At 45.4% G+C, this 57,671-nt stretch carries 42 protein-coding genes (2 of these 42 cut by a window edge); 14 read left to right on the plus strand and 28 right to left on the minus strand.

Features of this window, described 5'->3' with window-relative positions; all coding sequences use genetic code 11:
- Window positions 1-587 carry the 5' portion of an A/G-specific adenine glycosylase gene (gene mutY / locus QZX97_RS16350; protein WP_295650866.1) on the minus strand. The gene continues 466 nt to the left of window position 1, outside the view, so the window shows 587 of its 1,053 coding nt (coding positions 1-587); the start codon lies at window positions 585-587; its stop codon lies off the left edge, out of view.
- Between the two features lie 150 nt (window positions 588-737).
- Here mutY and QZX97_RS16355 point away from each other — a divergent pair, with 150 nt between their 5' ends.
- The 4 genes from QZX97_RS16355 (at window position 738) to QZX97_RS16365 (ending at window position 3,672) form a co-directional block, all read left to right on the plus strand.
- A complete protein-coding gene (locus QZX97_RS16355; protein ID WP_295650864.1) occupies window positions 738-1,037 on the plus strand; it encodes an HU family DNA-binding protein in 300 nt (99 codons plus the stop codon).
- Window positions 1,038-1,044: 7 nt separating this feature from the next.
- Window positions 1,045-1,899, plus strand: coding sequence for a tetratricopeptide repeat protein (locus QZX97_RS16360; protein ID WP_295650861.1), 855 nt, complete (start codon window positions 1,045-1,047; stop codon window positions 1,897-1,899).
- A 20-nt stretch (window positions 1,900-1,919) separates the two neighbouring features.
- Window positions 1,920-2,009, plus strand: coding sequence for a hypothetical protein (locus QZX97_RS19150; RefSeq protein ID WP_008506795.1), 90 nt, complete (start codon window positions 1,920-1,922; stop codon window positions 2,007-2,009).
- A gap of 112 nt (window positions 2,010-2,121) precedes the next feature.
- Complete coding sequence (locus QZX97_RS16365; RefSeq protein ID WP_295650859.1) at window positions 2,122-3,672, plus strand: Rne/Rng family ribonuclease; 1,551 nt, start codon at window positions 2,122-2,124, stop codon at window positions 3,670-3,672.
- Window positions 3,673-3,743: 71 nt separating this feature from the next.
- Here the strand turns inward: QZX97_RS16365 and QZX97_RS16370 are convergent, their stop codons facing one another.
- Window positions 3,744-4,343, minus strand: coding sequence for a hypothetical protein (locus tag QZX97_RS16370; RefSeq protein WP_295650856.1), 600 nt, complete (start codon window positions 4,341-4,343; stop codon window positions 3,744-3,746).
- A gap of 135 nt (window positions 4,344-4,478) precedes the next feature.
- Here QZX97_RS16370 and radA point away from each other — a divergent pair, with 135 nt between their 5' ends.
- Window positions 4,479-5,891: a DNA repair protein RadA gene (radA, locus tag QZX97_RS16375; RefSeq protein ID WP_295650853.1), complete on the plus strand. Its 1,413-nt coding sequence runs from the start codon at window positions 4,479-4,481 to the stop codon at window positions 5,889-5,891.
- 12 nt (window positions 5,892-5,903) lie between these two features.
- On the opposite strand, the gene QZX97_RS16380 is transcribed toward radA, so the two are convergent.
- From QZX97_RS16380 to QZX97_RS16390, 3 genes are all read right to left on the minus strand, one after another.
- Complete coding sequence (locus QZX97_RS16380) at window positions 5,904-7,277, minus strand: NHL repeat-containing protein (protein WP_295650851.1); 1,374 nt, start codon at window positions 7,275-7,277, stop codon at window positions 5,904-5,906.
- Window positions 7,278-7,389: 112 nt separating this feature from the next.
- Window positions 7,390-10,209, minus strand: a complete 2,820-nt coding sequence (carB, locus tag QZX97_RS16385) for a carbamoyl-phosphate synthase large subunit (RefSeq protein WP_295650848.1) — start codon at window positions 10,207-10,209, stop codon at window positions 7,390-7,392.
- Between the two features lie 245 nt (window positions 10,210-10,454).
- Window positions 10,455-12,659 (minus strand): S9 family peptidase, encoded by a 2,205-nt coding sequence (locus tag QZX97_RS16390; protein ID WP_295650846.1) that lies wholly within the window; start codon window positions 12,657-12,659, stop codon window positions 10,455-10,457.
- A 74-nt stretch (window positions 12,660-12,733) separates the two neighbouring features.
- Between QZX97_RS16390 and QZX97_RS16395 the strand changes: the two genes are divergently transcribed.
- Entirely contained in the window at window positions 12,734-14,275 is a 1,542-nt protein-coding gene (locus QZX97_RS16395; protein WP_295650843.1) for a serine hydrolase, read from the plus strand.
- Between the two features lie 99 nt (window positions 14,276-14,374).
- Here QZX97_RS16395 and eno read toward each other — a convergent pair whose 3' ends face one another.
- The 15 genes from eno to QZX97_RS16470 all read right to left on the minus strand — a co-directional run bounded on the left by eno (window position 14,375) and on the right by QZX97_RS16470 (window position 38,504).
- On the minus strand, window positions 14,375-15,670 hold the full coding sequence (eno, locus tag QZX97_RS16400; protein WP_295650841.1) for a phosphopyruvate hydratase: 1,296 nt from the start codon (window positions 15,668-15,670) through the stop codon (window positions 14,375-14,377).
- 281 nt (window positions 15,671-15,951) lie between these two features.
- The gene (locus QZX97_RS16405) at window positions 15,952-17,088 is read right to left on the minus strand and encodes an ABC transporter permease (protein ID WP_295650840.1); all 1,137 of its coding nucleotides are present in this window, start codon (window positions 17,086-17,088) and stop codon (window positions 15,952-15,954) included.
- A gap of 51 nt (window positions 17,089-17,139) precedes the next feature.
- The gene (locus QZX97_RS16410) at window positions 17,140-17,904 is read right to left on the minus strand and encodes an ABC transporter ATP-binding protein (protein WP_295650839.1); all 765 of its coding nucleotides are present in this window, start codon (window positions 17,902-17,904) and stop codon (window positions 17,140-17,142) included.
- Between the two features lie 168 nt (window positions 17,905-18,072).
- Entirely contained in the window at window positions 18,073-25,062 is a 6,990-nt protein-coding gene (gene sprA / locus QZX97_RS16415) for a cell surface protein SprA (protein ID WP_295650837.1), read from the minus strand.
- 80 nt (window positions 25,063-25,142) lie between these two features.
- A complete protein-coding gene (gene ruvA, locus QZX97_RS16420) occupies window positions 25,143-25,727 on the minus strand; it encodes a Holliday junction branch migration protein RuvA (RefSeq protein WP_295650835.1) in 585 nt (194 codons plus the stop codon).
- A 93-nt stretch (window positions 25,728-25,820) separates the two neighbouring features.
- Window positions 25,821-28,103: an NADP-dependent malic enzyme gene (locus QZX97_RS16425; protein WP_295651014.1), complete on the minus strand. Its 2,283-nt coding sequence runs from the start codon at window positions 28,101-28,103 to the stop codon at window positions 25,821-25,823.
- 102 nt (window positions 28,104-28,205) lie between these two features.
- Window positions 28,206-29,606, minus strand: a complete 1,401-nt coding sequence (locus QZX97_RS16430) for a lytic transglycosylase domain-containing protein (protein WP_295650833.1) — start codon at window positions 29,604-29,606, stop codon at window positions 28,206-28,208.
- A 58-nt stretch (window positions 29,607-29,664) separates the two neighbouring features.
- Window positions 29,665-31,098: an Asp-tRNA(Asn)/Glu-tRNA(Gln) amidotransferase subunit GatA gene (gatA, locus tag QZX97_RS16435; RefSeq protein WP_295650830.1), complete on the minus strand. Its 1,434-nt coding sequence runs from the start codon at window positions 31,096-31,098 to the stop codon at window positions 29,665-29,667.
- Between the two features lie 118 nt (window positions 31,099-31,216).
- On the minus strand, window positions 31,217-32,491 hold the full coding sequence (locus QZX97_RS16440; RefSeq protein WP_295650827.1) for a peptidoglycan DD-metalloendopeptidase family protein: 1,275 nt from the start codon (window positions 32,489-32,491) through the stop codon (window positions 31,217-31,219).
- A 12-nt stretch (window positions 32,492-32,503) separates the two neighbouring features.
- The gene (locus QZX97_RS16445) at window positions 32,504-33,319 is read right to left on the minus strand and encodes a DUF4292 domain-containing protein (protein ID WP_295650824.1); all 816 of its coding nucleotides are present in this window, start codon (window positions 33,317-33,319) and stop codon (window positions 32,504-32,506) included.
- Entirely contained in the window at window positions 33,297-35,039 is a 1,743-nt protein-coding gene (locus QZX97_RS16450) for a tetratricopeptide repeat protein (protein WP_295650821.1), read from the minus strand. The genes QZX97_RS16445 and QZX97_RS16450 overlap by 23 nt, the downstream gene beginning before the upstream one ends.
- A gap of 9 nt (window positions 35,040-35,048) precedes the next feature.
- A complete protein-coding gene (gene dut, locus QZX97_RS16455; RefSeq protein ID WP_295650820.1) occupies window positions 35,049-35,480 on the minus strand; it encodes a dUTP diphosphatase in 432 nt (143 codons plus the stop codon).
- On the minus strand, window positions 35,477-37,000 hold the full coding sequence (locus QZX97_RS16460; protein WP_295650818.1) for a polysaccharide biosynthesis C-terminal domain-containing protein: 1,524 nt from the start codon (window positions 36,998-37,000) through the stop codon (window positions 35,477-35,479). The genes dut and QZX97_RS16460 overlap by 4 nt, the downstream gene beginning before the upstream one ends.
- A 5-nt stretch (window positions 37,001-37,005) precedes the next feature.
- Entirely contained in the window at window positions 37,006-37,290 is a 285-nt protein-coding gene (locus QZX97_RS16465) for an acylphosphatase (RefSeq protein WP_295650817.1), read from the minus strand.
- A 53-nt stretch (window positions 37,291-37,343) separates the two neighbouring features.
- Window positions 37,344-38,504 carry an amidohydrolase family protein gene (locus QZX97_RS16470; RefSeq protein WP_295650815.1) on the minus strand — a complete coding sequence of 387 codons (1,161 nt, stop codon included), beginning with the start codon at window positions 38,502-38,504 and terminating at the stop codon, window positions 37,344-37,346.
- A gap of 135 nt (window positions 38,505-38,639) precedes the next feature.
- On the opposite strand from QZX97_RS16470, the gene rlmN reads away from it, so the two are divergent.
- From rlmN to QZX97_RS16495, 5 genes are all read left to right on the plus strand, one after another.
- On the plus strand, window positions 38,640-39,695 hold the full coding sequence (gene rlmN, locus QZX97_RS16475; protein ID WP_295650813.1) for a 23S rRNA (adenine(2503)-C(2))-methyltransferase RlmN: 1,056 nt from the start codon (window positions 38,640-38,642) through the stop codon (window positions 39,693-39,695).
- Between the two features lie 91 nt (window positions 39,696-39,786).
- Window positions 39,787-40,575, plus strand: a complete 789-nt coding sequence (locus QZX97_RS16480; protein ID WP_295650810.1) for a YHYH protein — start codon at window positions 39,787-39,789, stop codon at window positions 40,573-40,575.
- Window positions 40,576-40,585: 10 nt separating this feature from the next.
- The gene (locus QZX97_RS16485; RefSeq protein ID WP_295664808.1) at window positions 40,586-41,122 is read left to right on the plus strand and encodes a toxin-antitoxin system YwqK family antitoxin; all 537 of its coding nucleotides are present in this window, start codon (window positions 40,586-40,588) and stop codon (window positions 41,120-41,122) included.
- A 7-nt stretch (window positions 41,123-41,129) separates the two neighbouring features.
- Window positions 41,130-41,774, plus strand: coding sequence for an SCO family protein (locus QZX97_RS16490; protein WP_295650806.1), 645 nt, complete (start codon window positions 41,130-41,132; stop codon window positions 41,772-41,774).
- A 36-nt stretch (window positions 41,775-41,810) separates the two neighbouring features.
- Complete coding sequence (locus tag QZX97_RS16495) at window positions 41,811-42,509, plus strand: phosphoribosyltransferase family protein (protein ID WP_295650803.1); 699 nt, start codon at window positions 41,811-41,813, stop codon at window positions 42,507-42,509.
- A 19-nt stretch (window positions 42,510-42,528) separates the two neighbouring features.
- Here the strand turns inward: QZX97_RS16495 and QZX97_RS16500 are convergent, their stop codons facing one another.
- The 3 genes from QZX97_RS16500 to QZX97_RS16510 are packed head-to-tail and all read right to left on the minus strand — an operon-like array spanning window position 42,529 to window position 46,997.
- A complete protein-coding gene (locus tag QZX97_RS16500) occupies window positions 42,529-44,922 on the minus strand; it encodes a PAS domain S-box protein (RefSeq protein ID WP_295664810.1) in 2,394 nt (797 codons plus the stop codon).
- 12 nt (window positions 44,923-44,934) lie between these two features.
- Window positions 44,935-46,206 (minus strand): serine hydroxymethyltransferase, encoded by a 1,272-nt coding sequence (gene glyA, locus QZX97_RS16505; RefSeq protein ID WP_295650799.1) that lies wholly within the window; start codon window positions 46,204-46,206, stop codon window positions 44,935-44,937.
- A gap of 47 nt (window positions 46,207-46,253) precedes the next feature.
- On the minus strand, window positions 46,254-46,997 hold the full coding sequence (locus tag QZX97_RS16510; protein WP_295650796.1) for a segregation/condensation protein A: 744 nt from the start codon (window positions 46,995-46,997) through the stop codon (window positions 46,254-46,256).
- A gap of 130 nt (window positions 46,998-47,127) precedes the next feature.
- On the opposite strand from QZX97_RS16510, the gene dxs reads away from it, so the two are divergent.
- Window positions 47,128-49,056 (plus strand): 1-deoxy-D-xylulose-5-phosphate synthase, encoded by a 1,929-nt coding sequence (gene dxs / locus QZX97_RS16515; RefSeq protein WP_295650793.1) that lies wholly within the window; start codon window positions 47,128-47,130, stop codon window positions 49,054-49,056.
- A gap of 373 nt (window positions 49,057-49,429) precedes the next feature.
- Here the strand turns inward: dxs and QZX97_RS16520 are convergent, their stop codons facing one another.
- The 5 genes from QZX97_RS16520 to QZX97_RS16540 form a co-directional block, all read right to left on the minus strand.
- A complete protein-coding gene (locus QZX97_RS16520) occupies window positions 49,430-50,935 on the minus strand; it encodes an NAD(P)H-hydrate dehydratase (RefSeq protein ID WP_295650791.1) in 1,506 nt (501 codons plus the stop codon).
- A 50-nt stretch (window positions 50,936-50,985) separates the two neighbouring features.
- Window positions 50,986-53,850, minus strand: coding sequence for an excinuclease ABC subunit UvrA (uvrA, locus tag QZX97_RS16525; RefSeq protein ID WP_295664812.1), 2,865 nt, complete (start codon window positions 53,848-53,850; stop codon window positions 50,986-50,988).
- Between the two features lie 163 nt (window positions 53,851-54,013).
- Window positions 54,014-54,172 carry a hypothetical protein gene (locus tag QZX97_RS16530; protein ID WP_295650785.1) on the minus strand — a complete coding sequence of 53 codons (159 nt, stop codon included), beginning with the start codon at window positions 54,170-54,172 and terminating at the stop codon, window positions 54,014-54,016.
- A complete protein-coding gene (locus QZX97_RS16535) occupies window positions 54,159-54,623 on the minus strand; it encodes a PIN domain protein (protein ID WP_295650781.1) in 465 nt (154 codons plus the stop codon). Before QZX97_RS16535 ends, QZX97_RS16530 begins: the two co-directional genes overlap by 14 nt.
- A 148-nt stretch (window positions 54,624-54,771) precedes the next feature.
- Entirely contained in the window at window positions 54,772-55,545 is a 774-nt protein-coding gene (locus QZX97_RS16540) for a lytic transglycosylase domain-containing protein (RefSeq protein WP_295650779.1), read from the minus strand.
- Between the two features lie 332 nt (window positions 55,546-55,877).
- Between QZX97_RS16540 and QZX97_RS16545 the strand changes: the two genes are divergently transcribed.
- Window positions 55,878-57,392, plus strand: coding sequence for a pseudouridine synthase (locus tag QZX97_RS16545; RefSeq protein WP_295650776.1), 1,515 nt, complete (start codon window positions 55,878-55,880; stop codon window positions 57,390-57,392).
- A gap of 143 nt (window positions 57,393-57,535) precedes the next feature.
- Window positions 57,536-57,671 carry the beginning of a lactonase family protein gene (locus QZX97_RS16550; RefSeq protein ID WP_295650773.1) on the plus strand. It continues 998 nt past the right edge of the window, so the window shows 136 of its 1,134 coding nt (coding positions 1-136); the start codon lies at window positions 57,536-57,538; its stop codon lies off the right edge, out of view.

The raw sequence follows: 57,671 nt of genomic DNA on the forward strand, positions 1-57,671 counted from the left end.
TTGCAGGCCGGGTTCTTGGGTTTGCATTGCAGGGCGCCAAACTCCATGATGGCCTGGTTATGCATGCCGGGGTATTGGCGGTCCAGTAGGTCGTTGGCTATTTGTTGGAACTGCTTTTTGCCTTTGTTGCTGTTGATGGGCTCATCGATGCCAAAATAGCGGGCCAGTACCCGGTTTACGTTACCATCCACCACGGCCTGAGCTTCGTTTGCGGCGAATGACGAGATGGCTGCGGCCGTATATTCACCAATGCCTTTGAGGGAGATGAGGTCGCTGTATTTATGGGGGAAGACGCCCTTATACTGTTGCTGTACCAGCCGGGCAGTTTTAAGCATGTTACGGCCGCGCGAGTAATAACCGAGGCCTTGCCAAAGGCTTAGTACTTCATCTTCGCTGGCGGCGGCAAAGTGGGAAACGGTTGGGTATTTTTCGGCAAAGCGGTAAAAATAGGGCATACCCTGATCAACACGAGTTTGTTGTAAAATGATCTCGGAGAGCCAGATAACGTAGGGATCGGTAGTGTTTCGCCAGGGGAGGTCGCGTTTATTACCGTTATACCATTGTATGATTGTTTGCGAAAAATCCATCGGCCACAAAAGTAATCCTTTTGCTTTATAAAGCATTTTTTGACAAAATGGGAAAAATGTCATTTTTATTTTTCAATTTCATTTAAAACCAATACTTTTGCAACCCCAAAACAGTTAAGTAATTAAAAAAATTAATAAAGAAAAACAGGTATGACCAAGGCAGAAATAATAGCTGAAATCTCATCTAAAACAGGTATTGAGAAAATTGATGTGCAGGAGACTGTAGAGGCTTTTTTTAAAGTTGTAAAAACCTCGATGGTAGGCGGCGAAAACGTATATGTGAGAGGTTTCGGTAGTTTTGTAGTAAAAAAGAGGGCTAAAAAAACTGCCCGTAATATTTCAAAAAACACTGCTATTATCATCCCAGAACATTTTGTACCAAGCTTTAAACCCGCCAAAACTTTTGTTGAAAAAGTAAGGACCGGCAACAAAACAAAAGCTGTTAAATAATAAAACAATGAAAACGAAACAAATAGTTGTTATTAGCATCGTTGTTGCAATAATGGCTTATTTGTCGTTTTTACATCCGGTAGGCTTAGTGAAGCCGAAGGAAACCAGGAGCAGTGGAGGGTCGAAAGTAGTTGAAGCAAAAGCTGCCAATGCGAATGTAACAGTGGATTATGTATCGGCACCGGCGAAACAGTTGATAGGTGCCAACCTTGCCGCCCAGATAAGCGATCTGGAAAGCAAGTTAAAGGACGCAAGCAGCGATGCCGACAAGTTGAAGCTGCAAAAGCAACTGGCCAAAAGCTGGGACGATGTGAACCAACCTGGCCCCGGCGCTTTTTATTATCAAGCCATTGCCCGTAGCGAAAACACTTATCAGAACTGGGTAGATGCAGGCGACAGGTTCAATGATGCTTACAAAACCAGCCAGGATACGGTAGCGCAACCGGTTTTTGTACTGAACGCTGTAGAAGCGTTTCAAAATGCGCAAAAGCTGAACCCCGACGGCGTTGATGCCAAAACGGGTTTAGGTATAGCTTATGTAAATGGTGGTGCCGCAAGTCCGATGCAGGGTATAGCTTTATTGCTGGACGTGGTTAAGAAAGACCCGAACAACCGCAAAGCCAACCTTAATTTAGGTTTGTTTGCCATGAAATCAGGACAGTACCAAAAAGCGGTTGACCGTTTTACCAACATGATTAAACAGAAGGCCGAAGTAGAGCCTTATTTTTACTTAGCTGAGAGTTACAAACAGCTGGGCATGAAAAATGAAGCGATTAACGCCTACGAACAATGCAAAATAATGATGCCCGACCCGGCGTTTGGGCAACGAATTGATCAGTATATCAAAGAATTAAAAAATTAAATATTTAAAAACTTATTATTATGCCAAGCGGTAAAAAAAGAAAGAGACATAAAATGGCCACCCACAAACGCAAAAAACGTTTGAGAAAAAACAGGCACAAAAAGAAATAATCAGCTTTCTCTGTTTGTTAATTGCCCTTAGCGGGCAATTGATGTTATTGTTTAAACCTTCGAATTTTTTAATTCACGACCCTATATGTGGTTTGAAGAAATGGAGTAGCCGTTGGTAAAGGAGCTGATAATTGATGCCACCCCCAGCGGGGCTACTATTGCTTTATTACAGGATAAACAACTTGTAGAGCTTAACAAAGAGCAGATCAACAACAATTATGCTGTTGGTGATATTTACTTGGGCAAGATCAAAAAGATCATGCCCGGGTTAAATGCTGCATTTGTTGATGTCGGCTACGAGAAGGACGCCTTTTTGCATTATTTGGACCTTGGTCCGCAGGTGCAAAGTTTGATGAAGTTGACCAAATTGGTGCGCGGCGGAACCTATCAGGGCAAATTGCTGGATAGGTTTAAGTTGGAGGCCGAGATCAACAAATCGGGTAAAATATCGGAGGTTTTAACCAAAAACCAACTGATACCGGTACAAATCGCTAAAGAGCCTATATCCACCAAAGGCCCGCGCCTGAGTTCTGATCTGTCGATAGCCGGCAGGTACGTTATTCTCGTCCCTTTTTCTGAAGCTATCTCTATCTCCAAAAAGATAAAGAGCAATACCGAGCGCAACCGCCTTCGCAAGATCATCGAAAGCATCAAACCTCAAAACTTTGGTGTGATCATCCGTACGGTGTCCGAAGGGAAAGGTGTTGAGGAAATGCAGAAGGATCTGCTGGACCTGATTTCCAAATGGGAATCGTTCATCACCCGTTTGCCATCAACCGAACCTGCCAAAAAGGTATTGGGCGAAATGGATCGTACATCGACCATTCTGCGCGATATTTTGAACCCCGATTTCCAGAACATTTATGTGAACGATGTGGGCATTTACGAGGAGATACGCTCGTACATCCAACAGATTTCGCCCGAACTGGAAGGCATCGTAAAGCTGCACAAACATAAGGACCCGATATTTGAGCACTTTGGTGTGGACAAACAAATAAAGGGAGCTTTTGGAAAAACGGTTAACCTTGCCGGTGGCGCTTACCTGGTTATTGAGCATACCGAAGCGCTGCACGTTATCGATGTGAACAGCGGTAACCGCACGGCTAATAAAGAGAACCAGGAAACCAACGCTTTCCAGGTAAACAAAGAGGCCGCTAAGGAAATTGCCAGACAGTTACGCCTGCGCGATATGGGCGGTATTGTGGTGATCGACTTTATCGATATGCACAAGCCTACCAACCGTAAGGATCTGTTTGATTACCTGCGCAATGAGATGGCTTTGGATCGCGCCAAGCATACCATTTTGCCGCCAAGCAAGTTTGGTTTGGTGCAGATTACCCGGCAGCGTGTGCGCCCCGAAATGAACATTGTTACCACCGAGGTTTGTCCGGCCTGTGGCGGTACTGGCACCATACGTCCAACAGTATTGCTCATTGATGATATTGAAGATAACTTCAACTATATCCTGAAAGAGCAAAACGAGAAAAACATTACGCTTTGTGTACACCCGTACATTGAGGCCTACATAAAAAAGGGTGTATTTAACCGCCAGATGAAATGGTACTTCAAATACAACCAATGGATAAAAGTAAGCAGCAACCCGGCTTACCAGATCACGGAGTTCCATTTCCTTTCGGGAAAAGGCGAAGAGATAAAGTTATAATTTGCGAATGTGCAGATGAGTAAATGTGCAAATGGTGAGGAGCTGTTTGCACATTTTTTTGTTGCTTGATTTTAATTCTTTCCGTTTGGAGGTCCACCTAATGACATCTCAGTAGGTGGTTCTTCGACTTTAATTAAATAATTACACTCCTTATGGTATTTCAATATAGTTGCTTCAAGCTTCGTCCCTTTGATCGAGTAACCTTTTTCTTTGACGTTATACCCAAATCTTAACCAAAAAAGCAAGTCGAATTTTTTATAGTCATCTTCATCTAAATATGGCGTTTCTATAATAACATTCTCGACTGTGTTATCCTGATGAGTGCAACTTATGAAAAATGGCTTTCCAGCATAATGCCCTTCTAATTTCCTATCCGTTTTCATAAATGATCTGATTGTTTTTTGCCCACTGAAAATATAATTTAGCCGTGCAGCCATTGAGTCGGGAAATTGATAGGTTGTGTCACTAATTCCGTCATACAACTTTGTTACAACGTGTACTTTATGGTCGCTGATCTCACGGTAACCCGTCACAATAATACTTTGGGTTTTACCTTCCCCTTTTACATCATATTCAACCAAAATAAGCTTTTTAAATTTAAGGTTAGATTGGGCGAACAAGCTAATGTTAACAAAAGCAATTAAAAAGATAGTTACTTTGAAGTGACGCATAATGTGTTTTAATTAATTCTTGTAAATGTAAGATATATGTTAAAAAAATCTACACACGTATTTTACTAATAAAATTAGTAAATCACAAAACTAATTTGCACATTTGCATATCTACAAATATGCACATTCAATAAAGTGGCTAAAACAAGAACATCCTATTTCTGCCAGAGTTGCGGGCACGAGTCGGCGAAGTGGCTGGGCAAATGCCCCTCGTGCCAGTCGTGGAATACCTTTGTGGAGGAGATCATGGAGAAATCGAACGGCGCCGTTCCGGATTGGAAAGTGAGTTCGTCTACTTCGATGCAGCGCTCCAACAAACCTGTTTTGGTAGCCGATGTGGTATTTGAGGAAGATAACCGCCTGCTTACTCCCGACAAGGAATTTAACCGTGTTTTGGGTGGCGGCATTGTGCCGGGATCATTGGTGCTGATAGGCGGCGAGCCGGGCATCGGTAAATCGACCCTGATGCTGCAGTTAGCCATGAACATGCCGGCAATGAAGGTGCTCTATATATCGGGCGAGGAAAGCGAGCGGCAGATAAAAATGCGGGCCGAGCGCCTGGCACCCAATGCGGGAAAGGCGGGGGGCGGGTGTTTTATCCTGACGGAAACCTCGACTCAAAACATCTTTAAACAAATAGAGCAGTTGCAGCCCGATTTGGTGATTGTGGACTCTATCCAAACCCTATACTCAGCACATATCGAGTCGACCCCGGGGAGTGTATCGCAGGTGCGCGAATGTACGGCGGAACTGCTGCGCTTTGCCAAAGAGACGGCAACGCCGGTATTTTTGATTGGCCATATCACCAAAGACGGTATGATAGCCGGCCCGAAGATATTGGAGCACATGGTAGATACCGTTTTGCAATTTGAGGGCGACAGGCACCATATTTACCGCATTTTAAGAGCGATAAAGAACCGTTTTGGCTCGGCATCAGAGTTGGGTATTTACGAGATGCTGGGCGAGGGCTTACGGGAAGTATCGAACCCGTCGGAAATACTGCTATCCCAGCGGGATGAACCCTTAAGCGGTATCACCATTTCGGCCACGTTAGAAGGTGTAAGGCCGATGCTGATCGAGACGCAGGCATTGGTGAGCACATCGGCATACGGAACGCCCCAGCGCTCTGCTACGGGCTTTGATACGCGCAGGATGAACATGCTGCTGGCCGTGTTGGAAAAGCGCTGCGGTTTCAGGTTGGGTACTCAGGATGTATTCCTCAACATTACCGGTGGCATCCGGATTGAAGACCCAGCCATCGATCTGGGTTTGGCCGCGGCTATTATATCATCGCATCAGGATATACCCGTGCCGTTTAAAACCTGTTTTGCCGCAGAGTTGGGGCTTTCGGGCGAGATACGAGCAGTGAACAAGATAGAGCAACGCATTGCCGAAGCCCAGAAATTAGGCTTCGAGCAGATTTTTATCTCGAAATACAATATGCCCTCGGGCGGGAAAGACAAAAAGCTGTTCGACCTGTCGCGCTACAGCATCGAAGTTAAGCCTGTCGGCCGTATTGAGGAGGCCTTTAACCTTTTGTTTGGATAGTTAAGCCGTTGATTACGGTTGGACAGCTATCGTTAGCTTGCGAATAACGTTGTTGTAATAGTCGGTTACAAAGATGTTGCCGTTCTTGTCGGCGGCTACGGCAAGCGGGTTGTTAAACTTAACATTGGTATTGGTGCCGTTGGTAAAACCGGTACTGCCCGATACGCCGGCCAATGAATACAACACGTTGTTGTTACTCATTTCTAAAATGCGCCCATTGGTGTCGGTGATGTAGATGTTGGCATTTTTATCAACGCAGATACCGGTAGGCGCGCCAAGGGTAGTCTTTAAAAAGTTGGTGCCCAAAAGCGTAGTTACCACACCACCTGATGTTATTTTGCGGACGGCATTATTACCCTGATCGGCCACATAAACGTTACCTGTAGCATCAACAACGATGCCGGTAGGTGAATTGAAAGTGGCGGCTGTGCCTGTGCCATCTATTTGGCTCACTGTTGTGCTAAGGCCAGCTAAAGTGCTTACCACGCCCGCAGGAGTAATCATACGTATTACATTGTTGCCTTTGTCGGCTACATACACGTTGCCCGAGGCGTCAACTGCCAGGCCAATCGGCTTATTGAAAACTGCTGAAGTACCGGTACCGTCGGCATAACCCGATATACCACGCCCCGCAAGCGTACTCACTACTCCTGCCGAAGTGACTTTGCGGATGATGTTATCACCAATGTCGCTTACGTAAAGGTTACCCGATGCATCGATGGCTAAACCTTGAGGATTATAAAATTCGGCGGTTGCACCGGGGCCGTCAACATATCCCAAGATGCCGTTACCTGCGAACGTGCTGGTTACGCCTAAAGGGGTAATTTTACGGATGACGTTATTGTATGAATCGGCAACATATACGTTCCCGCTGGCATCTGTACAAATGCCTTGAAGGTTATAAAATTGTGCGGTAGTTGCTGCGCCATCAACATAACCTGCGGTTCCGTTGCCTGCAAAGGTGCTTACAGTGGCTGTTATGCCAAACGTAGCCGTAGTAGTTTTAAAGCTGATCACACTGCCGTAGGCGGTACCAGCGCTGTTTGTTGCGTATGACCTTGCATAATAGGTGGTATTAGGGCTGAGGCCGGTAATGGTACTGGCAAAGTTTAAACTATCAACACCGTTGCTGGTGTGCGGATCGGAAATGGATGGCGACTGGTTGGTTGTGCTATAGCAAACGCCATCGGCAGTTAATACACCGTTGCCGTAGTTTGTTACTATGGTTTGTAACTGCGCGGATGTTGTAGTTACCGCACTTACAACAGGAAGGGTAATAATAGTAGCGATAGTTGTATTGCTTGGATTTTTATTGCAGCTCGTAACGGTTATGAAAACGAGCAATATGCAGGCCGAAAGTATTGATATAGTTGTGATTTTGTTCATCGTGTGAAACTCCTTTAAGAAGGTGAAATTTAAATGAAATTAATTTAAATATCGCTTTTTTAACGCTTTTTAACAATATTTTTAGCCAAACCGATTGCGTAAACTTACGCTGTTACTTACTTAGGTACATTGACTTTTCCTTGTACAAATGCCTGAAATACGGGTCTTCCAAATTTGGGATAAAACGTATAGCCTCGCCGGTCGATTTCATCTCCGGGCCTAACTCTTTGTTTACCTCAGGGAATTTATCAAACGAGAAGACAGGTTCTTTTATAGCATACCCTTCCAGTTTACGCACAATGGTAAAATCCTTGATCATTTTTTCGCCCAGCATTACTTTTGTAGCGATATTGATATACGGAACGTCGTAGGCTTTGGCTATAAAAGGTACTGTACGACTTGCGCGCGGGTTGGCTTCGATCACATATACCTTTTCGTTTTTTATGGCAAACTGGATGTTTAACAGGCCACGTACATTGAGCGCTTTGGCAATCTTCGCCGTATGGTCTTCCATTTGTTTGATTACATTGGCTGACAGATTAAACGGCGGCAGTACAGCGTACGAATCGCCGGAGTGGATGCCCGCTGGCTCAATATGCTCCATTAACCCGATGATATGTACATCTTCGCCGTCGCTTATCGAGTCCGACTCCGCTTCTTCTGCACGGTCCAGAAAGTGGTCAATTAGTACGCGGTTACCAGGCAATGCCCTTAACAGATTTACCACGGCTTTCTCCAGGTCTTCATCGTTGATCACGATGCTCATGCCCTGGCCGCCTAATACATAACTCGGGCGAACCAATACAGGATAGCCAACCTTATGGGCAACCTCAATCGCTTCTTCAGCGCTTTCGGCTACGCCGTATTTAGGATATGGGATATCTAAATCCTTCAACAAGTCCGAAAAACGACCCCTATCTTCAGCAATATCCATGTTATCGTATGACGTGCCGATAATTTTGATACCATGTTCAAACAGTTTCTCAGCCATTTTCAAAGCGGTTTGTCCACCTAACTGAACTATGACGCCTTCAGGTTTTTCCAATTCGATAATCTCACGTACGTGCTCCCAAAATACCGGCTCAAAATACAGCTTATCGGCCATGTTAAAGTCGGTCGATACCGTTTCGGGATTACAGTTGATCATGATCGACTCGTAACCACACTCCTTCGCGGCAAGCAAACCATGCACGCAGCTATAATCGAACTCAATACCCTGGCCAATACGGTTAGGGCCTGAACCTAAAACGATGATCTTCTTTTTATCTGATGGAATGGATTCGTTCTCGCCCTCGTAGGTTGAATAGTAATACGGGGTTTTAGCCTGGAACTCTGCAGCGCAGGTATCTACCATTTTGTACACCCGTTTTATACCCAAAGCCTTACGGCGTTGGTAAACATCTTCTTCGGTTGTACTGTTGCCTAAAACGTGCGCAATCTGCACATCGCTAAATCCTTTTTCTTTGAGGTTGAATAAAAATTCTGATGGTATATTGTTTAACGAATAACGGCGCAGTTCAGCTTCCAGCACAATAAGTTCCTGTATTTGGTTGAGGAACCAACGGTCAATTTTGGTTGCTTTGCGGATAGATTCCATCGGCACACCCAAACTCATGGCATCATATATATGGAACAGCCTGTCCCAGCTTGGTTTTTCCAGGCTGTGCATAATTTCGTCAAGGTTACGGTTTTGGCGGCCATCGGCACCTAAACCGGCTCTGCCTATTTCCAGACTCTGGCAAGCCTTTTGCAAGGCCTCGATAAAGCTGCGGCCAATGCCCATTACTTCGCCTACCGATTTCATTTGCAGGCCCAGTTCACGGTTGGCGCCCTTAAACTTGTCGAAATTCCAGCGTGGTATCTTTACGATCACGTAATCCAAAGTCGGCTCAAAGTAGGCCGATGTTGTTTTGGTAATTTGGTTCTCTATTTCATCCAAGTTATATCCGATGGCCAATTTAGCAGCGATTTTAGCAATAGGATAACCTGTTGCTTTCGAAGCTAATGCCGATGAGCGTGATACCCTTGGGTTGATTTCGATAGCGATGATTTCTTCGGTGGCCGGGTTTACCGAGAACTGCACATTACAGCCGCCGGCGAAGTTACCTATGGCACGCATCATTTTGATAGCTTGGTTCCGCATTTCCTGATAGCAGCGGTCGCTCAAGGTCATAGCCGGGGCCACTGTGATCGAGTCGCCGGTATGGATACCCATCGGGTCGAAGTTCTCGATAGAGCAAATGATGATGACGTTATCGTTGCTGTCGCGCAGTAATTCCAGCTCATATTCTTTCCAACCTAATACTGCCTGCTCAACCAATACCTCATGCGTTGGTGATGCTTGCAGACCACGGCTCAAAGCCGCATCAAAATCTTCCTTCTTATGTACAAAACCGGCGCCTTTACCACCCAAAGTATAGCTTGGGCGTATTACCAGCGGGAAACCGATTAGCTGAGCGGCCTCTTTACCTTCTAAAAATGAGTTGGCTATTTTTGAGGTTGCAACGCCAACACCAATATCCACCATCAATTGGCGGAAGGCTTCGCGGTTCTCGGTTTTTTCAATGGCCTCTAAATCAACACCAACAATTTTTACACCATATTTCTCCCATATACCGCGTTCGGCAACACTAATACAAAGGTTTAATGCGGTTTGGCCACCCATTGTAGGTAGCACCGCATCAATCTTTTGTTCTTGTAGTATCTTCTCAATGCTTTCGGGTTCAAGCGGCAACAAGTATACATGGTCGGCAATTACCTTATCGGTCATGATGGTTGCCGGGTTACTGTTGATGATGGACACCGAAATGCCTTCGTCTTTTAAACTGAGGGCAGCTTGCGAGCCGGCATAATCAAATTCGCAGGCCTGACCAATAATAATTGGGCCTGAACCGATAATGAGGATTGATTTTATGGAGTTATCTTTGGGCATAGTGCTTTTTTGTAAGTCAAAAGTTCTAAGTCAAAAGTCAAAAGTATAGGACTTTTCGCTATGCGCTGAAGCGGCAAAATCCCGATTTCAGCATCGGGATGCAAAGATAGGTTTTTGCAGCGTAAGCCGTAATGTTTTTTTAAATATCTTGAGCTAAAAACCATTAACCTACCTTAACGACAGAAATGGGCTGTGAGAAACCCATTCCTGTCGGTTTTAGCGGCATAAGAAGCAAAAACTAAAGCCTATCTGCCTCCCGGCGGGCAATGGTCCTTTAAATACTGTGTATACAAGGTGGCCATATGCGCCCTTGTCCCCGGGCCTTCGCTTATGCCATGCGTACGGTTAGGGTAACTCATCAATTGAAATTGCTTGTTATATTTAACCAGTTCATTTATCAGTTCCTCGGCGTTCTTATAATGCACATTATCATCACCTGTGCCTTGTATGTACAACAGGTTGCCCTTCAGGTTTTTTGCGTAGGTTATTGGTGAACCGGCAACAAAGAAAGCGCGCCCTGCATCATCCGTAGGTACGCCCATATAGCGCTCCTGATAAACGTTATCGTACGTTAACTGGTCGGCCACGGCAGCTACGGCTATACCGGTTTTGTATATTTCAGGATACTGGAACATCAAATTCAATGTCGATGAGCCGCCGCCGCTCCAGCCCCAAACGGCCACGCGGGTACTGTCGATATACGGCCATTTCAATATCTCCTTAGCTGCCATCGCCTGGTCGCGAATGTTTACAATGCCAATCTTTTTATAGATGGCTTTTCGCCACTCGCGTCCCCTCGGAGCCGGCGCGCCGCGATTATCAACCGATATATAAACATACCCATCATCAGCCATGCTGCCGCGATATAAGCCGTTGCGCTCAACACCATAAGTATCGGTAGCGGTTTGCTCGGCAGGCTCGCCGTAAACCATAAATACCACGGGGTATTTCTTGGTAGGGTCAAAGTTGGTCGGCTTCTTCACCCAGCCGTCAATATCAATACCATCAACCGTCTTTACCCTGAAAAACTCAGGTGAGCCTGCAGGCTTATTATTAGGATCAACAACAATAGCCTGCCCGGCAATGTGTTTGTTGTCGGGTAAACTCACCACCTCCTGTGCCGGCGGGGTATAAATATTCGAGAACGAATGCAAAGCCAGTTTGCCGTTCGGCGATATCTCATAGTTATGCGTTCCGGGTTGATTCACGGGCGTTACGCGCTCCAGGGGGCCACCTGTAATCTTCACCCTGTACAAATAAAGTTGGGTAGGATTTTCGGGCGAGGCTGTGATATAAATATAGCCGCCGGCCTCATCTACCAGGTTTATTTCAACCACATCGTAATTGCCGGGGGTCAACAGCGTTTCTTTGCCATCCATACCCACACGGTATAAATGCCTCCAGCCGTCTTTTTCGCTGCCCCATAAAAAGGCTTTGCCCTTATCCATCCAATCCCATCCTGTCGGGTCGGACGCGAAAGGATTACCGCCGTTCCACTCCGATTTTACATCTATCCAGGCATTATCCTTCTCATCCATGATCGGTTTAACCGCGCCTGTTTTGTAATTGGCTATGTAAACAATGCTTTCGGTTTGGGCACGGTTCAGTTGCTGCAGTATCACTTCGTCGGCATTGGCCCATTCCATCCTCGGGATATAGTGTTGTACCGCATCGCCGGGAATATTCAGCCAGGTGGTTTTACCGCCATCGGCACTCACCACACCTACCTTGCAGGCGCTCGGGTCTTCGCCGGCAACCGGGTATTCCACCGGTATAGCCTGCGGGTATTCCGTATCGGTAGTATTCAGCATCAGGTAATCCTTTATCTTGCTGGCATCTATCTGCCAATAAGCTATCGATTTCCCGTCCGGCGACCAGCGGAAACCGTCCCTGCAGTTCAACTCTTCTTCGTAGACCCAATCAAAAGTGCCGTTTATCAACTTGCGGGTGCCGTCGGTTGTCAGTTGTTTAACCGCACCAGTGCCCAGTGTCTCCACAAAAATATTGTGTTCGCTGCCATAGGCCACTTTACTGCCATCCGGCGAAAACTTAGCGAACATCAGCGACGATGCCGGCCTGTCTTTGCCTATTTGCGTTAGTGTTTTCGCTGCAAGATCGTACACCCAGTAATCGCCGCGGGTATCAAAGCGCCATACCCTTTTGGTATTGGTATTGATGAGCACCTTTTGCCCATCGTTTGATAACGAGAACCGCCTTACGCCGATGGAGGCTTTACCGGCAGGCGTCAGCATATCCTTACTTACAATTACCTTGTTCGATCCATCCCGCGCATCTATCTCCGATATCTGTCCGCCTTGCGTACTGTAGTAGTGATACCCGTCGGCTGTCCAGTGGTGGCCAAAGGATTGCGCAAGCACCGGGCTTTGTTTGATAACCATCAGCAAAACAATTACCGTGGCCATCTGTAATTTGTAAAAGTTCATCTTCATGCTATTTTCAATTTTTAATTTCGGAATAATCGATTTAACGCTAAATTTACAATGAGCGTTTAGGACTGCAATTTATGAGAAAATCTGTAACATTATTCCCTGTCTTTATCATTCTGATTACCGCCTCCGTTTTTGGGCAAACCATCAACAGGAGCAATTTTATTAAAGACAGCCTTGATGTTTACATTAACCGCGCCCTCACCAATTGGCGCATCCCCGGCGCGGCTGTTTGTATTGTTAAGGACAACAAAGTCATCCTGATGAAAGGCTATGGTGTTAAAGAACTCGGCCTCAACAACAAGGTCGACGAAAATACACTCTTCATGATCGGCAGTAATACGAAAGCCTTTACCGCCACAGCCTTGGCTATGATAGAAGACCGCCACCAACTGTCGCTGGATGATAAGGTTACCAAATACGTACCTAACTTTAAGCTCGACAACAAACTGGCCGGCGAACAAGCCATCGTGCGCGACCTGCTTTGCCACCGCCTCGGCTTTCAAACCTTCCAGGGTGATTTTACCTACTGGACCAGCGACCTTACCCGCGAAGAGGTGATAGAAAAGATGGCCCATGTAAAAGCAGTTTACCCCTTCCGCACCAAATGGGGCTATACCAATGCCGCGTTTGTAGTGGCAGGTCAGGTCATCACCGCCGCTACCGACCGCTCATGGGAAGCTTTTATTAAAGACAATATCATCGCCCCGCTGGGCATGGGTTATACCAAGGTGCTCAGTAAAGATATGCCTACAGTATACAACAAAGCCGCAGCGCATACCATGGCCGATGGCCGCCTCATCCCCATCACCTATCCCATGATAGACAACCTGGCCCCGGCCGGCAGCATCAGCTCATCGGTAAACGACATGAGCAAATGGGTGCTTTGCCTGTTGAACGACGGCAAGGTGGGCGACAGGCAGGTAATACCCCTTTCGGCGATAAGGGCCGTGCGCCAGCCGCAGGATATTGTTGGCCAGGAACGTCATTTGGATGGCACCACCAGCGATGTATTGTACGGCCTTGGCTTCGAACTCGAAAATTATGCCGGGCATCGTATCGTAATGCATACCGGCGGGGTTAACGGCTTTGTATCATCCGTAACCATGATACCCGACGAACACCTGGGCATCATCGTACTTACCAATACCGACCAGAACGAATTGTACGATGCCCTGAAATGGGAGATCATCGATGCCTATAATAACAAACCCTACCAGGACTACAGCGAGAAATACCTCGCTGCTTTTAAAGCCTATACCCAAACCGAGGCGGACAAGGATAAAAAGCTGCGAGATACTGTTGCCCTAAAGCCTCAGCCATCCCTGCCCATCACCGCTTATACAGGCAAATACTTTAACGACCTGTATGGTTACATGACCGTTAGCCTTGGCGGCGAAACAGGCACCGACCTGCAAATGCACTTTGAGCACCATCCAAAAATGTTTGCATTGTTACAGCCTTTGGGCCTCAATCGTTTCTACGTTAGCTTCTCCGACCCTGAGTTTGGTAAAGCCATCTTCCCGTTTACTGTCCAAAATGGACAGGTAACCGGCGTAAGGGTCAAAGTAGCCGACTTTATAGAGTATACGCCTTACGATTTTAAAAAGGTGCAGTAGAAAACACTTTCAAGTACTAAAAAAGCCCAGCGAAACTCGCAGGGCTCTCAAATATTAAATCTTACCATGGACTATCGACCATGGTCTATGGACCAATAATTATTTTTTAGCGTATTTAAAGCTCTTACCAATAAACTTCGCGTTGCTACCCAATTCTTCTTCAATGCGCAGCAATTGGTTGTATTTGGCTATCCTGTCCGAGCGCGAGGCCGAACCGGTTTTTATTTGGCCGCAGTTTAAGGCAACAGCTAAATCAGCAATGGTAGCATCCTCTGTCTCGCCCGAGCGGTGGCTCATTACCGAAGTATAGCCATTGGTTTGTGCCAATGTTACTGCGTCGATGGTTTCGGTCAGGGTACCAATTTGGTTCACTTTAACCAAAATTGAGTTGGCAGTATCGGCATCAATACCCATTTGTAAACGTTTTACATTGGTAACAAACAAATCATCGCCTACCAATTGAACTTTGCTGCCCAGTTTCTCGGTCAATAATTTCCAGCCGGCCCAATCATCCTCGGCCATACCATCTTCTATCGATATCACAGGATATTTCGCAACCAGTTCGGCAAGGTACGCTACCTGCTCGGCGCTGCTGCGGATAACACCTTTATCGCCTTCAAATTTGGTATAATCGTATTTGCCGTCTTTGTAAAACTCAGATGCCGCGCAATCGAACGCGATGTAGATATCTACACCCGGTTTGTAACCTGCTTTTTCAATCGCTTTTAAAATGGTTTCTACGCCATCTTCGGTCCCTTCAAAGGTTGGCGCAAAACCACCCTCATCGCCTACTGCAGTTGATAAACCACGGTCATGCAATATCTTTTTCAGGTTGTGGAACACTTCGGTACCCCAACGCAAGGCTTCGCTGAACGAAGGCGCGCCAACCGGCATGATCATAAACTCCTGGAACGCGATAGGCGCATCAGAGTGCGAACCACCGTTCACAATGTTCATCATCGGGATAGGCAGGGTATTGGCGTTAACACCGCCGATGTAGCGGTACAGCGGCTGACGGCTTTCCTGCGCGGCAGCTTTTGCCACGGCCAGCGAAATACCTAAAATAGCGTTAGCGCCCAGTTTACCTTTATTTTCGGTACCATCCAGTTCTATCATCAGCCTGTCGATGGCATTTTGTTCAAACACGTCCAAACCTTTCAGTTCGGGGGCAATTACATCGTTCACGTTGGCAACGGCTTTTAAAACACCTTTGCCCATGTAAACAGCTTTGTCGTTATCACGCAGTTCAACCGCTTCGTGAACACCTGTTGATGCGCCTGAAGGGACAGCGGCACGGCCAAGGGCTCCGTTTTCGGTTAATACTTCAACTTCGATGGTAGGATTGCCGCGCGAATCAAGTATCTGGCGGGCGTGAACGTCAATTATAATGCTCATGTGATGATTTTATTGGTTTAATTTTTACTATTTAATGTTTTAAATAAGCGCTTTGGCTTAAAACGGTGCTAAATTATGAAAACTTATATAATTAAAATGTGATATTGCTCAATAATAACAAATAATTTGTGTACAATTTACACTAAGGTAATCTTGAAGAGGATTTCAAAAGTCGGAAGTCAGTGGTCAGAAGGATGATAAAATAAAAAATGCGCTATTGATTACCCAATAACGCATTTTAAATAACTGACATCGGTCTGTCGACCTCCGACCTCAAAACCCTACTCCCACTTAAACGTCCTCACGGCCACCGCGTATATGCCCACAAACCAGGCAGCCAATATCAGCAACTGGTGGGTAACATCGCCCAGGCCGGCACCTTCAAAAGCAACCTCGCGCATGGCGGTATTTAAATAGGTAAGCGGCAGCACCTTACTGATGCCCTGCAACCATAACGGGAAATTTGATGTCGAAAAAAACGTGCCCGACAGTAAAAACTGCGGCATAGTAATGATGTTGGATATTGGCGGTATACTGCTCTCGTTTTTGGCAATACCCGATATCACAAAACCAAACCCCATAAATATAATGAGCCCGATGGTACATAGTACCAGCATATTGAGCACCGTAACCACCCCATGTATCAGCGTAAAGCCAAATATATAATGCCCCACCATAATGATGAATACCGCGCCAAGCAACGAGAACACAATACGCGCCAGCATTTCGCCCAACACAATGCTATATTTTTTAACCGGCGTGGCAAAAAAACGTTTGATAACCAGCGTAAGGCGCAAACTTAAAAACACGAAGGCTGTACCAAAAACACCGCTGCTCAATAACGAAAAGCCCAGCATACCGGGCAATAAAAAGTCGATGTATTTATATTTACGGCCGGTAATGGTAGTTTCGTGTACCTGAGCCACAGTGGCTGCCTTGGGGTTCATCATAGTATTGATTTGGTACAAAACATTGTTCAATATCGACTTGAACAAGCCACCTGTTTGCGCCGAAGCGTTGGAGTATTGAACATTTAAAACCGTCGACGACATTTGTGGCGGCCCCGGCATTGGCGAGTAAGCCGCAGATCCGTCTGCACTCTTTTTGATGTCGATAACGGCAGCAATATCCCCCCTCGAAAGGCTGGTATTCATCTGCTCGGTAGTTTGGTTGGTGATGAGGTGTATTACAGCTGCTTTTTTCAAAGCCATATACACCACATTGTTGGTATCGCAGGTTTTCGAAACGGCCACATCAACACTTGGCCCGCCGCCGCCTATATTGGCAAACACGGTAATAAATATCAGTGGAAAAGCCAAACTGAACACCACCGCCGACGGGCTGCGTATAATCGACCTGAAACTGGCTTTGGCTATTGCCAGCGTCGCTTTTATATTTGAGTAAGGTTTTTGTTCCATTTGTTTTTTTTTGATTGTCTTGGTTCTTGATTCTTGGCTCTTGATTCTATCTTAAGCCTCTCTCCACTCCTTACCCGTTTTGGCAATAAACACATCCTCCAGGTTGGCAGCTTTCACTTCTTTTTTACGTTCAAAACCCAATGCCACCAGCTCGTCGATAAAGGCGTCGGGCGTGTTGATGCCGATGATGTGCCCGCCGTCAACAAAGGCAACGCGGTCGCACAGTACTTCGGCCTCGTCCATGTAGTGGGTGGTGATCACCACGGTAGTCCCCTGGTCGCGTATCTCGCGGATCAGGTCCCATAGGTTACGGCGCGCCTGCGGGTCGAGGCCGGTCGTCGGCTCGTCCAAAAACACAATGCGCGGGTTGTTTATCAGCGTTGTTGCGATAGAAAAGCGCTGCTTTTGTCCACCCGAAAGGTCTTTATATTTGGCTTTGGCCTTATCGGTCAAGGCAACTTTCTCCAGCATTTGATTGGCAGTAACATCCACGCCATACAAGCCCGAAAACAAGGCGATCAGTTCGCTCAGGTTCAGGTTGGGATAATAGCCTGCTGCTTGCAATTGTACGCCGATACGTTTTTTTATACTGTCGACACCGTTCTCAATATCGAACCCATCTACCATGATTTGGCCTGATGTTTTTTCGCGCAGGGTTTCTATAATTTCGAGTGTAGTGGTTTTGCCGGCGCCGTTGGGGCCAAGCAGACCGAATATCTCGCCTTCATAAACTTCAAAGCTGATGTCATCAACAGCGGTAAAATCGCCGTACTTTTTCACCAGGTTTTTTACTGTAATAATGGGTTGTTTTGCCATACCGTAAAAATCGGTTAATATTTGATATAACTACAAATAAAATCGGCGAAACGCGGTTTTTTTTAGGTGAAGGTGGGAAGCTTAAAGCCGAAAGCAAAAAGCTGAACGCCTATCACTATCTATCGACAAAAAAAGCTTTGTGCTTTTAGCTTTATGCTTTCGGCTCTCTTATTGTAAAAGCAACCTTAAACTAAACCCAAAATTGGCGAACGAGGTATTAAACGATTGGGAGGTATAAGGTTGCGTAATGGTCGAGTCGTAAAACAGTTTAACCGTAAAACGCTTGTTTAGGGCATAATCTATCGAAGGGTTAATGGCGATGTTTTTGGCCCCCGATGATATTTCGGCCTGCTGCACATCGGGCCGGTAAATAATGCTCTTGTTATCGTTAATGGAGAAGGCCATTTTAAAGTTCATATCGTTGTTGAGCTGCAAATCGTTAAACAAGCCGAACGGAAAACGGAACTTAGTGGTATGGTAACCAAAACTGAATACGGTATTGCTCTGGTCGGTTTCGCCCACCTGGCTATTAGCCAAACTCAGGCTTAGCGTGCGCGATTGCCTGTACTCAATACTGCTCGTCATCCCGTTATGAAAACGCATATCAACACCCAACAATGGCACAAACTGCTCAAACAGGGTAATCTGTGTAAACTGGTAATAAGGCAAAAAGTCGCCGTTCACATCGCGCGATACCACACTGCCGTTAGGCCCAAGCTGGTACTGCTGCAAAGTATTGAAACCATTCACACTATACGTCGACCGGTAACCATGCCGCAGGTCAAACGAGTCGAATATTTCGGACAAGAACGGCAAATGCGCCAAACCTCCATACCTGATGTCCCAGTTGGGTATTGGTATATTAGGGAAAATACTGGTGCTCGAACTGTTGGCGTCTTTGCCCGTATACGCAGCCAAAAACGCGTTCACCAACACATCCTGCGATGATGCACTGTAACCATCGGCAAAACCGCCGGTTACCCCCGTAGAGTTGGGGTTGGCCTTGCCTAAACGTTGCGAAATAATAGACCTGTCATCCAAAAAAGCCTGAAAGGTCTTCGAAAAATTATCAATGCCCGACGGTTTCGAAAAAGCTGTCGCTATCGATAGTGTGGAAATACTATAATCACCACTTGTAACCGGGCTCAAATTCTCGAATGAGTTGGTCGAACTCAGGAATTTAAAGTTGGTTTGATAGTTAAAGTCGCGCGTGCGGTCGGCAAGCAGGTCAATATGCAGGTCTTTTATAGGCTCAATACTACTTTGAAAGTGCAGTACCTCGTTCAGCGTAGTAACGTATAACTGGTTTTGCAAGGTATCGGTGCTTATCCAACCACCCGCCAATGCTTTCGCGCGTATATCGGCCTGGCTACCCAATAAAAAGCCAATGCCCGGCGCGTTGTAGTTCGGGTCAGCACCATAAAAATTGGTGCCCGGCAGGTATCCCGGCAGGGTGGTGCCTTCGGTACGGCTGTAGGTCGCGCTGATGCTCTTTACACTGGTAAGCAAATTAATTATTGCTTTTTTAAACCAGCCGGTGCTGTCCCGAGGATCGTTTATTTTGCGTAAAAAACTAAACTTATTGTATAGGGTGGTGAGATTCAGCTTAGGGTCCAGCTTAATGGTGCGCGAGTTGAGTATGGTATTGCCCACATCAAAATTGGCATCGGTCAACGCAAATTCGGGCGCGGTTTTCCACTCAAAACGGGTACTGTAAATGGCGGTGGTGCTCACCCAGTCGAAACCCGGTATCTTGCTGATAGGAACTTTGTACGTAAAGTTAAGGTTGTGGCTATAATCGGTGGTGCGGCCCAATTTCTTTAGGTTGTTCCACAAGGTATCCTGCTTTAATCCATTGATGCGTCCTGCGGGCTCGTCAACTACAGCCAAATTAGTGGCATCAATATCCATCTGCAACGATTTGGTCAAATTCCAGCCTATGCCATAAACCCGCGTAATGGTAAAGTTTTTGTTAAAGCTCGTCGGTATCGGGATAAAATTGTTCGGGTCATTATTCCGCAAGGTATTTTCCGAATAAAACCTGTCAAAACTGATATTAAAATTCAAGCGATTGGGCAGCAAACTAAAGTTTATATCCCTAAATAGTGCCAGCATATTGCTTTTAATCCGCTTTTCGAGCGGGGTATAAAATTTCGGCTGACTGGTATACACGTAACTCAATGCCACCTTATACGTTTTTTGTAAAGCATCCTGGGTGGTAAAATCATGGTGGTCAAATTCTGTGTAAGCATACGTTGCGCTCAGGTTCTCAATATCCCACAAATGGTTTGGCGCTTTGGGGTTTGTTTTCGTTTTGTGAACGTTGGTTAAATTGAAACTACGCCGCGTTGTAACGTCCTGTGCTTCCGATTGGATGTTCAACAAAGAATCGCGCGCCGATTTCGTAGTAGCCTGCGCCAGCTCATCATCAAGTTTTAAATCGGGCGAAGCCGGATCGTAAAGCGGGGTATTCACCTGCGACGATACATCAAAAAACAAGGGTATCTTCAAGCCCGACTTAGCCGGGAAAAACTTGCCCAGCTCCATACTGGTGGCAATATCATAAGTTTGTGTCGATGTCAGGGTTTGCGTGCTCACACTTTGGTTCAATGGCCCGAAACCCGCCGTCGTCTTACTGCCCGATATGGTAACATTGGCAAAGTCGGCCAGTTTGGTGCTCAGGTGCCCGGTGGCGGCCCATCCCCCGGTTTCGTTAAAGTCTGTCAAGCGCAATTCATCAAACCAAACCATACCCGATTTGTCAGTACCCGTAACACGGTACGGATTGCGCACACCCAACATAATCGTCGCCAACCGGCTAATGTCGGGCTGCCCCATTACCGTTACCCCATTATAGGTAAATGGCACGTTAATAGGCCATGGCTTGCCGTTAAGGGTAGCATTGTTCCGTTTGATTTTGGCATCCGTCAGTATCGAAAGGTCAATATCCAGGTTGTTCAACGTTGGCCATATCGCGTTCGGGTCGCTGGTGCCGGGCTGGGTTACTTTTAGCGGGATAACGTACTCGTAATAATTATCTACATAGTCGAGACCAAAACGTATAAAGGCACTCAGGTCATTGTCTTTTAACTGTTGTGCCGGCAAGGCCTCGGCGTGTATAAACATTTGGATGTGTTTATAGTTGCGCAAATCGTTGCTAAAGGTTTTAAACGCCGCACGCGAGTAGCCATTGCGCAGGTTGTTTACCGTAACTGATAACGATTGCTCATTTAGCTGGGTATTGCTGGCCAGGTTGTTGTAATCGGGCTGGCGGTTAATGCCCGGCGGCAAAACATAAGGTATGGGCGCGCGTGTACCATTCTCTTCAATATTGATAACACCCACATCTATGGTCGAATTATCGAGCGGCGGATTAGGTATTGATGGGTCGGCAATCACATTTAACGGGTTGTTTTCGGTATTGAAGGCACGCCACTCGCCGCGAACCAGTTGCAAGGTACCAAAACGCAATACAGAGGTATCGGCAAAATTGGTCATGTACATCCTAATAAATCGGATGGCCTTAAAATCCTGAATATTACCAACTTTTGATTGATAGTTAGCAATAGGTACACGGAAATGGTACCAGTTTACCGTTTGTGTCTGGCCGTTCAACAATTTAACCGCCACCGCTATCTTATCAACTATATCATTCTTGCCCACCACCATGTCCTGCGGGCGTATCGAAACCTTGTATTCAAAATATTCGTCTGCGGTGCTCATGGTATTGTCGCGGTTAACGTCCTCTGCATCGGGCAGCGATGTTGATGCCGAGGTCTGTATCCCCAGCAAAGCCTGCGATTGGTCGGCCGTTTTGGAGTTGCCTTCCGTTCCGTTATAATGGCTGTACCGTTGCAATACACCTGCGTTCGCTTCGTCCAATGCCGGTCCCCGGTAATATTGAAAATCATCGCCCGAAGGGTCGGCAGCAATAGCCGCGGCGGCCTTTGTATTTACAATGGCCTTCATTTTTTGTACATAGGGTGCAAAAAATGCCTGCTCGTCCGCGTCGCCTAAGCCGTCCAAACCAACATCCTGCAGCAAACGCGCGTTAGGGTCGTTATCAAAGCTTTGTACCACCGGTTGTATTTTAGGCACCCGGCCCCAGGCTGTGGTATCAACCGTACTCAGGTTACCATCAACAGGTAATCCGTTTTCCAAACTTTGGCGCCCGTCTTTCAATATATCTTCCGATATGCTGCCCAGGTTAAAGTACAAATCGCCACCCTGCGAATTGGTTTTGTAGATAAAAGGGTCGAGCATCCAGTAATCGATATACTCCACGTTCAAGGCCTCAAAATCGTTCACGTCCATTCGGCGGAACATCCCGCCCCAGCGGCTCTGCGGGTTTTGCAGTGTACCGTCGCTGTTTACACCGGTAGTGGTATAGTTATATGGGCCGCGCGCCATCGGGTAATAAGCCAGGTCGAGTGTAGGCAAGGGCAGCGGCGAGCCGGTGATGGATTGCTTATACGGGTAAATTTCCGTTTCAAACACCTGCCTTGTATAATGGTTGGATAGCTCCACATTGGCATTGGCAAAGGGTGGTGCCTGGCTGTCGGACCGGTTGTAAAATATCGGGTCGATATTGTAAAAAGCAAGCAAGGCCCGGTTATAACCGTAGGCCAGGTTGTCGTTCAGTTGCGCTTCGGGAAAAAGTTGTGGCGTGCCCGATATTTGCCAACCTACCGCGCTTTTAATGTCGATGATGGATTGCGTGTTCTCAAAATCGTCCAGGTAGGATGTACCACTGGCGCCGGCAAAGTTCAGGGCGCTCGGGTGCCCGGGCATCAGTTTGGCAAACTCACCTGTAAAACTAAAGGACGAGGGTGCCTTGGTGGAGATAAAAGGTATCTTGTCCACCATCCGGGTCAAAAATCTCGACGATGAATTATAATTTACATCGAACCCGACAATGGTATTGGATATCGGCTCATCGCCAATAGCTATGTTTTGAGTAATGGGCTGTTCGGATAGGTGCATCAAAGTACCGCCCAAGCTTAAGGTTGGGCTGGCATGGTAATCTAACCGCGTGCCAAACAGCGATTTTTGCTGAACGCCAAACAACTCGTTGTTCTCCACATCAATGCCGATAGGTTGCCCCGACGACAGCAGCGATTGGTTAAGTATGGTAACCCGGCCCGCGTTATAATCCACTGTAAAATCAACGCCTTCGGTTAATTTTAAACTGCCCGAGGTAACAATTACTGAGCCTTGCGGGATATTGATAGCGTTCAATTGGTATTCGGAACCCGATTGCGATGTATAAGTACCCTTAATAACATAACGGTTAAACTGCGGGAAAAACTGCTGCGCGATAGTCTTGGTCGAATCGTACAAGGGTTGATAGGTGTATTTAGCCACCAAGGCCTGCTCGCCCGGCGCGAATTTGGCCGCCAGATCCGAACCAAAAGGTTCCAGCTCGGGGAAGATGATGCGCCCGTTTTGCGAGTCAATGGTAACGCCCTCCAAAAAGTCAAAATAGCCATCGGGCTGTTTTTGCTGCTGCTGGTTCAGATTATCCAGACCCGCCAGTTGCAGCCACAATTTCGATGTGGTGTTCACACCTTCCGCCATAATAGGTTTTTCAATGCCCGACGCTTCATCTAAACGGGTAATGGTCAAATTAAAGTTGTTCGGGCTCACCTGGAAGGCACCTAACGAATAGATGTTTTTCATCATCAGTTTCCAGGTAGGTAAATTGGTTTTCAGTATCTCGCCCTTCAGCAATTTAGTATACAGCACCTGGGGGGTGTTCGGGTTAACTTTTACGTCGGTCGAAAACTCGCCCACCTGGTATTGTACGCCATTGTACGTGTATTGGTAAGCTACGGCCAATACCTCGTCGTTATTTAACGGCGAGTTTAATGAGATATAACCCAACTGCGTGTGTAAGGTATATTCTTTGGGTGTTAACTGGCGGGCATAGGTCAGTTTCGAAAAGTTGTCCGTAGCGCCAGTCGAGTTAAAATAATTGGCAGCATCGCTCGAGTTGGTCAGCCTGGCATTGGCGGGCAGGTTTTTTAACAGATCGTTCGATTGTTGGGTGAATGTTCCGGGCGCACCATTAAAAGCCGCAGGCAATGCCGAGCCGCCGCCGTGCACCAACGTGGTATTATACGGCGCGTTCTCGCCAAGGTCTAACAAGGCCAATATATCGCGCGAATTGGTGGTGCTGTTGTTACGGTTGGTTATCCACACCTCGATTTTTGTGATGTTGATGTTGGAGTTGATGATGGGGATATTGGCCAACGCCTTGTCGTAATTATTACGGAAGTACTGCGATAAAAAGTAGTGCTTATTGGCCTCGTAATCCGTAGGCAGCATCCTAAAGGTATTTTGCTGCGACTGGTTAGTAATGGTAATATGCTGCGACTGCGATTTTTGTTGGGAAAAAATGCTGGTTACATCCAACTTGCCAAATTTGAGTTTAGTTTTTATACCAAACAACGACTGCGCACCTTGGATCAGCGTAGTATTGAGGGGCATGCTCACCGTACCGGCTTCAATTTTTTGGATTATCTCGTCCGGTCGGCCGGTATAGTCTAATTTTACCTGGTTCTCAAACTGGAATTGGGCGTCGGTATTGTAATTAGTATTTATTTTTAGCTTATCGCCGATGCTGCCGGTCAGGTTCATCTGTATATGCTGGTCGAAATTAAAGTTGGCCTGGGTACGCTGTGAGGTATTGAACAGCGGGTTCTCATTTTTATTCACCTGCCCGGCAAATATCATTTCAGCTGACCCCTGCGGACGAATATCGATTACGTCGCTGCCAAATATCTGTTGAAAGGTATGGCTCTGCACTTTTATCAGCGGTATAAAACCAGGCTGTTGCGATGCATAGGCATAATTATCGGCCAGCTTCTTCCAGTATACTTTTTGGTCCTGATGCTGCATCAGGTCGAGGTATTCGGCTATGGTAAGGTAACGCTGGGGGCGGTACAGCAGGCCGCCTACTGTTTCGGTTAGTACGTACCGGTTGGTAGTGGCATCATATTGTACGGTTTGTACCAGATTTGGCGGGTCGGGCTGCAAAAAACCTTGCAGGGCTTTGTAACTGTTCGACTCGTGAATAATAATAGGCTTTTTAACCGACGAAGAATCCCTGTTGAGTATGGAGCCAACCTGCGCGAATAGCGGAACTGAGCCGAACATCGCAGCAAAAAACACCAGGTTGAAAGCCAGCTTTCGTATACAAAGATTGATCAAAATATTAGTAAATATTGATTCAGTAATTATAAGCTTTTAAGGGCAATTTTTATCAATTGCTCCACTGTTAAATTTTCGTTTGCCGACCGTACGGCCACATCTATTGCCTTTTCGGCCACATTTTTCACAAAACCAAGCATCACCAATGCCGAAAGTGCCTCATCCTTAGCGGTATGGTTAACCGGCATCGAAATCAGGGTGTCAGGACCGTCTTTTCGCAACTTGTCTTGTAATTCTAAAATTAGCCGCTGCGCCGATTTAGGCCCGATGCCTTTTATACGCTGTATCATGGGCACATCGCCTTTTAAAATAGCTGCCTGTATCTCGGCAGGGGTAATAGACGACAGCATCATCCGACCCGTATTAGGCCCGATGCCCGATACCGAAATCAAATGTAAAAACAGGCGGCGTTCGCCTTCATCGGCAAAGCCATAAAGGGTATGCGCATCTTCTTTTACGTGTTGCCAAATATATAGTTTGCAGTTTTCAGCATCGCCGATATTGGAGTACGTATTGAGCGAGATATTGATATGATAGCCCACACCGCCGGCATCAATTACCACATAAGTAGGGCATTTGTATACCAGTTTGCCGTTTATATATGCGTACATGTTTGGTTATAAGCTTGGGTATTTTAGTGTGAGGCAATATAGTACATAACACGCATTGCACTAAATTATTGTTCAAAAAATGTTAAATACTGGCTATTGCTTTGCTAAATCCGCTTTTTCCTGCGCATCAACAACGGCAATGGTAACCATGTTCACAATTTCGCGGACCGAACTGCCTAATTGCAATACGTGTACTGATTTTTTCATGCCCAATAAAATAGGCCCAACGGCCTCTGCGCCACCCAGTTCCTGCAATAGTTTGTAAGCAATGTTACCCGACTCGAGGTTGGGGAAAATCAACGTATTGGCCGGTTCGCCTTTTAAGGTAGAGAAAGCGTAATTATCGGCCAATAAATCCTGATTAATGGCAAAGTTGGCCTGCATTTCACCGTCTACAATCATATCGGGATATTTTTCGTGCAGTATGCTAACGGCTTCGCGGGTTTTTTCGGGTATGATGCCATCGTTCGAACCAAAGTTGGAATACGACAGAATAGCCACCCTCGGTTTAATGCTGAACTTGCGTACAGAGCGCTCTATCAGCACGGTAATATCTACCATGTCTTGCGCGCTTGGATTTACATTTACCGTGGTATCGCCAAAAAACACTGGGCCTTTTTTGGTGATCATCATATACATACCCGCTACCTTGCTTACGCCGGGCTCGGTACCTATAATTTGTAAAGCCGGTTTTACTGTGGGCACATAGTTTTTGGTGAGGCCCGATATCAGTGCATCGGCATCGCCAAACTGCACCATGCAGGCACCGTAATAGTTACGGTCGCGCATCAGTTTTTTAGCCTCGAACAAAGTTACCCCCCTGCGTTGACGTTTGTTGAACAAATAGTCCGCATACTTACATGCCTTTTCTGTTTCAACACGCGGGTCAATTATTTCAATGTCGCCCAATTGCAGGTCATTGTCGTGCATTATTTGTTTGATGCGGTCAACATTGCCCAGCAATATGGGTATGGCTATCCCCTCATCAATTACTATTTGTGCCGATTTCAGTATCTTATAGTTATCTGCCTCTGCAAACACTACCCGTTTAGGGTTCGATTTTGCCTTGTTGGCTATATTCCTCAGTATTTTGTTCTCAACACCCAAACGGCCGTTCAGCTCTTCCGCGTAAGCGTCCCAGTCCGTTATTTGCAGACGGGCTACACCCGTGTCCATTGCCGCTTTGGCTACCGCCATCGATACTTCAGTAATCAACCGGTTATCCATCGGCTTGGGGATGATATAATTTCTATCGAAATGCAGGTTTTTGGCATTGTAGGCCAGATTAACCTCTTCGGGCACGGTTTTCTTTGCCAGTTCGGCAATGGCATAAACCGCTGCCCTTTTCATCTCTTCGTTAATGGTTGTAGCGCGTACATCCAATGCACCACGGAAAATGTAGGGGAAACCCAATACATTGTTCACCTGGTTTGGATAGTCGGACCGGCCGGTCGCCATAATAATATCCTGGCGGGCAGCAACAGCAACATCGTAGGCTATCTCCGGGTCGGGGTTCGCCATGGCGAATACGATAGGGTTCTTGGCCATTACCTTCAACATATCCGCCGTAACCACATTACCCGCCGAGAGACCGATAAATACATCAGCATCCTTCATGGCTTCCAATAAATTATTGGCATCGGTACGGTTGGTGGCAAATGCCATGCGCATATCGTCAAGGTCGGTACGGCTATGGTCTATTACACCCTTAATATCAAACATCACCAGGTTTTCGGGTTTTACACCCAAGCTGAGGTACATTTTTGAGCAGGAAACAGCCGCCGCACCCGCGCCGTTCACCACCATTTTTATTTTATCGATTTTCTTTTTTTGAAGTTCCAGCGCGTTCAATAATGCTGCCGAAGAGATAATGGCCGTACCATGCTGGTCATCGTGCATTACCGGGATGTTCATCTCCGCTTTCAGCCTGCGCTCTATTTCGAAACAGGTGGGTGCAGATATATCCTCCAGGTTGATACCGCCAAAAGTTGGTTCCAATGCCTTTACAATATTGACGAAAGCATCAACATCGGTAACATTCACCTCCAAATCGAACACGTCGATATCGGCATATATTTTAAACAACAAGCCCTTGCCTTCCATTACCGGTTTTCCGGCAGCAGGGCCAATATTGCCCAAGCCCAAAACGGCCGTACCATTACTGATAACTGCTACCAAATTGCCTTTAGCAGTATATTTATAAACATCGTCAGGGTTTTCGGCTATGCGCAGGCATGGCTCGGCCACACCCGGCGAATAGGCCAACGATAAGTCGCGTTGAGTATTAGTTGGCTTGGTTGGTATAACTTGTATTTTACCGGGGCGGCCTTTGCTGTGATATTCAAGGGCGTCCAGTTTACGATTGGTTTTGTTTATCTTCTCGGCCATAAGGCCACAAAATTACAATTCTTTTTGAGCCTGTGTAAAAAATAAAGGCCCCGCGCAGCAGGGCCTTTTAAAATATGCTTTTAAACGTTTTTAACCACGATTAATTTTTAGCGTCATGCCGGGTTGCAGGTGGGTAACTTTGGTTCCGTTCAGCGATTTGATTTTTTCCACAGTAACACCGTCAAATTTTTCAGCTATCTGCGAAAGGGTATCACCGCTGCGTACTTTATAAGTGATATAGCTTTTTTCGGCCGGTTTAGCCTTTGCCGAAGCATAATGTTCCGTTTGTGCCGGTTCGGTCAGCCTCAACTCCTGCCCTGTCGCTACTTTTAGTTTCTTCAGGCGGTTCCAAACTTTAAGGTCCTGCACTTCAACGCCATATTTATCAGCTATCGAGGCTAAGGTTTCACCTTTCTTTACTTTATGCGTACTCGGGCTTTCATCCGTATGCGATACTTTCTTGAAGCTCGATGGTTCGTTGCTGCTGGCCATTACAGGCTCCAATTGGTTTGGCGATATGGCACCATTGTTCAACACATCATACAATACCGCAAAATCTTGTTTGCCAATTTGTGGTATCACCAACCTTTTAGGCGAAGCGACAGTGCCATTGATAATGCGTTTTTTGTATTGTGGATTCAATATGGTGAGTTGCGCCATATCAATTTTCAGTGCCGACGATATCCCCGCAAGGGAAACAAATTTGTTTACCATCACGGTATCTGTATGCAGCGAAACCTCGCAAGCACGAGGCACAATATCGTGTTTGTGGTAATAGTTCATTACGTAAGCCATGGCAATGTATGCGGGTACGTAATTACGTGTTTCGAGGGGCAAATATGGCCTTATCGACCAAAAATCGCTCGCCCCTGCCAACTGTATAGCGCGGGTAATGTTACCCTTACCGCAATTGTATGACGCGATGGCTACCAGCCAATCGCCAAAATCCTGATAAGCATCCTTGATGTAAGCGGCGGCAGCATAACTGGCCTGTATCGGGTCGCGGCGCTCATCAATATAGTTGTCCATGTTCAAACCATAAAGCTTAGCCGTGGCGAACATAAACTGCCATGGGCCGGTAGCTCCGGAGTGCGAAACAGCATAGGGGTCGAGCGATGACTCAATGATAGACAGATACTTAATTTCTTCAGGTATACCGGCGTCATGAAAAGCCTTTTCATATATCGGGAAGTAGTATTTTGATAAGCCTATAACCTTGGCCATTTCATCCTTACGGTGGGTATAAATATCGATATAGCTTTGAACGTATTCGTTATAGTCAAGCGGTATCTCTTTCCTGATGGAATCTAAGCGGCGTTTGCTTAGCCCATCCTGGAAACCTGATACAATGGTTACCAACGGTACCAGCGAGGTGTCTTTTTTTATGATGCCTGAATCGGCTTTATTTGTTTTTGTATGTAGATATGAAGGGAGGGCTTTAACTTGCTGTAGGATAAGCAAAAGGGTGATAAAAGTCCAAAATTTCTTCATGCGCGTTTATTTTTTAGTGTTCAATAAAGCAAGGCTTTAGTCAAAGCGTACTAAGATACTAATTTTTAGAGAGTTCCAAAAAGTATTTGGAAAAAGCGAGCAAACCGGCCTCATCAAAACATTTGCCCGACAGCTGTAAAGCTGACGGCAAACCGGCAGCGTTATTGCCTAAGGGCAACGAAATAGCAGGTATTCCCGCTAAGGCGGCCTGCACGGTAAATATGTCTTCCAGGTACATGACGATAGGATCTTTTATGTTCTCGCCAATGTTAAAGGGCGGTGTAGGTGTTGTTGGCGATAGGATAAAATCGTAATCATGCAGTATTTCGAGGGTTTTGTCCCTTATCAATCTTCTTATTTTTTGAGCTTTGGCGTAGTAAGCATCGTAATAGCCCGAGCTCAACACAAAGGTGCCCAGCATAATGCGGCGTTTCACTTCTTTGCCAAAACCTTCGGAACGCGATTTTTTATAGGTCGACTCCAAATCGGTGGCATTGGGGCTTCGGTAACCAAAATGTACGCCATCATATTTTGCCAGGTTGGATGATGCTTCCGCCATGGTCAAAATATAGTATGTAGGCACTACATAGTCCATGTATTCAAACGATATGGGCTCAACTATGTGGCCTTCGCTTTTCAGTTTTTCGATGTATTGCAGCAGCACATCTTTTATTTCCTGGTCAACACCGGGGCTGGTTAAGGCTTCTTCAATAAAGGCTATCTTTTTTTTGCCTTTAAACGCAAGGTCTTTTTGGTACTCCGGCACCGGCCTGTGCGAAATGGTGGCATCGTATTCATCGGCGCCGGCCATTACTTCCAGTAAAATAGCGGCATCTTCTACCGACCGTGCCAAGGGGCCCACCTGGTCGAACGATGAGGCGTAAGCGATAATGCCATACCTCGATATCCGCCCATAGGTCGGTCTTAAGCCAATACTCCCGCAAAACGCTGCAGGTTGCCTTACCGAACCGCCTGTATCGGTACCGATAGCTGCATGGCACATCCCTGCCTGCACGGCAACAGCCGCCCCGCCCGATGAACCACCCGGTACTTTGTTGGTATCCGCATAGTTTTTTACAGGACCATAATGTGAGGTTTCGTTCGAGCCGCCCATGGCAAACTCGTCGCTGTTGGTACGGCCTATAATAATGGCATCCTCTGCCAGCAAACGTTCGATAATGGTGGATGAATAGATGGAAGTAAATCCTTCCAATATTTTTGATGAGGCGCTAACTTTGTGGTCCTTGTAGCAAATATTGTCCTTAATTGCCAAAACCAAACCCGCCAGCTTACCCGCTTTGCCGCTCTTTATTTTATCGTCGAGTGCTTTGGCACATCCCAAAGCTTCCTGATCAAAAACTTCAAGAAAGGCGTTTAAATGACTGTGCAGCTTTATTTGCGACAAATATTCTTCAACCAGCTTCACAACCGATGTTTTTCCTTGTTGAAGGTCGGCCTGTATGTCCGACAAATTAGTGTACAGTTCCGTCATTTGCAGCGAAAATAAATAAATTGATTAAAGCATGGCGGAAATCAATAATTAACAAACAAAAAATCCTACAAATATAATAGGATTAGTATAAATTACTTGGTGTTACTTTACTTTTATATCAATTTTGTGCAAGCCAGCCCGCGGGATCCATATATTCTTCGCCTTTCAGCACTTGAAATTCTATTTCTGTTTCGCCTGTTGCAGGGTCGGGTGCAGCCACACCGATGCTTTGTTTGGTGTTCACTTTTTGCCCTTTTGATACCGATACTGATTTTAGATTTGAGTAGGCCGTAAAATACCCCCCATGCCTTATCACCACGGTGTAGGTACCGCTAACATCTTGTACAATCAATACCACACCTTCAAAAACTGCCCTAACCTGCGCGTTCTCATTGGTTTTGATGCTCACGCCCTGATTTTCGTCGCGAATGCCATTTATAATTACGGTACCAAAACCATGCAGGAACATACCGTTTGCAACAGGCCACGGCAAACGGCCGCGGTTGCCCAAAAAGTCGCTCGATAGTTTCGCGGCCTCCGGCGTTGCATTTAAAGCCTCATTAATTGTCCTTGCCGGTTTCCTAACAGCCGATACCGTCGACTTGATATTATCTTTCGCAGCGGCTTTTTCGTCGGCGGCAGCCTTGGCAGCAGCGCGACGGTTCTCTTCTTCTATTTCCCTGCGGATTGCATCCTGTATCGCCCTGTTGATGCGTGCCAACTGGCGTTGCGCCGTGGCTGTTTGCTCTTTTAACTGCTTTTGGTGCTGCGAAAGGTCTATCACCTTATTGGCCTGCTCCTTTTTAGCCTGCCCCAACGCGACTGCTTCCTTTTCCTGCTCAGCCAACAAATCGCTTTTCTCTTTTTTATGCTTGTCTAACTGTACAATTTTTACACCCAGGTCTTTTTCAGTGCCGGTGATATACTCGGCCTGACGCACCCTGTACGAACCAATTTGTTGCAGGTATTTAAGGCGTTTATAGGCCAGATTAAAATCTTTAGATGTGAAAATGAACATCAGCTTATTGTATGCGCTTTGGTTACGAAAAGCGAACAATACCATGGCCGCGTATTGTTTTTTGAGCTCCGCCAATTGCGACTGCAGGCTATGTACCTCGTTGGTATTATCGGTAATTTGGCTGTCCAGCTGGCGTATGTCCGAGTCGATATTCTTTATCTTTTTCTCCAGAACTTCAATCTTCTCTTTAATAAGGTTAAGCTGTAACAGGGTCGATTTTTTGTTATTGGATGTTACTTCAAGTTCGTGGTTAAGCCTTTGCAGTTCCTGGTTCAGGTTATCACGTTGCTTTTTTAGCTCGTCGCTGCTTTGCGCAAACGCCCTGGTGGCGCCCATAACGATCATAAAAAACAGGAGTGCTTTAAAAAACTTCATCAAGCAAATATATTAGTTTATGGGCGTAAATCGGGCGGGAATAGTAAAAGGAAATTCAACCGCACCATCAAACTCTGTTTTGGTGTAGTGCATATCCACTTTTATGCTGCCGCTTTTGGTGGCCGTGCTTAGCGTAACCTGCGATGGGATGACACGGGCACCCGATTGTATAAACTGCGCGTTGGCCACATCAATTGATTGTCCTGCTGCTTCGTTGGTCATGGTGGTTTTGCTTACGCGAAGATCTGGCCCCACAATTAATCTGTACACCAGCTCCTGTAATTTTCCGTTTAAAACCATATCGGCATTGCTGGCTTGCAGGTCTGTGCTGTTGGCCAATATTTCGGGTATGGCATTGCCAATGAGCAGCGATTCGAGCATTTTATAGTTCACTTGCTCGCTCGAATATTGATAGATATAGCTGAAGGGCTTTTTCAGGTAACTGCTCTCCAAACGGTTCATCACCTTCAGGCTATCGGGCGTAATCACCGCACGACCAATCTCCAGGCCAAGTACAGCCGTAACCGATATCCATATCTCCTTATCTTTTTTGATGCGAACAATCATCGTCACCGCATCTTCTTTGCCATCAATGTTCAGCTTCGCCGCCGCCTTTCCCGAAAAAGTATTGAAATCAACCTGTTTCAGTTTAATGGCATTGATTTGCGCCAACCTGATGCTATCATAATTGGTTACGGTAACCGGTACGGGTTTTATGGCTACCGTATCTGCTTTGCGCGAAACAGGTAACTGCTTCCTGGTTTTGCAACTATACAAGGCAAGCAGGCAAAACACCATCAACAGCTTACTCAATATACTTTTTCTCATTTATCTTACGGTCTAATTCGGACGAAGTGCAGCCAAGCTGTTTGGCCTTTTTCCAGTTTTCCAGTGCTGCATCAACGTTTCCCAGGTAAAACAAAATATCGCCGTAATGCTCGGTAGCCGTGGCGCTTTTGTTTTTATCGTTGGCAATGGCTTTTTCTATCCATATTTTTGCATCGGCATATTTTTGCTGCTTAAACAATATCCAGGCATAGGTATCCTCGAAAGAAGCATTGTTCTGCTCTATTTCGTTGGCATGTTTGGCCATATCGGCAGCTTTATCCAGCTTTTCGCCGCGTAGGCTTAAATAGTAGGCGTAGTTGTTCAGCGTATAAATATTGTCGGGGTTATATTCTATCGACTTATCGTACGCCGCGTCCGATTTTACAAAATCCTTTATACCATGGTAACAATCGCCCGCCACCGAATAGCTTTGGGAGAGCAGTGCCTTATCCTGCGTTTCGAGCGAGGGTACATTGTTGATATAATTCAATGCCTTGTTAAAATCCTTTTTTTGCAGCCAGGCCACACCGGCAAGGTAATTCATCCAAGCCTGATTGGGGAATATGGATAAAGCCTCATTGGCATCTTTGATAGCTTCGTCGGGCTCGCCCGCCAACTCTATGCGCACCAATTGCTCCCAAACGGGGTAATCCTGCTCGTTTATTTTGACAGCCTTTCTGTATGCAGCTTTAGCATCCTGATATTGTTCGTTCTCTAACAGTATATCGCCATACATCGCGTAAGCCTTCTCATCTTGCGGATGACTTATGGTCAATAATTTCGCCAACTCCAACGCGCTTTGCCTGGCATTAACATCCGGAAATTGGGGTATATAGCCCTTTATGATGTTCAAGCCCTGATCAATGCTTAGGTCGGGTATGGCAACGGCTAATTTAAGCTGGTTAAAGCTGGCCACATAATCTTTTTTATCGCGGTAAATATCGGCAAGGGCAAGGTGCACCTGGTCGTTAGCCGGATATAGTTTTTCAACCTTTTGCAGTACAACAAGGGCTTTGTCGTTTTGCCCGTTGGTATTGTACAGATCGGCCAATACCAACAGATATTTGATCTGGTTAGGGTTTGCCTGTACCATCTGCTCCAGTTCGGCGGCGGCCTGGTCAATTTTGCCTTGTTTAAGATATATTTTTTGCCTGCCGATAACAATGTCATCGTTCAGGCCCATCTGGTCCTGTAATTCTTTGTATAGAGCAAGCGATTCATCGTATTTCTTTTCGAGATACAGCACGTTGGCTTTCTCGAATTTAAAATCGGGGTTACCGGGCTGTATCCTGATCAGTTCGTTAAAAACGTTCTCCAGCTTGGCTACATCGTTAGTTTTCTCGTAGCTTTCGGCAAGGGCCTGCCAATAGTATTCGTTGTCGGGGTTAACGGTAACGGCACGTTCAAACAGGTCGCGGGCCGAGGTTTCGTTGTTTTGCGCCCGGCGTATTTTGCCTAACTCATACAAAGAAGCATCGTTGGATGGGTCGACTTGTAAAATACGGTCGAACAGTTCGGCGGCCAACACATTGTTTTCAATCATCTTTTCGCGCAGGGCCGAAAAGAACAGTTGGGTAACCATACTGCTGTCCATCGGGGTCATTGGTTTCGACACTACAATCACGGTCTTATTTCCCTCCGCATCATTTTTTTTTGATTGCGCAGATGCAAATAAGCCAATGCTTAATAATGTTAACGATATGATAAACCCTTTGTTCATTCTTGATTTTTACTTCCCGGTATGCCCGTACCCCCCCTGCCCCCGCGATGTTTCGGTAAGTTCGTCAACTTCGCTCCAGCTAACCGTTTCGTGTTTGGCAACCACCATTTGCGCAATACGGTCGCCATTGTTTATTTCAAAAGGCTCGGTCGATAAATTGACCAATAAAACCTTTATCTCGCCACGGTAATCCGCATCAATAGTCCCCGGCGAATTAACAATACTGATACCATGCTTAAACGCCAAACCACTGCGTGGTCGTATCTGCGCCTCAAAACCTAAAGGCAACTCCATAAATAAGCCTGTTGGCACTAACTTACGCTCCATAGGTTGCAATACCATTGTTGCTTCTATATCGGCTCGCAGGTCCATACCGGCGGCATGGGCTGTTTCGTAGGCCGGCAAACTATTCTTTGACTTGTTTATAATGCGAATGTTCATTTCCGTTTTAAAATTTGTACCAATTCCTTCCGTTCAGTAAAAAACGCTATAGAGGCGAACCCTATCAAAAGCGCATTTCCTACAAAAATATCGCGGTTGAACACGTTGAACGATAAAAATACAATAACTATTGATGCAATTATATATGTAACATTCTTTTTAAGGTTATATGGAATAGGATAATTGCGTTGCCCCCAGATGTACGACAATACCATCATCACAAAATAAGCTAAAAACGATATCCAGGCCGAAGCCATATAACTGTACCTGGGTATCAATAACCAGTTGAGCACAATGGTCAATATCGCGCCGATACCCGATATGTAAAGACCGTACTTAGTTTGGTCGGATAGTTTGTACCATACTGAAAGGTTCATGTAAATGCCGAGGCTTAAATACCCGAAAAGCAATAGAGGCACAACACCCAAACCCGACCAATAATTATTATACACCAGGTGGTGATGAATCTCGCGATACTCCTTTCCCACCAAAATGATAGCCAAAATATTAACATTCGCAACAAGGGCCACAACGATGATAGATATCATGATGACGAAATAAGTCATGATACGGGCATAAGTATCGCCCGAGTTTTTGTTTTTTGCGTGGCTGAAAAAGAACGGCTCAGCTCCTAAACGAAACGCCTGCACAAAAATGCTAAGGAAGATAGCTATCTTGGCACAAGTACCATAAATGGCCACATCATGGTCGCCGATGCTTGTGGGAAGCATCTGTTTTAGCATCACCTTATCCAGCGATTCGTTGATGATGAACGATATATTAGCCACCAACACCGGCCAGCTATATAAAAACATATCTTTAAGCATGGCCCCGTCAAACTTCAAATTCAGCCTGAACACTTCGGGCAATAACATAAAAATGGTGAACACGCTGGCACAAGCGTTGGCTAAAAACACGTAGCCTACCCAATGCGGCCTATACCAACCCGCCATCCATGGCGCCCCGGGCAAGTGATGCGCTATGATGAAAGGAATGCCAAACAGAAAAAACAAATTGAACAGCACCACGAATATGATATTGGTGCATTTAATAACGGCGTATTTAATCGGTCGCCCATCTGCACGTATTTTGGCAAAGGGGATAACGCAAAAGGCATCGGCCACCAGTATTACCAGGAAATTTTTTACGAAAAAGGCATAGTCGGCATGGTCCTTTGTTACGCCTGCCTGCATAAAATTGATAACATGGTCTAAAAAAAGCAGGCAAAACAGCAAAAAGAGTAGCGAAATAATGATAACCACACCAAAAGCATTGTTATACACTTGCTGCTTATTGTCTTCGCGCTTTTGCAGGTAACGGAAATAGGTGGTTTCCATACCAAAAGCAAGGATGGCATTTACAATAGAGGCGCTACCATACATCGCCGTAAAAACACCATTGGCACCCAGAGGTAAGGCGCGCGTGTAAATGGGCGTTAAAACAAAGTATATCATCCGCGAGATGATGGTACTTAACCCATATATGGCCGTTTGCCCCGCGAATTTTTTAGCTGTTGACAATGTTGTTATAAGTTTCTTTTCAGCACCTCAAAATTACGATAGTTTTTGAGTTCGGCCTCATAGGTCTCAACCGAACTTACAACAGCGCCCGTGGGGCCTTCATTACACCAGTCTAAAAATAGAGGGATACTAAAATCGTCGCCTTCGGCCTCGATGTAGACATCGCCATTGGGTTCATTTTTGATGATGCCTTTTACACCCAATTGGTCGGCAACCGCCTTGGTAGAAACACGGAACGAAACACCATGCACCTTGCCTTTAACTATAATTTTGAGATGTTTTACCGACATGTTCAGCCTTTATTTGTTGGTGCAAATATAAGGCAGTTACCGGTTCATTTTTATCAAATCAACCGGGTAACTGTAGTTTCGGGCGTTATTTTTAAGCCATCCAGCTTACTGATGAGGTTTAACCCGGGTGTTTTGCCCGGCTCTATCGAGCCTTTATCGGCATCAATACCTAAATATTTAGCTCCGTTAATGGTGCCCCACTCTATCAGCCGTTCTAAATCAATATCGTTAAAACTGTCCTGCAATACGCGCATTTCGTTCAGCAAACAAAGTTTATGGTTCGAGGCGAGGCTATCTGTACCCAGTGTAATATTAAATCCCTGGTCTATAAAAAGGTCAACCTTGGGCAGGCGGCCTTCGATATATAAATTGGCATTGGGGCAAAAACACCAGTGTATCTTTCTGTCGAAGCGTTTGGCAAAATAGATATCTTTTAAATTGGTATAGGTGTTGTGTACCATCAATACATTCGGCTTATTGCTCAGCAAGGGGATGATACATTGTATGGAGTTGCGCGCCTGCGGTTTAAAACTTGATATATCGATATTGAAAGACTGATACAAATCTAAAAAATCGCCTGTTTTATACCGGTATAATTTATTTTCTTCTTCTGTTTCCTGGTTATGTATGCTCATCAGGTTTGGCTGATCTTCGCACAATTTGCCGATATGCCTGAACAGGTCTTTGCTAACCGAGTATGGGGCATGGGCGGTAACGGAGCTCGAAAGCCCCTTGAACTGTTGGCTCAGTGCAATGGCGTTGCTAAATAGTTCATCGGCCTTATCGGGCCTAAAGCCAAAAACCTCGATAAAAGTATGATAATGTATTTTACTGCTCTTTTTTATAGCAGCGGTTACATTACTGTTGGCAATATCGCCAACGGCCACAATACCGTTGCGGTACATTTCTTCATCGGCCTTTTCGGCAGCCGCCATAATATCTTCAGGGGCACTGTTCCTTTTGGTTTGTACTTCCTTTATAAAGCTCACCAAACCCTTCTTAGGGGTTATTTTGTCCTTCAGGTGCGATAACTCAACATGGCAATGTGTATTGATGAAGCCGGGGCAAATAATACCATCCAGTTTTTCAACCTTGCCCCCTTTATCATCGGTATCAACACTTAATATCTTACCCTGATTATCAACTGTAACGATTCCGTTTTTTATCGGGCCGGTATTCACCGGAAAAACATAGTCGGCTTTAAATTTCTTCATTAACTATAACTTACATGTTATCACAAACATTGAAAACCATGGGTGCTTTATTAACTCAATGCAATATTTTATGTTTTAACAATAAAACAAACATAAAAAAAACATACGCTTTTAAATTTAATAACTTTGCAAACGATGCAAAAATCTAAAACAGATATCCGAAGCCTAAGCCTCGACACCCTGCAAAAGCAATTTGTTGAATTAGGGGAAAAAAGTTTTCGGGCAAAACAGGTTTATGAATGGCTTTGGAAAAAATCGTGCTTTTCGTTTAACGAAATGAGCAATCTTTCTCTCGAGCTTCGCCAAAAACTTGATGAGCTTTTTGTAATCAATAGCGTAAAGGTAAATACTTCGCAGTACAGTTCTGACAAAACCATAAAAAATTCTTTTGTTTTATACGATGGGAACCTTATTGAAGGCGTTTTGATACCTGCCGACGACCGTATGACGGCCTGTGTATCATCGCAGGTAGGTTGCAGCCTTACGTGTAAATTTTGTGCTACGGGGTACATGGACCGTAAGCGTAACCTTAACCCCGACGAAATTTATGACCAGGTTGTGTTGATTGACCAGCAGGCGCGCAAACATTATGGCCATAATTTAACCAATATTGTGTACATGGGTATGGGCGAACCATTACTCAATTATGCCAACGTTTTGAAGTCGGTTGAGCGCATTACTGCCGAGGATGGGTTGAACATGGCTGCCAAAAGAATAACGGTATCAACCGCTGGCATAGCCAAAATGATAAAAAAACTGGGCGATGATGGTGTAAAGTTTAATCTGGCGCTATCGCTGCATGCCGCCAATGATGCCAAGCGTAACGAGATAATGCCCATTAACGAGCAAAATACCCTAAAAGCATTGGCCGAGGCGCTAAAATATTACTATGCCAAAACCAAAAACCCGGTTACCTACGAATACATTGTTTTTAACGATTTTAATGACGAGCTACAAGATGCTGCCGAACTGGCCAAATTTTGCAAGCACGTGCCCTGCAAGGTAAATATCATCGAATATAACCCCATATCTTTCGCCAGTTATACCAATGCCGCTATAGATAAAATAGAAGCTTTTGCCGATTATTTGCGCAAGCAGGATATCATCACCAATGTTCGGCGCAGCCGCGGGAAAGACATTGATGCCGCCTGCGGACAGCTGGCCATAAAAGAGAAAGCTGCCGAGGCGTAACTACTTCCAACAAAATATTTGTTTTCTTCCGCAGGATTTTAATCCAGGTGACATCTTATGATATACACTCATTCACCCAAATTATCTGATCATGGAAAATAAACTTATAGGTATAGTACAGGGAAGCACCTTACTCATTACCGCAATATTACTTACAGCAACTATCGCTTGCAAAAAAGCGGCTTCCGACTCAACCACCGGAACAACCACAACCACTATTGGCACAGGTGTGCCCGATATTTATAAAAAGATATACGGCGCGACAAGCATCACTACCGACGGTACTTATATCACCATCAAAGCCACCAGCTTGCCCGACCATAAATCGCCTTACTACAAAGGCACACAATGGGCCGCTACTTTATACGAAGCTTACAACGGTACAAACCCGCTTTGGAGCCAAAACCCTAATTCTATTGCTGAAAACGATGTAACTTATAAAATTCCGTTGAACCCAACCGTGGCTTCAACACACTCGGCCACGCCGCTCGGGCCAATGGGCGTAGCGTTGAATGGTGTGCCTATTTTTAACCAGTATGCGGCAGGCGGTGCTGCCCTTACCGGCGAAGTTAACAGCTTCGACGAATATGATGGACACCCGCAGCAATCTGGCATGTACCATTACCATGCCGAGCCCTACTATCTCACTACCAAAAACGGTGAAAGTTCGCTCATTGGCTTTTTGTTGGACGGCTTCCCGGTTTATGGCCCAATGGAAAATGGTAAAACCCTAACCAATGCCGACCTCGACGTTTACCACGGCCATACCAGCGCCACAGCCGATTATCCTAATGGTATTTACCATTACCATATCACCAGCGCGGCACCTTACATTAACGGAAATGGTTTTTATGGCACTGCGGGTACAGTATCGCAATAAGCTCTTGGGCTTGGTACTTTTATTAACTGTTTATTGCTGCGGATGCAACCGGCAGGCCACAAACACGGTTAAGGTAAACATTGCCGATACAGCGCTTAAGCAAATAGCGGGGGTATTTTTCTATCATGATTCCCCTTTTACAGGGTTGATATATTCGACATATCCGGGCGGCGACACCGCGAGGGCCGAAACGTTTATTGAGGGTAAAGAGGATGGTTGGTTAAAGTGGTGGTACCCTAATAAACAACTGGCGCAGCTCCGTTTTTTTACCGATGGTAAAAAGCAAGGGGTGCACCGGGGTTGGTGGGAAGACGGCAAACCTAAATTTGAATACCATTTTGCGAACGACGAGCACGAAGGCGAAGCAAAAGAATGGTTCAAAAGCGGTGCGCTGTGCCGGGTATTCCATTACAAAGCCGGGCACGAAGAAGGCAGCGAAAAAATGTGGTGGGAAAACGGAAAGATACGCGCCAACTATGTAGTGATTAACGGCGAAAAGTTTGGTCTTTTCGGGCAAAAGTTATGTGTTAACCCGGTGAACAAATAGTAACACGATGAAAAAGCTCTTTCTATTATTTTTAACCTTCGCTATAGCGGGATGCAGCCAAAAAAAGGAGCAGGCGGCAACTGTACTCCCCTATTTTAACACACCCGATTTTACCCCAACCTGGCCCGATAAGACTACGGATGCTTTCCAAAAGATGCATGTGATACCGGCCTTCAGCTTTACCGACCAGTACGGGCAGCAGGTAAGTAATCAAACGGTTGTCAACAAAGTGTACGTGGCCGATTTCTTTTTTACCCGTTGCGGCAGCATTTGTCCCATCATGACGGATAATATGAACAAAGTAGCAGCGGCATTTATGAACGACCGTAATGTGATGATACTATCGCATTCGGTAACGCCCGAACTGGACAATGTGGGTATATTAAAGCAATACGCTGCTCAAAAACACATTACCAACCCAAACTGGCATTTACTTACAGGCGATAAGCAACAGATATACACCCTTGCCCGGCGCGGCTATTTTGCCGATGAGGAGATAGGCTACAATAAAGATGTTACTCAATTTTTGCATACCGAGAATTTTATCTTAGTAGACCGTAAGGGGCATATCCGTGGAGTTTACAACGGTACCGTTCCTTTTGAAGTGGAAAGCCTCATCAGGCATATCAAAATACTGGAGCAGGAGCTATAAATTTAAATTTTGTGCTGAATGTGCTATATTCAAACAATGAAATGGCGCAATACTTATTTAAGCGATTTTATTGCTTTGATATTTCCGGAGCTTTGCCAGGCTTGCGGCAATAGCCTGTTGCGTAACGAGGAATTGATATGTACCGCTTGTACTTACGACCTGCCTTTTACCAATTTTCATTTGCATACTGATAATGTAGTGGCCAAACAGCTTTGGGGTCGTGTTGATGTAGCGATGGTTTATGTATTGCTGTATTTTACCAAAGGCGGTAACGTGCAAAACATAATGCACAGCTTTAAGTACAAAAACATGCCGCGTATTGGCAATAAGTTGGGTAGCATAGCCGGAACACAATTAATGCAAAGTGAACAAGCCGAAAACATCGATATCATCATACCGGTACCATTACATCCCGAAAAATTACGGTTGCGAGGTTATAACCAAAGCGCCCAGTTTGCACAAGGCCTGTCAGACAGGCTGCTGAAACCTGTGGAGATTGATAACCTCATCAGGTTAAAGCACACCGATACACAAACCAAAAAATCGCGGTTTTCGAGGTACGAGAATATGAAAGATGTTTTTAAAGTGAACGCGCCTGAAAAGCTGGAGGGTAAACATGTTTTGCTCGTGGACGATATCATCACAACAGGCTCAACCATTGAGGCTTGTGGAATTGAGTTATTAAAAGTGCCGGGGTTGAAGCTAAGCGTGGCGGCTATAGCTTATGCGGAGTAAATTGGTAAGAGCGCCAAAGTTATTCCTTTGAGTACTTGCTGATCTTATCGTACAAATTCCTGGGATCGAAAGGTTTCAGGATATAATCGTTCATCCCGGCATCTCCAATCATATCCATTTGGTTGTTCAACATCGACGCTGTAAGTGCGATAATTGGCAACTGCTGAAAAAAAGTTTCTGGATTTGCGCGGATATGCCTGGCTGCTTCGAGACCATCCATTTCGGGCATGTGGATATCCATCAGCACCACATCGTAATTCCTGTTCAGTTCGATTTTTTCGACAGCCTCCCTACCGTTTATGGCAAAATCGGCACTAACACCCCATTTCTTCAAAACTCTATCTATCAGCATCCGATTGATCTGGTTATCATCGGCAACCAATACATTTAATTTTAGGCCAATTTCCACTTTGTTGGTATTTATAGTAGTTGCAGCTGCGCTGCTTTTGTTAAAGGTTATGGTAAACCAAAATTTCGAGCCTTTTCCGTACACGCTTTCAACGTTAATGCGCGAATCGTGCAGTTCCACCAGGCGTTTGGTGATGGCTAATCCTAAGCCTGTGCCACCGTATAAACGTGTTATACTTTCGTCGGCCTGTTTAAACGACTCAAAAATAGTGTTTATTTTGTCAGCTTTAATGCCTATCCCGGTATCGCTTACTTCAAAACGGATACGAACTTCGTTTTGGGTCTGCTCAATCACTTTTAAGTCGACCGTAATGCCGCCTTTTTCGGTAAACTTCACTGAGTTACCTATCAGGTTCAACAATATCTGGCATATCCGTGTTTTATCACCGATAATGAAATCGGGCAAACTATCGTCAAACTGTGCCTTGATATAAATATCTTTTCCTTGCGCTTTAAACTGCATGGAGCTGATGACGCTGTTTACCATATCGCGCAAGTCAACATTTATCTTTTCCAGCACAATGTTACCTGTTTCCACCTTTGTAAAATCAAGCACATCATTGATCAGCGTCATCAGGTTATCTGCCGAAAACTTCAGGATGTTCAGGTTCTCTTTTTGGGCTTCGTTGGTATTATCGTCCATCAACAAGTGCGATATACCAATTACGGCGTTGAGCGGTGTACGTATCTCGTGGCTCATTACCGAAATAAACATATCCTTGGCGCGGTTTAGCTGCAAGGCTTCTTCTTTTGCCGATACCAGTTCTATTTCGGTCTTCTTTTTTGCGGTTACGTCTATAACAACCTCCACGTATTTATCAACCTCGCCCTGCGCGTCCAAAATAATGGAGTTGATAACCGATATCCAAATGGGTTGTCTGTCTTTTCGGTAAATCAGCAAATCGACTTCAAAGGATTGTTTGTTTTTTGAAAGTTCGCGCGCTTTTTGGATGATGGAAACATCAGTCAGCTCCCCTTTCAATACATCGCCAAGTGGTTTATCCCGAACATCGTCGAGGTTATAACCGGTTATTTTTTCGAACGCATTGTTTGTCCACAATACATCGTTATTGGCATTGCTGATGACTACACCATTGCTCACCTTGCTTGCCACCAACGACAATAGCTCCAACTCATTGACTACCTTTTTCTGATAAGTGATATCGCGGCCACTGGCGTACCAGCTTTGGCCCTTTGCAATTACCGACCAGCTTAACCATTTTACTTCACCTGAGCGGTTAACTATACGTGTTTCAAGGTCGTAGGCTTTCTTTTTGTTCCGTAAACCATCTTCGAGTAATATGAAGGTTTTTTCCTGATCGGCTTTGGGAAAGAAATGCCAAATAGGTACTCCAATTGCCTCGGCTGGTGTATAGCCCAATACCCGTGTAACGGCCTGGTTAATCAGTTGTATCTTACCTTCCCTGTCGGTTACGCAATGTACCTCGGGCGAGTTGTTGAACAGGTTAAAAAACTCATTGTGTAATTTTGAGCTCTGCTCCAATTCATGGTATTGCCTGCGCAGGGTTACATGCGATACCACCTCGCGGGCCAACGTTTTTAAGGCGTCTTTTTGTTCGTCTGTCAGGTAATGTGGTACTGTATCGGCCACACACAGTGTACCTATGCGGTAACCATCATCGTCAATAATAGGCGCAACCGCGTAAAAACGGATACCGCCCTCTGTAACAGAAGGATGATCGGCAAACAATTCGTTTTTGGTAGCATCAGGCACATCCAAAATCTCATCGCTCAAAATGGTGTAGCGGCAAAATGTTTCCGACCGCTTAATCTCGGTATTCTCAACCCCAATTTTTGATTTGTACCACTGCCTGTCAGCGTCGATAAAAGTAACCAGCGAAATGGGCGTTTGACAAATGTAAGAGGCCAGACGGTTAATGGCGTCGTAATCCTGCTCGAGCGCGGTATCCATAATACCGTAGGATAGGAGCGCTTTAAGGCGCTCATCCTCATTTACGGGAACGGGATTACGATCAATTGTCATTATCGCAGCAAGTTACTTATATAGTGGAAACTTTTCCACTAATTCGTTTACCTTTTTACGAATTTTATTTAAGTTTTGTTCGCTTTCCGGGTTTTGTATTACAGCATCTATCAATTCAACAATCTTTTCCATTTGCTTTTCTTTCAGGCCGCGCGTGGTAACAGCTGCGGTGCCTACCCTGATGCCTGAAGTAACAAATGGCGATTTGTCATCATAGGGCACCATGTTTTTATTCACCGTAATGTCGGCTTTAACCAATGCATTCTCGGCATCTTTGCCTGTAATATTTTTATTACGCAGGTCGAGCAGTATCAAATGATTATCAGTTCCGCCCGAAACTATTTCGTAACCAAGCTTAATAAATGCGTCGGCCATAGCTACGGCATTCTTTTTAACCTGCACAATGTACTTCATGTAATCGTCGCTCAAAGCTTCGCCAAAAGCCACCGCTTTGGCAGCGATGATATGCTCCAACGGGCCACCTTGCGTGCCCGGGAATACTGCAGAATCCAATAAGGCCGACATCATGCGTGGCTCGCCCTTAGGTGTTTTTAATCCCCATGGGTTTTCAAAATCTTTGCCCAACATAATCATGCCGCCACGCGGGCCGCGCAGGGTTTTATGGGTGGTTGTAGTTACTATATGGCAATGCGGCAGCGGGTCGGTCAATAAACCGCGAGCAATTAAACCTGCAGGGTGCGATATATCGGCCAAAACCAAAGCGCCAACTTCGTCGGCCACTTGGCGGATAAAGGCATAGTCCCAATCGCGGGAATAGGCCGAGGCACCGCAAATGATCATTTTTGGTTTCTCTGCTAAAGCAACTTTTTTCAGTTGAGCATAATCAATTAAACCGGTGTCTTTTTTAACACCGTAGAAAAAAGGCTGATATAATTTTCCTGAGAAATTAACAGGCGAACCATGCGTTAAATGCCCACCATGCGATAGGTCAAAACCTAAAATCTTATCGCCCGGCTGCAAACATGCCAGCATAACGGCTGCATTGGCTTGCGCGCCCGAGTGCGGTTGCACGTTTACCCATTCGGCATTAAACAATTGTTTGGCACGCTCAATGGCAATGGTTTCAATTTCGTCAACAATTTGGCAACCGCCATAATAACGTTTGCCAGGTAGCCCTTCGGCATATTTGTTGGTGGCCACCGAACCGGCAGCTTCCATAACCTGCTTGCTTACAAAGTTTTCGGATGCGATAAGCTCCAGTCCTTCTTCCTGGCGCTCTTGTTCTTCTTCAAGTAAATTAAATATCAGTTTGTCTCTTTTCATTGTATTGATTAAAGGCTGCAAAGGTAACCAAATTTTATTTGGCTGTTTTAATTTTTAGCGCTTATCCAAAAATTGTTGTAGCCCATACCTATCTGTATATCTATCAGTTCCTGTTGCAGCATTTCGAGCAGGGCCAAAAAATTGTATACAAAATGCACTTTATTGTCCGAGTTTCTTAAAAGTCCTTTAAAATCGAGTTTTGAGTTAATGGCCAGCAGCTTGCCGATGGCTTCCTTTTGTTTCTCGATGGTATAAGGGTATTGTACCACTGTATGTGTAACCACCTGACTGCGATTTTGATATTTAGCCATTACCCGGTGGTAAACCATCATCAACTTATAAAGGTCAAAACTTTCCAGTTCTTCGCCGGGGGTCGCTATTTCGGCAACGGTTTCCATATCCACATGGATATTGCCGCGCCGTTCCATCACAAAGCGTGCTTCTTCCAGTGGTTTTAGTTCTTCGCAAATGTCTTTATAGCGCTTGTAGGCGATGAGTTTTTGTACCAGGTCTTGTTTGGGGTCAAGCTCGTTACCGTCTTCATCCACGCTATACCTTGGCAGCAATAGTTTGGCTTTTATGCGCATCAAGGTTGCGGCCACATAGATAAATTCGCTGGCCAGCTCCATATTGAGGTTGTTCATGTGGTGGATATAATCCAAAAAGTCGTCGGTAATGCGTGCGATGGAAATTTCGTGGATATCCAGTTCGTCCCGCTCTATAAAAAAAAGCAGCAAGTCAAAGGGACCTTCAAACTGTGGGAGTTTGATTTCGAAATTTTCTTCCATCATCAGTAGTCAAAATTAATGATTTGCAAGCTTTTATGACATAGTAGTAAACAGAATAAATTGACACTTATTTGTATCGGTTTTTTCGAAGTAATTGGTTTAATTTGTATCTTTATTTCTACGGCTATATTAAATGAAGGTACCTGCGGGGCAATTACTGCAAAAAATAGAATACCCATCTGACTTAAAGCTACTTAAAGAAGATGAGCTTAAACAGCTAAGCGATGAGCTTCGTCAATATATTATTGATGTGGTATCGGTTAATGGCGGGCATTTTGGAGCCAGCCTTGGCGTTGTTGAGTTGACCGTTGCCCTGCACTATGTTTTAAACACCCCGTACGACCAGTTGGTTTGGGACGTAGGCCATCAGGCTTACGGACATAAAATATTAACCGGCCGCCGCGATGAGTTTCATACCAACCGGATTTTAGGTGGCATCAGTGGCTTTCCTAAGCGTTCGGAAAGCATTTACGATACCTTTGGCGTGGGCCACTCTTCTACTTCCATATCGGCAGCTTTGGGTATGGCCGTTGCATCGCAACACAAAGGCGAAACCGACCGCCAACATGTGGCCGTAATTGGCGATGGTGCGATGACAGCAGGTATGGCTTTTGAAGCGTTGAACCATGCGGGTATCGAAAAATCGAACCTGCTGGTGATTTTGAACGACAATTGTATGTCGATAGACCCCAATGTGGGCGCATTGAAAGAATACCTGACTGATATATCCACATCAAAACACTATAACCGTTTTAGGGACGATATCGCCAAAGTATTGGCAAAAATATCATCAATAGGGCCGGATGCTTATAAGATTGCCCAGAAAATTGAGAAAAGCATCAAGGGTACATTGTTAAAAAACAGTAACCTTTTCGAGGCCTTAAACTTCAGGTATTTCGGTCCGATTGACGGGCACGATGTAGAACACCTGGTAAAGGTGCTTAAAGACCTGCGCGATATTCCCGGCCCCAAACTATTACATTGCATCACTGTAAAGGGCAAAGGTTATTCGTTAGCCGAAAAAGACCAAACCAAATGGCACGCGCCAGGCCTTTTCGACAAAATTACCGGCGAAATAAAAAAGACCGTTTACGAAAAACCACAACCACCCAAATACCAGGATGTATTTGGGCATACATTGATTGAACTGGCAGAGCAAAACCCAAAGATAATGGGCATAACCCCGGCCATGCCAAGCGGGAGCTCTCTTAACCTGATGATGAAAGCCATGCCAGACCGCGCTTTTGACGTGGGCATTGCCGAACAACATGCCGTTACCTTTTCGGCTGGCCTGGCTACACAGGGTATGGTGCCGTTTTGCAATATCTACTCCAGCTTTATGCAGCGGGCTTACGACCAGGTGATACACGACGTGGCCATACAAAACCTGAACGTTGTATTTTGTTTGGACCGTGCCGGTATTGCCGGAGCCGATGGGCCAACGCACCACGGCGCTTACGATTTGGCTTATATGCGTTGCATACCCAACATGACGGTATCGGCACCCATGAACGAAGAAGAACTGCGCAACCTGATGTTTACTGCACAACAGGAAAACATGGGGCCATTTAGCATACGCTACCCTCGCGGTAACGGGGTCATGGTTGACTGGCAACGCCCAATGAAAGCCATCCCGGTTGGCAAGGGCCGTAAGGTTTGCGATGGCGAAGATGTGGCCGTGCTATCCATAGGCACCATAGGCAACGAAGTGGTAAAGGCATTTGCGCAACTGATACCCGAAGGGTACCACCCGGCCCATTACGACCTGCGTTTTGTAAAACCATTGGACGAAGATTTATTGCACGAAGTATTCTCCAACTTCGATAAGATAATTACCGTTGAAGACGGTTGCCTGCAAGGAGGTATGGGCAGCGCGGTGATAGAATTTATGGCCGATAATGGCTATACTGCCCAGGTAATACGCCGCGGCATCCCCGACAAAATAATAGAGCATGGCGAGCAGCCGGAACTTTGGGCCGAATGTGGTTACAACGCGGCCGCCATAGTGAGCCTCGTAAAAGACATTGCCGTAAAACGCACCACCCGCACAATCGCATCCTGAGATTGTTAACACCCGGCGCTATTTGTTAATATTTAATATCTAAATTGTTGTGCTGTTATATTGTTGTTAAACAATAAATCATAAACACCCTCCGTTAATGTTTTTTTAACGTTGTACCCCTAAAAAATTTAATTGTTAAAAAATGTTAAATACTGTAACTATTACGGTAGGTAGTCCGTCTTATAAGTGCAAATCAGCTCAATTAAGTTATTATTAATTGCCTGATGGCATCTGTTAATGATTTGTTAACAGCTTTTTTATACCGGGTGACGTAGCTTCGCAGAAAGTTAATCCCCACATTAAGTAGTAAGTATTTCGTTCTTTATAAGGTCAGTTAATAGTAGAAACGGTTGATGATACTTCAACCGTTTTTTTATGCCTTATATTTTGCCATAACAACGGGTATATGTTTTGCCACTTGGCCTGCCAATACCACCGCAAGTTTATCCGGCAATGCCATATCGTCGCCGCTTTTTCCATGTAAGTATGTCCCTAATATGCAAGCATTTTCGGGTGAGTATTTTTGGGCAAGCAGCGCGGTTATTACGCCGGTCAGCACATCGCCCATACCACCGCTGGCCATGGCAGGGTTGCCGGTGGGGTTAAAATACAGTTTACCATCGGGGGTGCCGGTTACGGTATATTGGTTTTTGAGTACAATATTAAGTTGGTATTCCTTTGCTTTCAGCCTCATGGTTTCGAGCCGAGCCCACCAGGTTTTGTGTTCGCCAAACAAACGGTCGAACTCTTTCATGTGCGGGGTGAGGATGCTGCCTTTGGGTATCTTCTTTAATAGTTCCGGGTTTTCGGCCAATAAGTTGAGCGCGTCCGCATCAATTACCATTGGTGCATTGAATTTATCAAATGTTTCTTTTAACAAAGTCAGGGCTTCACGTTTCATCCCAAGTCCGGGGCCGATGGCTATCGCGCTAAAAGTATCCCATTCAATATCCATCATTTTAATACCAAGACGTACAATAGCCATCACTTCGGGCATCAAACTGTTTAAGGCCGTTAAACCACTTTCGGGAATACAGGCTGTAGTTAAACCAGCCCCGGTATGTACACAGGCCGATGAACATAGCAAAGCCGCACCCATGGTTTCGGGCTGGCCGGCAATAATCAAAGCGTGGCCATAGGTGCCTTTATGGCTAAACGCTGCGCGCGGTTTTAGCATTTTCCCAATATCGGCCTCCTCTGTAAATTGAAAAGCACTGTTGAGCCTTCGGATAAACCCCCTATCCAAACCAATATCAACTACGGCAAAGCGCTCGATATAGGGTGCGGATTCGGGCAATAAAAAATTGACTTTCGGCTGCTGAAAGGTAATGGTGAGGTTTGATTGGATGGCCGTAATTCCTGTCGGGATATCCCCATCGCAATAAAAACCGGTTGGCACATCAACCGCCACAATGGTTTTGCTCAAGTCATTCAGGTGTTTAACCAATCTTTCAAAGTCGCCATGCAATGGCTTGTTTAACCCCGTGCCTAACAACGCATCGATAATAATGTCGGCGTTTTCAGCAGGGAGGGCCTCACCGGTTTTTATTTCCAGCAATTCGATGCCTTTATGCCTGATGCGTTTAAAGTTCTCTATAAAATCATCCGTCGACCTGTCGGAAAACCGGGCAATCTTTACTGAAATATTTTGATAGCTGAACCTGTACAACATCCGGGCGATGGCCAAACCGTCGCCGCCGTTATTACCTGTGCCGCAGTAAACAGCAATGCTTTTTGCCTTATCGGGATATTGGTCGATAAAACAACTCACAAATGCCGCGGCAGCGCGCTCCATTAAATAAACAGAGGCTATTGGCTCGTGCGTTATGGTATAAGCGTCGGCTTCACGGATTTGGGATGAGGTAAGGATAGGTAGCATGACTTTATAAAGTTACGCAATAGAAGATTTGTTTTAGATGATTTGTATCACTACTTCTTCTTGTTCTTCGCCGTCAACTCCATTTCCTTTTTCAGGAACATGCCGGTAAAGCTGCCTTTTACTTTGCACAGGTCTTCTGGAGTCCCTTCGAACAATATTTTGCCTCCGCCTGAGCCGCCTTCGGGGCCGAGGTCAATCACATGGTCCACTACTTTTATCACGTCGAGATTATGTTCTATCACCAATACGGTATTGCCTTTATCAACCAGCAGGTTGATAACGCCTAACAACACATTGATATCCTCAAAATGCAAACCTGTTGTCGGCTCATCCAAAATATAGAAGGTATTGCCGGTATCCTTTTTGGAAAGTTCGGTGGCCAGTTTAACGCGTTGCGCCTCGCCGCCCGATAACGTGGTTGACGATTGGCCTAAAGTAATGTATCCCAAAGCTACATCTTCCAATGTTTTTATTTTGCGATAGATAGACGGGATATGTTCAAAAAACGGACAAGCATCCTCAATGCTCATGTCCAATACATCGCTGATGGACTTGCCTCGGTAACGCACTTCAAGCGTTTCGCGGTTATAGCGGCGACCGTTGCACTCTTCGCAGGGAACTGCTACATCGGGTAAAAAGTTCATTTCGATCACTTTCATGCCGGCGCCCTGGCAGGTTTCGCAGCGGCCACCCTTTACGTTGAACGAGAAACGGCCGGGTTTGTAGCCGCGTATCTTCGATTCGGGCAGGGCAACGTACAGGTTACGGATGTCAGAGAATACGCTTGTGTAAGTTGCCGGGTTTGAGCGCGGTGTACGACCTATCGGCGACTGGTCGATTTCGATCACTTTATCGATATGTTCCAGGCCTTCTATCTTGTCGTACGGCAAAGGATGCTTTTTCGCCCTGAAAAAGTGGTGATTCAGTATAGGATACAACGTTTCGGTAATCAAACTTGATTTACCGCTGCCCGATACCCCTGTAACGCCGATGAGTTTGCCTAAAGGGAAATCAACTGATACCTTTTTAAGGTTATGGCCTGTAGCCTTTTTTAGCGACAATGTTTTACCGTTGCCCGGCCTGCGTTTTGCAGGCACGGCAATTTCCCGCTCACCATTGAGATACGATGTGGTGAGTGTATGCACTACCATTAACTCGGCAGGGGTACCTTGTGCCACTATTTGGCCGCCGTGAACACCGGCTGCCGGCCCCATGTCGATGACATGGTCGGCTTCCAGTATCATGTCCTTGTCGTGCTCCACAACCAAGACGGTATTGCCCAAATCGCGCAGGTTTTTGAGGGCTTTTATCAGCCGGTCGTTATCGCGCTGGTGAAGGCCTATGCTTGGTTCATCCAAAATGTACATCACGTTCATCAGTTGCGAACCAATCTGAGTTGCCAGGCGGATACGTTGTGCCTCGCCGCCCGAAAGCGTTTTAGCGGTACGGTCGAGTGTTAAATAACTTAAACCCACGTCCAGCAAAAAGCCGATGCGCGAGCGTATTTCTTTCAGTATTTCTTTGGCTATTACATTCTGGCGTTCGTTTAACCTGTCTTCCAGCCCTTCAAAAAAAGCTTTCAGGTCGGTGATGTCCATACAGGCCAGCTCGAATATGTTCTTGCCATCCACTTTAAAGTGCAGCGATTCTTTTTTCAATCGTGCACCATCGCAAACCGGGCAGGTTTTAAGTACACGGTAGCTGTCCATATCGCCTAAAGCATCTTCTCCGCGTTTTTCCTGCTGCTCTTCCAGCATTTTGATGATGCCATCAAAACTGATCTGGTAATTGGTTACGTTCCATTTGTTGTATTCTACGGGAACAGTAATCAATTCGTGTGAGCCGTTAAGGATAATCTCCAGTTTTTCGCGTGGAATCTTTTCTATTGGTGTAGCCAAAGCAAAATCGTACTTTTTTGCCAAGGCTTTTAATACCTGGAATATCCATGTTTCTCGGTATTCGCCCAGGGGGGCCAAACCGCCGTTCATGATGCTGAGTTTGGGGTTGGGTATCACCGATGCCTCATCCACCTCGAAAATATAGCCCAGGCCATCGCAACGCTCACACGCGCCGTAGGGCGAGTTGAATGAGAAAGTGTTCGGCTGCGGCTCATCGTATGATATGCCCGAAACCGGGTCCATCAAAAATTTACTGAAGTAAAACAGGTTATTATCCTTGTCGGCTATCCTTATGATGCCTTTGGCGGCTTTTAGGGCCGTCTGTATGGAAGTATGCAAACGCTTGGTGTCCTTGTCGCTCACCACCAGCCTATCCACCACAATATCTATGTCGTGAATTTTGTAGCGGTCCACCTGCATTTTGGGTTCTACGTTCATCATTTCGCCATCCACCCAAACCTTGATATAGCCTTGTTTGCGTATCTGCTCGAACAGTTCGCGGTAATGCCCTTTGCGGCCTTTTACTATCGGGGCCAGGATGTTTACCGGCTGATCGTTAAACTTTTCGAGTATGGTGCGCAGTATCTGGTCTTCGCTCATGCGCTCCATTTTCTCGCCGGAAACGTATGAATATGCATCACCCGCTCGGGCGTAAAGCAAGCGCATAAAATCGTATATCTCGGTAATAGTGCCTACTGTTGAGCGTGGGTTTTTGCTGGTAGTTTTCTGTTCGATGGCGATAACGGGGCTAAGACCTGATACTTTGTCGACATCGGGACGCTCCATGCCGCCCATGAACTGGCGCGAATAGGCCGAGAAAGTTTCCATATAACGGCGCTGACCCTCGGCATAAATGGTATCAAAAGCCAACGACGACTTGCCGCTACCACTCAGCCCGGTAATAACTACCAGCTTGTTGCGCGGAAAGGAAACATCAATATTTTTTAAGTTATGTACCCTGGCCCCAAAAACTTCTACTTCACTTTGCCCGCCCAGGTCGACTGTTTTTTCACTCATATATAGTATGCACCCAAACTTATATTGTTATCGCGCTTTCAGCGTAACTCCCTAAAATAGACAGTTTTTTGAAAGCCTGCAAAGATAAGCAAAAAACGGGTGCAGTTTTATCAATCTAAGGATATGATATAAAGATGTTTAATCAGTTTGGACAGCCAAATTATTAAGCTTTAGCTTTAGCTTTACCTTGCTTAATTTGGCTTTGGATGTATTCTTTCAACTCAGAAAAAGTCATATCCTGAGTTTCCAAGCTTATTTTGTCCCTTATGTCGCGCATCATTTTTACGGCGTCGAAGGTTTTTTCTTTTTTAATAGTTTCCATAGTTTATTAAGTCTTTGGGACTTCTAATTTCTATCATGCTATAGCCCATTTTCAAATTTACTGAATTGTAGCCTTTTATTCTATCCAAATTCACAATATGCTTAAAATTCCAGCTCGCTAATACGTCGACTTTTTTTATTGTTGCTAAAGCAATATGCCTGCAATCTTCCAAACTTGTTTTCCCAACTACCTTTTCTTTAATATAACTATCGGCGAGTTCGACCGCCTCTTCGATTAATTCTATCCTTTCAAACTTATCCTCAGAAAACTCATCAAGTAGTTCTCTAACCTTCTTGGGGGCATTTATTAATTCAAGTTCAAGCAAATCAGATACTACAAAGATGACTTCGCCATTTTTGAGTCGCTCAAACAATAAATGTGTCGCGTCTTTAAATTCCTCGTCAAAATAACCGCCCACAACAGATGTATCAATATAAATGCGTTGTTTCATGATTATCCTTTAAATCAAATTTAGGCAAAATATCATACGATTTGTCGATTGCTTTTGACATTCTGGATTATAGAACGTGTCTATAAAAAAGGCGGGTACGTTAGTAAACGTACCCGCCAATACCGTGCTCCTTCGTTAAAAATTTAACTTAGTTGAATGCTATCGCATTGTTGTTCGAAAAACCGGGGACGTACGAGTACAGTGGTTTATAACTACTGTAACCATACTTCTGCGGGTCGTTGATGATTTGCTTCATGGCGATAAGGTTGTACACATACCTGCCTGTTTCGCTATTCATCTTTATGCGGAAGTAATTATGCTCACGCTGTTGGTGTATCAGTCGCGCCAAATTGGGCGAACCGGTGTTATAAGCGGCCGCAACTAATGTCCAGCTCTTAAATTCCTGATGTAGTTCCAATAAGTACTTGCAAGCGGCCACCGTCGATTTTGCAATATCCAACCGCTCATCGCGATGTTTGTTTACATGTAGGCCATAGGTACGCGCGGTACCAGCCATAAATTGCCAGGGGCCATAAGCGCCGCGGGTGGATTTTCCTTCGCCAAAGCCTGATTCGACCAAGGGGATAAACTTAAAATCATCGGGGATACCGTATGCCAATAATATTGGCTCGATTATGGGGAACATCATTTCTGCTTTGCGTTGCAGTACTTCCGATCCCACGTTACTGAAGCTGTGCAGCCTCAAAGAGCGTCTCATTTTCCCATTCACATTCCTATCTGCCGGCAATTCTTCATTCGCAAAATTCAGCGTGTTTTTGGGGCTGTTTTCGTACGAAATAAAGGCGTAATTACGGGGTGTATTACGCGGTTTGCGGTGTGTTTCGGTGTCGCCAAAAGATAGTTGGAAGATGATCGTCAGCACTAAGATTACGGAGCACGTAAGTAAGTGTTTTTTAATCATTTTCTTTTCAATCATTAATGAACATTTTAGTTAAAAACTGCTGCAAAGATAAGCCCAATAGCGCACACAATCAAACACTTACGTAAAAAACAATTTTTCAACATCGTTGTTACGCCTAAAAAAAGGCACTTTAAACTACCCTAAAGAGCGAATTTAGACCGATACAGAAAATTGGTTTTTTTGAAAAATGTGGAAAATTGAGGCCTCTTTTTGCCCTATTTTCGATTATTTTTCATAGTTTCACGGGTTAATTCGGCGTGAAATTTACTTTGCAGGGTTACTTAAATTAGCGTACTTTTGTTGCCCCGCTGAGACAGCGTTAAACAAACAATATGGCATTCAAAAAATCAGGGAACAGTCGCGACGATAGGCCCGCAAATTCAGGCCGCCGGTCTTCTCCACAAGGCGGTACAGACAATACCAAAAAATCATCTTCGGCATCAAGGTCAAAACCAAGCGGCGCAGGTTATAAAAAATCCGAATCGGATGATGACCGTCCGAAAAGAAAATATGACGGCGAACAGGCCGGCGAAAAGAAATCTTTCAATAAAAATTTCTCAAAACCAGGCGAAGGCTCGTCCGACAAAAAATATAAAGGCAAGCCGGCGAGCGAAGGCAAAAGCCGCCCCTACGGCAGCAAGACATTTAGCGACGGTCCAAGCTTTAAAAAAGATGGCGGCGCACCCGGAAAACGTACACCCTACGGAACCAAGACATTTAACGACGCCCCCCGCGAAGGCGGATTTAAAAAAGAAGGCGGAGCAGATAGCTTTAAACGCAAACCTTACGGAACAAAAGATTTTAGCGACACCCCACGTGAAGGCGGATTTAAAAAAGAAGGCGGTGCCGATAGTTTTAAACGCAAACCTTACGGCAGTAAAGATTTTTCGGAAAAACCGACCCGCGAGGGTGGGTTTAAGAAAGAAGGTTCGGGATATAAGGGTAAATCGACAAGCGATGACAGGCCGGCCCGCGCACGTTCAACAGGCGGCGCTCCAAAACGCTTTGATAAAGGCGCACCAAAAGAACGTTCGGTAAGGGAAACGTTTTTTGATGCCGACCAACCACAACCAGACAGGTCGATGCGCGGCCGTAAAACGCCGACATCAAAAACACAAGATACAGACAAAGGAAAAATTAGGTTGAACCGCTATATATCGAACGCGGGTATCTGCTCAAGGCGTAAGGCTGATGAGCTGATTGTTGCGGGCGTTGTGTCTGTAAACGGCGAAGTAATATCGGAACTTGGTTTTAAGGTTGACCCATACAAAGACGAGGTACGTTACAACGGCGAGACCCTGAAACGCGAGAAAATGGTGTATGTGCTATTGAATAAACCAAAAGACTACATCACCACTACCGAAGACCCGCAGGAACGCCGCACGGTAATGCATCTGGTTGAAAAAGCCAGCAAAGAACGCATTTACCCCGTTGGCCGCCTCGACCGCAACACAACGGGTTTGTTATTAATGACGAATGACGGCGACCTGGCCGATAAATTGTCGCACCCGCGTAATAGCATCGTAAAACTATACCAGGTTGAACTGAACAAAAGCCTTACCCAAGGCGACCTGAACAAAATAGCTTACGGTGTTGAGCTTGAAGACGGTTTAATTAAACCTGATGAAGTAGCTTATATAACCGGTGGCAGCAAACGCGAAATTGGTATCAAGATACATAGCGGTAAAAACCGTGTAGTAAGGCGAATATTTGAAAGTTTGGGTTACGATGTTGTGAAGCTGGACCGCTCGATCTATGCGGGCCTTACCAAAAAAGACCTGCCACGTGGCCGATGGAGATATTTGAATGAGGAAGAAATTATCCAGTTAAAGCATTTGATAAAATAAGACAGAAGCAAGAGTCGAGAGTCAAGAATCAAGACAGAAAATCTCTTTAAGAATACCCAATCTATACCTCCCGTTTTAGGCTTAAGCGGGAGGTTTTTTGTTGCTGACAGATTTGTTAACTTGCAACACCAATTTAACCATCTATGAAAAAGTATATCCTCATACTGCTGCTGGCCCTACCAACACTTTTACAGGCACAAACCAAAGCTAAAATTTACGACCTGCTGATAGGCACTTATACCACCGGCAAAAGTGAGGGGATATATGTTTATCAGTTCA

The organism is uncultured Mucilaginibacter sp. (assembly GCF_903893715.1).
Lineage (GTDB): Bacteria > Bacteroidota > Bacteroidia > Sphingobacteriales > Sphingobacteriaceae > Mucilaginibacter.

Bases quoted from the DNA above. Each gene is read 5' to 3' on its own strand.
- QZX97_RS16500 (WP_295664810.1), bottom strand. From the start codon at position 44,922: ATGACAATTGATCGTAATCCCGTTCCCGTAAATGAGGATGAGCGCCTT.
- dxs (WP_295650793.1), top strand. From the start codon at position 47,128: ATGAAGGTACCTGCGGGGCAATTACTGCAAAAAATAGAATACCCATCT.
- carB (WP_295650848.1), bottom strand. From the start codon at position 10,209: ATGCCCAAAGATAACTCCATAAAATCAATCCTCATTATCGGTTCAGGC.
- QZX97_RS16480 (WP_295650810.1), top strand. From the start codon at position 39,787: ATGGAAAATAAACTTATAGGTATAGTACAGGGAAGCACCTTACTCATT.
- QZX97_RS16355 (WP_295650864.1), top strand. From the start codon at position 738: ATGACCAAGGCAGAAATAATAGCTGAAATCTCATCTAAAACAGGTATT.
- QZX97_RS19150 (WP_008506795.1), top strand. From the start codon at position 1,920: ATGCCAAGCGGTAAAAAAAGAAAGAGACATAAAATGGCCACCCACAAA.
- QZX97_RS16370 (WP_295650856.1), bottom strand. From the start codon at position 4,343: ATGCGTCACTTCAAAGTAACTATCTTTTTAATTGCTTTTGTTAACATT.
- QZX97_RS16545 (WP_295650776.1), top strand. From the start codon at position 55,878: ATGGCATTCAAAAAATCAGGGAACAGTCGCGACGATAGGCCCGCAAAT.
- QZX97_RS16390 (WP_295650846.1), bottom strand. From the start codon at position 12,659: ATGAAGATGAACTTTTACAAATTACAGATGGCCACGGTAATTGTTTTG.
- QZX97_RS16450 (WP_295650821.1), bottom strand. From the start codon at position 35,039: ATGAACAAAGGGTTTATCATATCGTTAACATTATTAAGCATTGGCTTA.
- QZX97_RS16535 (WP_295650781.1), bottom strand. From the start codon at position 54,623: ATGAAACAACGCATTTATATTGATACATCTGTTGTGGGCGGTTATTTT.
- eno (WP_295650841.1), bottom strand. From the start codon at position 15,670: ATGAGCATTATAATTGACGTTCACGCCCGCCAGATACTTGATTCGCGC.
- QZX97_RS16540 (WP_295650779.1), bottom strand. From the start codon at position 55,545: ATGATTAAAAAACACTTACTTACGTGCTCCGTAATCTTAGTGCTGACG.
- QZX97_RS16380 (WP_295650851.1), bottom strand. From the start codon at position 7,277: ATGAACAAAATCACAACTATATCAATACTTTCGGCCTGCATATTGCTC.
- uvrA (WP_295664812.1), bottom strand. From the start codon at position 53,850: ATGAGTGAAAAAACAGTCGACCTGGGCGGGCAAAGTGAAGTAGAAGTT.
- QZX97_RS16530 (WP_295650785.1), bottom strand. From the start codon at position 54,172: ATGGAAACTATTAAAAAAGAAAAAACCTTCGACGCCGTAAAAATGATG.
- QZX97_RS16360 (WP_295650861.1), top strand. From the start codon at position 1,045: ATGAAAACGAAACAAATAGTTGTTATTAGCATCGTTGTTGCAATAATG.
- QZX97_RS16430 (WP_295650833.1), bottom strand. From the start codon at position 29,606: ATGAAGAAATTTTGGACTTTTATCACCCTTTTGCTTATCCTACAGCAA.
- QZX97_RS16410 (WP_295650839.1), bottom strand. From the start codon at position 17,904: ATGGCAAAACAACCCATTATTACAGTAAAAAACCTGGTGAAAAAGTAC.
- QZX97_RS16395 (WP_295650843.1), top strand. From the start codon at position 12,734: ATGAGAAAATCTGTAACATTATTCCCTGTCTTTATCATTCTGATTACC.
- QZX97_RS16405 (WP_295650840.1), bottom strand. From the start codon at position 17,088: ATGGAACAAAAACCTTACTCAAATATAAAAGCGACGCTGGCAATAGCC.
- QZX97_RS16440 (WP_295650827.1), bottom strand. From the start codon at position 32,491: ATGAAGTTTTTTAAAGCACTCCTGTTTTTTATGATCGTTATGGGCGCC.
- glyA (WP_295650799.1), bottom strand. From the start codon at position 46,206: ATGAAAAGAGACAAACTGATATTTAATTTACTTGAAGAAGAACAAGAG.
- ruvA (WP_295650835.1), bottom strand. From the start codon at position 25,727: ATGTACGCATATATAAACGGCAAACTGGTATACAAATGCCCTACTTAT.
- QZX97_RS16520 (WP_295650791.1), bottom strand. From the start codon at position 50,935: ATGCTACCTATCCTTACCTCATCCCAAATCCGTGAAGCCGACGCTTAT.
- QZX97_RS16465 (WP_295650817.1), bottom strand. From the start codon at position 37,290: ATGTCGGTAAAACATCTCAAAATTATAGTTAAAGGCAAGGTGCATGGT.
- QZX97_RS16470 (WP_295650815.1), bottom strand. From the start codon at position 38,504: ATGAAGAAATTTAAAGCCGACTATGTTTTTCCGGTGAATACCGGCCCG.
- sprA (WP_295650837.1), bottom strand. From the start codon at position 25,062: ATGTTCGGCTCAGTTCCGCTATTCGCGCAGGTTGGCTCCATACTCAAC.
- dut (WP_295650820.1), bottom strand. From the start codon at position 35,480: ATGAACATTCGCATTATAAACAAGTCAAAGAATAGTTTGCCGGCCTAC.
- QZX97_RS16490 (WP_295650806.1), top strand. From the start codon at position 41,130: ATGAAAAAGCTCTTTCTATTATTTTTAACCTTCGCTATAGCGGGATGC.
- gatA (WP_295650830.1), bottom strand. From the start codon at position 31,098: ATGACGGAACTGTACACTAATTTGTCGGACATACAGGCCGACCTTCAA.
- QZX97_RS16495 (WP_295650803.1), top strand. From the start codon at position 41,811: ATGAAATGGCGCAATACTTATTTAAGCGATTTTATTGCTTTGATATTT.
- QZX97_RS16510 (WP_295650796.1), bottom strand. From the start codon at position 46,997: ATGATGGAAGAAAATTTCGAAATCAAACTCCCACAGTTTGAAGGTCCC.
- rlmN (WP_295650813.1), top strand. From the start codon at position 38,640: ATGCAAAAATCTAAAACAGATATCCGAAGCCTAAGCCTCGACACCCTG.
- QZX97_RS16445 (WP_295650824.1), bottom strand. From the start codon at position 33,319: ATGAGAAAAAGTATATTGAGTAAGCTGTTGATGGTGTTTTGCCTGCTT.